This is a genomic window from Enterococcus sp. M-BR2 (assembly GCF_056612775.1).
On the sequence record NZ_CM152743.1, the window covers coordinates 238,187 to 295,857 of the forward strand.

A 57,671-nucleotide genomic window follows, 5' to 3' on the forward strand; every position below is an offset into this window, starting at 1 on the left:
ATTTATTTTGGATGACAGTTTGGTTTTTGAAAAAATGATAGAAGATATTTTGGAAGGATCCAGAAATTTACTGATTCCTTGGAATTTCGAGATAATCAAGGGATTGAACGTCATGCAGTTTGTTGAATTTGTCAAAAACAATGACATTCGTTCATCGGATATTTTTTTTCTTGATATCGATTTGAACGCTTATCACAGCGGGATTGAACTAGGAGAAATGCTTAGAGAAAAGAACGCGAAGTGTAAAATTGTTTATTTGACCTCTCATCCGAATAAAGCAATAGCTGTTATTAACCGAAATATTACGCCTAGCGGGTATTTGATAAAAGAATTCACTTATGAAAAAAATAAAAAAAACATCCAAAGTTACTTATTGAAAGAAAAAGAGAACGAGCCTGTTCAACAAGCGAACAAAAAAAGTGGACGTCTGTTCGTTATGGCAATAGCGATCATTATATCCATTACGATGAGTTTCTTTATCTAATGAGCATGCCAGGCTATAAAAATAAGATAGGCTTGGTATTGAAAGACGAAGAGACACTCATAAACGGCACAATAAAAAAATATAAAAAAACACTGGAATATGAGTATTTATGTAAAGATTTAAAAGCCTACATCATTAATACTGAAAACATTGCATCTATTAGCCGAGTAAATGAAGTAGTAACGTTTACGAATGGAGAACAACTAGAGATGGGTAAGAGAAGTATTGATAAACTAAAGAAATTTATTCAAGAAAAGATAAGGAATGAATCATTTTAAAAAATTAAAAATAAAGGATCATATCTCACTTTTTAGTAAACAGACTTAAGTTAATCATGCAAGTTCCTTCTTCCATTTTGTTTCTCTAATACTCGGACCAAGATACTGATCTCACCCCTTCTACTAAACAGTGTTCCAGAAGTAGTTTCTTCGAAAAATAAGATAGGATTCACAAAAATTTAAGAAACCATTTTCGTGAATCCTGTCTTATTTCGTGAAGCTAATCACTTCTGTCACAACCTTTTCTTTTTTACACTTCGTTTATTTAAAAAGCCGTTTTTTTCGTTTCAACATGATGGCATCACGCTTTACTTTGAAGTTGCGGATGTTATGGTTAAAGACTTCCGATAATACGAGACCTAAAGCAATTGCTCCAGCTATCATGATTGCTTGGACCGCATAGTGAGCTGCTTCTTGATAGGATTCAGTAACGAGATTCCGAACCGCTTGATAAGCCAAACCACCCGGAACTAAAGGAACCATCCCAGGAATATTGAAAATCGTTACAGGCATTCTCAAACGCTTAGAGAAAAGATCACTGATGAATGCAACTCCTAAAGAGCCAAGCAATGAACCGAAAGCAGCAGATCCGCCCATTTGAACACAGATCCAGTAGATCATCCAGCCGAAAGCACCAGAAAGACCACAACAAATCAATGAACGCCTAGGGACATTTGTAACAATGGCAAATGCCGCAGTCGCTAAAAAACTAAAAGAAAATTGAATAAATATCGTGCCCATACTCGTGCTCCTTTCTTAATAAAAAAGCTGGAAAATAAAAGCAATCGCAAAACCAATCATCGTAGCAGTCATCATCGCTTCTGTTCCGCGAGAAACCCCTGACACATAATGACCAGCTAGCAAATCACGGATAGCATTCGTAATTTGAACCCCAGGAACCAAAGGCATCACACATCCGATAATAATTAAATCCTGATTGCTTCCTAAGCCAAAACGAACACTGTAGATAGCAGCTATGCCAATCAATAAAGAAGATAAAAATTCCGATAAAAATTTGATTCTAAAAAATTTCAAACTATACAGATAAACTGCGTATCCCCATCCACCAATAATTAAAGTCACAGGCAAATCGGTCATCTTTCCGCCGAATAACACCATGATCGTTCCACTGATAACTGCCGCACTAACGATCTGCAACCAGACAGGAAAGAACGAACGGTCTCGGTCGATTGCCTGCAATTCACTGTAAAGTTCTTCTAATGTTAGTTCTGAAGCAACATACTTACGTGAAAGATCATTCACTTTTACTACTTTTTCTAAATTGATCGAACGGTTGGTGATTTGTTCCATTCGAATGGTCGAGGTACGATCAAGACCAATAAAGAGACCAGTCTGCGTGACATAGCTGACCAAACGGAAATTTCCAGAAGCTAAAGCAATTCGACTCATCGTATCTTCTACCCGATACATCTCTGCATTGCTTTCCATCATGATTTTCCCAGCGAGTAGACAAGTGTCTAGCAGCAGATCTAATTCTTTTCCCGTCATAGCATCTTCTCCAATAATTGATTGATTAGTTTTATTTTACTACAAAACATATCGGAAGCGTAAAGAATAAAAAAACTTGAGGAAGGAGTGAAAGAGGCGTATACTGTTTTTGTATCGCGGGTGTAGTTTAGTGGTAAAATCCCAGCTTCCCAAGCTGATGTCGCGGGTTCGATTCCCGTCACCCGCTTAAAAGAGGCTGTGAAAAAGCTGCCCTGCATCAAGTAATAAGAATAGTCAAGCAAAAAAGCTTCTTATGTTTTTGACTTGGTTGGACTTATTACCGCAGATGCAAGCTTTTGAACACTGTTTACCAAGAGGTCGTACAGAAGCCGTTTAGTTTTGAGTATTAAGAAAAATTTTTTGAATGATAATAAATACCTTGTAAATAGTGTTTTGTGATTGAGTAGAGACGATGAATCCGTCTCTTTTTTGTATTCTTAAGCCGTCTAAAAACTGGTTTTATTTTTTTACTGTTTCTATTTCTTTCCAGTATTTATTTATAGGGGGAACATATGTTAAGATTTAGGGAGCTGTTAGTAAAGGGGTAAAGAAATGAGCAAAAAAACAACCAAGGCGATCGTGGGGTTCGTCGCTGCTGTGATTGCAGGGGCACTCGGTATTTCCACCACACAAAAAGATTCAGATATCTTCCAACAAATTACAACCATTTTTGATTCCACACCGCAAGCTTCTCAAGTAGCGGATGTGCCAGAATATGATGGAAAACATCAAGAAATAGAAATCAATGGGAATCAGCCGGAGTTTACAAAAGAGGATCTTAGTCTTTCCAAAGGGACATGGGAAAGCTATTCAAATATAGACAAATTGAACAGAGTAGGACAAGCCAATGCGATGTTGGGAAAAGACTTGTTTCCTACTGAAAAGAGAGAAACTTTGTATATTGATCCGACAGGTTGGAAACAAAAGAAATTAAGTGACGGACAATGGTTATACAACCGCAGCCATTTGATTGGTTTCCAGTTGACTGGTCAAAATAATAACATTAAAAACTTAATGACAGGGACACGTTCGTTGAATGCTCCGTACATGCTTGCCCACGAAAATGATATTGCGGCATATATCAAGGAAACAAATCATCATGTACGCTATCGTGTCACTCCTCATTTCGAGGGAAATGAACTGGTAGCAAGAGGTGTGCAGTTGGAAGCAGAAAGCATTGAAGACAAAAAAATTGAATTCAATATCTTTATCTACAATGTCCAAGATGGCTACACCATCAATTATGAGACAGGGCAAGCAACGAAAACGAAAAATTAGTAGCAGCAATTCGAATTTTTTATGAACTTTATGAAAAAATTGTGTAAAAACATACTTTCAAAGAAATATAGCGTATACTTTATGGAAAGAGGGCTTTTGAAAAAGCCACAGAAAAAAGGAAAAATCAGACAAATCGTGTTTCTTAATTTATTCAGAAGTTTGGAATATTTGTTTGTAGTTTTCCCTTTCTTCGAGTAAAATAAGGGTGTAGAAGGTAAGCTGGAATTACCTTGCGGGAAAGAGGTGTAGAATCATGGGTTTTACAGATGAAACCGTACGTTTTGGTTTTGACGATAGTCGCAAAAAAGAAGTGAGCGAAACATTAGCGATTGTTTATCGGGCTTTGGAAGAAAAAGGCTACAATCCAATTAATCAGATTGTCGGCTACTTGCTTTCTGGAGACCCGGCCTACATTCCTCGTTATCGTGATGCACGAAATTTGATTCGCCGTCACGAACGCGATGAAATCATGGAAGTAATTGTCAAAGACTACCTCTCAAATCATGGAGTGAATTTATGAGAGTAATGGGCTTGGATGTCGGTTCTAAGACAGTAGGCGTTGCTGTGAGCGACCCCTTTGGCTGGACAGCTCAAGGAGTAGAAATCATTCGAATCAATGAAGCAGAAGAAGAGTTTGGCTTTGATCGGTTGAAGGAATTAGTGGCGCAGTACGAAGTAGACCGTTTTGTAGTTGGATTACCTAAGAATATGAACAATTCCATCGGACCAAGGGCAGAAGCTTCCATGTTATATGGAGAGAAGATCAAAGAACTATTCTCCTTGCCGGTTGATTATCAAGATGAACGACTAACCACTGTTCAGGCAGAACGTATGCTAGTAGAGCAGGCAAATACTTCAAGAGCGAAACGAAAAAAAGTCATCGATAAATTAGCAGCTGTGATGATTTTACAAAATTATTTAGACGGCTCAGGTAAGCAATTATTTTAATAATAAAAAGAAAAGAGGTAATCTTATGACAGAACATAACCATTCCCACGAACACGAAGGACACGAACACATCACATTGGTGGATGACCAAGGAAATGAAACATTATACGAAATCTTGCTAACAGTTGACGGACAAGAAGAATTTGGACGTAACTATGTTCTTTTATATCCAGCTGGTGTTTCAGAAGATGAAGATGTAGAATTACAAGCTTATGCATACATCGAAAACGAAGATGGAACAGAAGGCGAGTTAGAACAAATCGAAACAGACGCAGAATGGGATATGATCGAAGAAGTATTCAATACATTCATGGCGGAAGAAGAAGAATAGAACAAAAGAATCGATAAGGTGTAAGAAAAGCTGGACTCTCTGAAAAGTAGAGCCCGGTTTTTTCGTTTAGCACTACCTTTCCTTAAAAAGTAGAAAAGCTTTTGAAGCCTCGTTTGTTTCTTTTAGTGTATAATAAAAGAAAAGAGTAAAAATCGCTAAAAGATATAAACAAGAGAAAGGAAATACAAGATGATTGGTCTGATTTATTTTGTGGTGATCTTTCTGGCGAACACAGTTGGCGCTATTTCCGGGATGGGTGGAGGCGTGTTGATCAAACCGATTCTTGATCTTATCGGTGCCCATTCTGTTGCAGGGATTTCTTTTTACTCAACAGTTGCGATATTCACGATGTCCATTGTTTCGACTGTGCGACAAGTATCAAGCGGGAAATCACTGAATTGGCAGATTGTCGGTTGGGTATCTAGTGGAGCTGTTGTTGGAGGAGTAGTCGGCAACATTGTATTCGAAGTTTTTTTACAGTTATTTGAAAACGAGAAGCATGTGCAACTGATCCAAATTTTTTTGACGATATTGACCTTGGTTTTTGCGTTCTTCTACACCAAGCATCATCAGCCAAAATTTCATTTGACGTCATGGACTTGGTACCTTATATGTGGGGTGGTTCTGGGCTTTTTAGCTAGTTTTTTAGGTATTGGTGGTGGACCAGTCAATGTTTCTTTGTTGATGCTGATGTTTGCATTGCCAATAAAAGAAGCAACACTATATTCTCTATCTACGATTTTCTTTTCTCAACTGGCAAAATTGGTAACGATTGCTTTAACAAGTAGCTTTATGCGCTTTGATTTATCTATGTTGTTTTATGTTATCCCCGCTGCTATCATTGGAGGTTTGTGGGGAGCAAGATTTAGCAGGATTTTGTCTCCAAAAAAAGTGACCTTTATTTTTCAAGCGATTGTCATCGTGGTTCTTTTGATCAATCTTTACAATGCTTTCGTCATCTTGCAAACATTAGAAGGATCTGGATTCAAGCAAGTCAAAATCACTGAAAAGTCTTTTTTTAAATGAAAAAAGGAGTATACTATGATAAAAAAATTCATTTAAAAAAATAGAAATTGGCTGGTGATTTGGATGTTGCGGGAAATGCGTTTAGGAGATGCAGAAGCACTACGAGAAATCAATGCGGAACAATTAGGGTATGATGTACCATTAACCGTTACGGTGAGACAAATGAAGAAACTGTTGAAGGAGCCAGAAAAAAATTTTTTCTTGGTTTATGAAGATCCTACTTCTAAAAAAGCAGCTGGCTATGTACAAGCGGAGTCCTATGAATCGATTTTCAGCGATCCGATGTTCAATATTATGGCACTTGCTGTGTCTAAACATGCTGAAAAAAAAGGAATCGGAAAGGCCTTGATGACTGGCGTAGAAGAAGCGAAAAGACGAGGAATATCAGCGATAAGACTTAATTCTGCAGAATACAGAGTAGAAGCACACCGATTTTATGAACGCATCGGTTATCATTCCGATAAAATGCAAAAAAGATTTTTGAAAATCCTGTAAATTTTTATCAAAAAATACCTGGTCATCAAGCCGCTACTTGATGATCAGGTATTTTTTTGACTAAGAAAGTAATTGCATCAAGAAACCTGAGATGATCAAAACGATGGCACCACCAAGCCGATTGCCCATTTGAGCAAAAGCAATAAGTTCCATCCGATTAGCTGCAGATAAGACAGCTACATTTCCTGTACCACCCATCGAGTTGTTGCATAAGCCAGCAGTAATAGTTGATTCGATTGGATATAAACCAAACAAACGACCGACAAATCCTGAAACTACTGAAATCGCGATAACACTTGTCAAACATAAGACAACAAATTGCCATGTCAAAGCAGAAGCCAATACATTCAGATTCAATAACGCAATACCGATACCGGCAAGAACAGCTGCTGTCAAGTTTTTGACAATCAAGTTGTTGAACATGATAGCTGCATCTTCGTAATATTCTGGTAATAGGTTTGCGATTTTACAGATAACAACGATAATGATCATGAATGCGTAAGCATGGACTTTAGGAACAAAATAGTTACCGATTTGTCCTAAGATGAAGAAAGTCAATGATACCATCAAACCGACACCTAATTGTGGAATGGAAGGTTTTACATTTCTAGGTTTTCCATCGCCAAGGTCGCCTTTTTCCATTAATTTACCATTACCGTTGAATTTTGGCATTGATTGTCCCGCACGAGCAACTAACGCTGCACCAATGATAGCTAGGACATTTGTCATTGCTGTCGCAGGAATCAGGCGGGAAATGATAGAAGAAGCGTCCGTACCTAAAACATTTGCATAAATCGTCGATAAAGGTACAGCTCCGGCTCCAACACCACCAGCCATTGCGGGCAATGAGATATATAAAACGGAATTTGCAAAACCATTTCCGATAAGCATACCTACGAGTCCTACGGCAAAAAAGGAGACGACCATTGAAATAAGTGCAACGGGAATAAAACGAACAGAAGCTTTCATCAATAGATTACGGTTCATACCAAGGATGCTACCAGTAATCAAGGCAGCAATATAAAAGTCTAAAAAGCCCATATTTCTGACAAAGTTTTCTGTGGATTTTACTACATACTCAGGTAAGATCCCAAATGTAGCAATCGCGGCAGAGGCAAAGATCGCAAAAACGGAGCCACCACCTAAATAACTTTTGACGATAGGGATTTTTGTTCCGATAAAATGAAATAAATTACCGAAAATGACCAAAACAGCGATTGGGCCAATCATATTCGTCGGTAATTTTCCTAAAGCCATTGCAATGATCAGGACAAGGACCATGATCAAATAAAGGGGCAAACTTACGCCGGTAATTTTTGTTGACCAAAACCCTTCTTTTTTCTTTTCCTCAACTGCAGTTGCAGTTGTTGTTTTTTGTGCCATTTTTACAGATCCTTTCTTATTCTGTATCGTATGAAAAAAACCAAAGAGAAGCGGCAAAAGAGCAGTAGTTGGCTGGCTGCTGTTTTGCCGCAGTCGCTTTTTTCTTTTTAGACGTCATACAAAGTTTCTGTATGTTCTTTTACTATAACAATCTTAATCTTCTAAAGATTTATATTCAGGAACCCACTTAGCAGATTCAACAGCTTCTTTGATATCCGTGATTTCTTCACGATTCAATTTTTGTGCAACAACTGATTTTGCGACAGTTTCAGCAATCGTTTGAGAGAATTCAGTGATTTTTGCTACTGGAGGCAAGATAGCTGCTCCTGGTTTTGTTACATCAACGATTCCGCCTAATGCTCGACTAGCTTGAGAAATGATTTCAGCATTTACTCGTGTAGCTGTTGAAGCAATCAAACCAAGCCCTAAACCTGGGTACATCAACGCATTATTTGCTTGACCGATTTGGTAAGTTACACCGTTATATTCCACATCAGCAGCAGGGATACCTGTTCCAACTAAAGCTTTTCCGTCCGTCCATTCAATCAAATCTTTTGCTTTTGCTTCTGCCAATTTTGTTGGATTAGACAAAGGCATGATGATTGGACGTGGGGTATGAGCCGCCATTTCTTTCACGATTTCTTCAGTGAATGCTCCAGGTTGGGTAGAAGTACCGATCATGATCGTTGGATGGATTGCTTTTACAACTGCTTCTAAGTTTGTCAATTCATCAGCATTAGTGAATTCTGAGCGTTTACGAGCGAATGGGATTTGACCAGGAGTCAACCCTTTTGTATCTTCAAACAATAAACCCTGTTTATCTACTTGATAGAAATGTTGGCGTGCTTCTTCTTCAGGTACACCTTGACGGATCATTTCATCTAAAAGGATGTTTGCGATACCTACACCAGCAGTACCAGCACCAAATGTCAAGATCGTTTGATCTTTCAATTGCTCACCTGATATATTCAATCCACCTAATACACCAGCTAGTACAACGATTCCTGTGCCTTGGATATCATCATTGAAAGTAGTGATTTTATCTTCGTATTTTTCTAAAATCGTTGCAGCATTTCCTCGTCCAAAATCTTCCCAATGTAATAACAATTCTGGGAATAATTCAGTAGCTGATTGAACGAATTGATCAATGAATTCGTAGTAAGTTTCGCCTTCTACACGAGCATGACGATTCCCTAAGTATAATGGATTATTCAATAATTCTTCGTTATTAGTACCAGCGTCAATCGATACAGGCAAGACTTGTGCAGGATTGATACCAGCCGCAGCAGTGTAGACCATCAATTTACCGATAGCGATGTCAACACCGTTCACACCCCAGTCACCCATACCTAAGATTCCTTCTGCATCTGTCACAACGATCAAACGAATGTCGCGTCCATCTGCTGCGTTTTTCAAACTTGCTTTGATATTTTCTGGTTCGTCGATTGAAAGAAATGCAGCATCTTGTGGTTTCAAGAAAATTTCGTTGTATTGTTCGATTGAATCCGCAACGACAGGATCATAAACGACAGGCATGAATTCAACTAAATGTTCGCCCATCAATTTATAAAACAATGTCCGGTTCGTATTGAATAGATTCATTAAGAAGATACGTTTTTCCAAATCGGTCTGTTTGCTTAAGTATTGACCGTAAGCTTGGACAGATTGTTGTTCCAATGTTTGGACAGTACTTGGAAGCATACCAGTGATTCCGTATTTTGCCCGTTCTTCTTTTGTAAAAGCTGTTCCTTTATTTAGAAAAGGATTATTTAATAAGTTTAGCCCTGTAAGCATGAATGATTCCTCCTAAGTTTTAATACAAACGAAGTATAGGAGTCAGATGAGGATATAGTCAAAAAGAGCAGGTATAATAAATTTTATTTATATGAGTAATAGAGTCAAAAGAAATCAAAATAGCGGTATTTGTTCTTTTTATATCAACAATCCTTGCTTGATTACTATGCGTATCTCTTATATGCTAAAGAAAGAAAAGTAGAAGAATAAAAGATATGTTAATAAATAGAATCTCTGAAGAATAAATCACGTGATCGTGACGATAAAGTTCACTTACGTCAGGTGATAAAAAATACATAAGTAGAAAACTAAGAGGAGGATCAGAAAATGAAAGAAGTTCAATTGATCAGAAAAAGCGAACTATCAGAAGGTGGTTGCAATGCATGCGGCGTAGTAGAAGCAACAAGCTATACATTAAAGCTTGGTGCCAACAAAGCGATAATCTCTGAGTTGACAGTAGGCGGTCTTGTGGACAGTCTGGCGCTTGCTGAAGGTTTTATTGGAGAAGATATTTATGAGATGTTTTCAGAAATCCGTCAGTTAAAAAAAGGGGAAAACTGCATAGAGGTTCATCATGAGAGCCCGAATGTGAGATTCAAACGTGGTGATAATGAGATGATCTTCAATAATCATGTGTCCGATCACACCGAGCTATATGGAATCGTGAATCAAATACTAACTGAGCTTTTTGGATTGGGACCTTATGCGTTCAAGGAAGAAAACGGTAATCCAAAATTAAACGAAGAATGGCAAGAAACGATTGAAACACAAAGAAACAACCCGCACTTATTTCAATAGGCATCCACAGTATTTCGTAAAAGGGACTTTGACACGACTTTTGTCAAAGTCCCATCGTTTTTTATCTATTTGTGTTCTAAACATTTCTTTCAGAGTAGTAACAACTGGAATGACTGAAATGTAAACAGATTATTTGCCTGTATCAATACGGAAGAGTAATATAAAATGTGTAAACGCTATCATATTATTCATTCAATTTTTTATAGAGGGAAGGCATTGAAATGGAAAAAACGTATCAAGCAGGTACAAATGAAGGAATAGTGGATTTTATCAATATGGAAGATTTAGAAATAGCCGCTTCACAAGTGATTCCAGCTGGTGGTTATGGTTACATCAGCAGTGGTGCTGGCGACTTATTTACTTATCAAGAAAATGAACGGGCATTCAATCATCAGCTGATTATTCCTCATGTATTAAGAGATGTAGAATTACCCGATACAACTACACATTTTGACGAAGAAACGCTGACTGCACCAATCATCATGGCACCAGTTGCTGCTCATGGCTTAGCTCATGTGAAGGCGGAGAAAGCTTCTGCAAAAGGTGTAGCAGATTTTGGGACGATCTATACAGCAAGTTCTTACGCTTCTTGTACATTAGAAGAGATAAGAGAAGCAGGCGGGGAGAAAGCACCGCAATGGTTTCAATTTTATATGAGCAAAGATGATGGGATCAATTTGGATATTCTTGAAGTGGCCAAGCGTAATGGAGCAAAAGCAATCGTATTGACAGCGGATGCAACAGTTGGCGGAAACCGTGAAACAGACCGCAGAAATGGGTTTACCTTCCCACTGCCAATGCCGATCGTTCAGGCTTATCAATCAGGAGTAGGCCAAACGATGGATGCTGTGTACAAATCTTCCAAACAGAAGCTTAGTCCAAAAGATGTAGAATTTATTGCTGCTCATTCTGATTTGCCAGTCTATGTGAAAGGTGTCCAGTCAGAAGAAGATGTCTATCGTTCATTAGAATCTGGTGCTGGCGGAATCTGGGTATCTAATCATGGCGGCCGTCAACTAGATGGTGGTCCAGCAGCGTTTGATTCGTTGCAATATGTGGCAGAAGCAGTAGATAAACGTGTACCAATCGTGTTTGACAGCGGTGTACGACGCGGACAGCATGTTTTCAAAGCAATCGCATCAGGTGCAGATCTTGTTGCTATTGGCAGACCCGTTATTTATGGATTGTCTTTAGGAGGAAGCACAGGAGTCCGTCAAGTGTTTGATTTCTTTAAAACAGAATTGGAAATGGTCATGCAATTAGCTGGAACACAAACAGTAGAAGATATCAAAAAAATAAAATTGCGTGAGAATCGTTTTATTTAAGATACAAATGACGAAAACAATAGGAGTGCGGCAGTTGATGCCGTACTCCTATTTGTATGGGTCAGAGAAGCATTAATAGAATAAGTTGAAATGAAAAAAAGAAAATTGAAATGTTTTTTCATACTTAATAAAAAAATAAGAATATTCATGTAAACGATTTTATTGCTTTTTTCTCTTTTATACAAAAAGGGTCAGAATTTCAAGTAAGCGGATGAATTCATGAGGATTTTTTGCATGCTGTCTCTACTATACTTAGGTCACTAAGAAAAAGGAGTGATTTATTATGAAAAAGAACATGATTGGGACATTATTACTTTCAACACTTCTTCTAGGCGGCTTGGCAACCCCAGCTTTTGCTGAAGGTCAAGCAACTTCAAAAGGAGATATTACCTTTACTGAGCCAACAAATACTGTCGTACCCATTGATCCTGATGATCCTTCTAAACCAGTAGAGCCGGCAGATCCGGAAAATCCAGGAACTGGCCAGACAGGTCCTTTAACACTGGATGTAGTGCCCGAATTGCCGTTTGGTACACACGAGATTGAAAGCGGAACAAAAACATATCAAATAGACGCTTCAAAAAATGATACACCTTATCTTCAAGTATCAGATCGTCGAGGTGTAGGTGCAGACGGGCAAGCGCAAGGATGGAACGTGACAGTTTCGGTTTCAGATTTTGTAAACGGTTCACAAGTTTTGCAAGGGGCTGAATTGGATTTTGGGACATCCACTGTGAAAAGTACCTCAGATAACGAAGCCACTGCACCAACTAGTCAAGCTGTGACTGGATTGAGTAAAGCAAGTGCAGCGACACCAATATTTACAGCAGCAAAAGACCAAGGTCTAGGAACATGGCTTTCTGTTTATGATCCAGCAAATATCACGCTGAAAGTACCTAAAGCAGCAGCTGGAACATTCACGGCTGATTTGACTTGGAACCTCGTGGCTGGCCCAGTAGCATAGAATATGAAATGAATTCAACAAACTGCGGTGAAAATACTATGGGTGAAGAATCTTTTTACCGCAGTTGTTGTTGAAAGAATGTGGTGGACAATGAATCAAAGTAAACGACTGTTTGTTTCGTTTTTTTCTATTTTAAGTCTATTTTTCATTTTTCCGTCAATCAGTCAAGCAGAGGATTCAGCAGGAGACTTTGGGATCAAACCGGTATTTCCAGAGAATCAAATAGATAAAGCAATCGGTTATTTTGATTTATTAGTGGCACCGGAACAAAATCAGACACTGGAAGTAATTATCAGCAATTCTTTAGATCAAGAACGAACATTTGAGGTCTCTGTTAATCCGGCGGTAACGAGTGATGGTGGAACGATCGATTATAGTCAAAAAAATCCAACGCTAGATGGGACCTTGCCATTTGATGTCCGTGACGTTTTGACCGTTGCCATAAAGGAAGTCAATGTACCAGCGCATGCTGAAACAACTGTACCTGTAGAAGTAAAAATCCCAGCTAAAAGCTTTAAGGGACGTGTATTAGCGGGTATTCATGTTTCACCTAAAGAAGAAGTTGAAACAGAAAATGCTACAGAAGGTGCACAAATAAAAAATCGTATTGCTTATAATCTCGCAGTCGTTTTACAAGAAAGTCAAGAGACGATAGAACCGGATCTGAAACTTTTATCAGGAGATTTGAACGAGGTCAATGCAAAGCCCACTGTCCAGCTTCGTTTCCAAAATCCTCAGCCTACGATTATCAGCAATTTGATATTTACGAGCAAGATCTATTATGAAAATCAGCTTTATATTGAAAATACGTCTAATGCATTTTTAGTTGCACCAAATTCGAATTTTCACTTGAATCTTGATTTAGCTGGTGATAAAGCAAAAGCCGGCGATTACCGCGCAGAAATCATAGCAAAATCAGGTGACAGTAATGAATGGCGATTTACACAAAACTTTACGATCAAAAAAGAAAAAGCACAGAAAGTAAATGAAAATTCCGTTTTTGCAGTACAAGAACAATCTTTCCCATGGCTTTATGCAGGATTGGTTGCTGCAGTTCTTGTATTACTGTTGATTTTGCTGTTTTTGTGGATCCACAAGAAAAAGAAAAAAGGAGAAACAACACGATGAGGTGATTTCGTTGAAAGCATCAATCTTATTAGGAGGGATTATTGCAAGTTTGCTGTTCTTCAGCTGGCAAGAGCCAGTCCAAGCAGATACCAAAAGTTCAGGCACGATTACATTTTATGATCTAAGTCCAGTTCCGCATCCAAGTGGTTCAGTCAATGGCACATCAAAACAGCAGACACAGCCATCGATTTATAAAGAGGCTAATCAACATGGCGTATTTCCGGAGACGAATGAACAAAGGATCCGTTTTCTTTATTTGATCATTGGTATAGAATTATGGCTTCTTGTGTGGTTGTTGTTATGGAGAAGAAAGGAAAAGGAGGATGAACATGTTGCTACAAAATAAATTTACATTTTTTCGCTCCTTCTTTTTTACTTCGCTTTTTGTTTTAAGTATATTTATCTTTTCACCTTCGGCAGAAGCTGTTGGAGCAACGCCTCCTACCATTTCTTATGATCCGTACACATACGAAAATATCGTACCTCCAAATGGTGGACGTAGTGCAGTGAATGGCGGGAAGCTTGTCCAACTAACTGGGGCTAACCAGTTGCCTAAATTGACTGCTACTTATTTAAACGATGGTTCAAATGATCCTTGGAAAGGTGGCACGGTCCGTTTTCATTGGGAAAGTCATGTGAAACTAACAAATGTACTTGATTTGGTGAATATCACTGCACAAGGTTTTGCCTTCGTTGCAATCATTAATTTACCGGAACATGTATCAAGCAGTGATGTATTAAAAGCAATTGACTGGAACAACGCCTACTTGTATATTGCCGGTGCCCCCATCAAGGTTACTAGCGGAAGTTTATTATCAGCAGGAAGCCATACTTTACGTTTTGGGATGGGTTCGTGGGATACAAATACTCTCCTGCCAGATATCATCGCTATTATTACGCGAGGCGAGTTCAATGTTGACGATGTCCCGCTTCAATTTGATATTACAGCTAATGTCGCGAAGATGACAGAAAACGGAGATAAATATGATACGAGTCCAAACAAAATTTTGACCAAAGGTAAATTACAACCTTCTATATCTAAAAAAGCTATTTTTTCTGTTGATTTTTATGACTCGAATAATATTATCCAAGATCGTATGTTCAATTCGATCTTAGCTCCAGCTGCAGGTAGATTTTATCCTAAATTAACTGGTGGAAAATTGAATCCAGGAGCGTATGCATTTTCTGCAAGTGCAGAGATAAATACGTGGAATAGTTACATTTCACCAAGTGATTCAACAGGAAAATATAATACATTTGCTGATACTACAGAATACGTGGATGGGAATAACCAGAACCTTCCAGGCTCAACCAATAATCGAACACTAACGATGGGGTTGACTGAAGGACGTTTTGATCAATTACCGTCTACTCGCTTTGATCGTGTAGTCAATTATTTTACAGGAAAAAACGTCACACAAGGAGCAGCGCTGACTCATACTCCAGCAAGCACAAGTGGATTGAATCAGTCAACCAATATTGTATATAGCGGGAAAGATGCGCAAGGTGGATTGCTTTCTCCCGTTGCTTTAAAGGTATTGGAGCAGTATAAGCTAGACGGTACGGTTTTACCAACAAATTTAACAGCTGATAGTCAGTGGGGAAAGCTCCTTTCTCCTGCGCCGTACCAAGTCATGGCCAATTGGTCAGCAACTGAATTAAAAACGGGGTCGATCCATTACAGGCTTTATTCGAAAGGAACCCAAAAATTAGCGGCAGGATGGACAGATCAACTTTTCCAAACGATCTCATCAAATAATGGCGGCACAACTACAGCTACTTCTACACTACCTGCATTGGCTTCAGGGCAATATTATTTTGATTATCGCTTGGTGGACGATGTACTTACTAACCTGTATCCTTCTTTTGCGTACAAATGGCATTCTGAACAAGCGGGAATCACCACTCTTCCCCAAATAACAGTGGCTAATTTTCCATCAGTGAGTGCAGACAGCCAGCTAAAAAATCTTAGCAGACAACCGGATGAAGGAACCCCATTATCTGCACTATCAGGGGATACGATACAAGAAAATGTGACATTCACGTTGACAAAATCTGGGGATGCGATCACCGACAAAAAAATCACGATCTCACTTCCAGAAAATACTACTTATATCAATGGTATCTTAAAATTAAATGGTACAACTGTCGCAGATACCGGCGTTCAACAAGGAGTATCTGTCCCAGCAGATTTATTGAGCAAAGTCGGCGATACTATTCATCTTACTTACAACTATCAATTAAATACTGTAGATACTTCTGTGCAATCTGTCAGCATACCGACAAAGGCAGCTGTACTTTCTAGCAATATTACATTAGCAGATGGTGTTAAGCTTCCTAATCCAGTTGTCCAAACATCTTCCAAAACAATTCTTATCCCCAAACAAGAATTGACATTAGTTGATGTACCAGATGATTTTACATTTGGCAACGATCTCCCCAAACCGTTGAAGACAAGTTATTATGAAGCAAAAGGCGATTTTTCTTTTGATGTACGGGATACTCGGCTTCCAAGCACGTCTCCTTGGCAACTGACAGGTACATTGACTTCTTCATTTAAGAATGATCAAGGTCAAGAATTAAGCGGAACAAAATTGTACTTTAATCATGCTGGATCAAAGCAATTGATCCAACAAGGACAAAACACGATGATTTATCAAAGTGATGGCACAGCTAAAGGAGAGGTTCTCGTTGACTTTCCCGATACCGATGGTTTACTCTTAGAGGTAAATAGCAGTACGAACGCTCAACCTGGCGTGAGGTATCAAGGCACGATCACATGGGAACTGTCAGCTGGGCCAATCAGCTAAGTGATCAGAATTTGTATGGATCTGTGACAACTGTCGCAGATCCTCTTTTTCAAGGATGAGAAGGAAACTTCTGCTGTTAAAATCAGAAATGCTTGGAGGAGTGGACTTGGAACTTTTCAGTTTGCTTGAAAAAAATGAACAACGGCAAATCAAACTTTTTCAACTTTTATTAGAGGAAAAAGGAGAGATCTCTGTTAATAACGTACTAGCCCGCTTATCAATCGATCGGTCTACCTTGAAAGAAGATTTATTTTATTTACAAGCTAGTTTGGAAAACATCGAACAACTGGAAATCGTTATCCAAGAAGGATACATTTTATTGATCAGACATGGCAATATAGCAGCTATCGATGTTTATTATCATTGCTATTTGCGCTATTCTACAAAATATCAAATCCTTCTTTATCTGTTAGAATATGGCTCATTTGATCGGCAGAAACTTGTTATGGAACTTAATATCAGTTCGGCTACTTTGTCGCGTAGAGTGAAGGAATTAAATGATTCTTTAAAAGAGTTTCATTTGAAAATAAAAAGCGGGCGTTTGACTGGCCCAGAAAATCAAATCCGCTATTTCTATTTTCAATTATTTTGGTTTGGTCGCCCCTACCTTGAAAATAAAAAAGAATACAGCGATTTATCAGGAAACACTTTTTTAGATCTGCTACAAAAAGAGTTCAGTTTTGCCATTACAGAAGAAGGGCGACTGAAATTTGAAATATGGCTTTCCATTATGAAGAAACGGATGCGCTGTACGAAAAAAGCCAAACCAGATTATAGTAATCTTCCTGTTGGATTGTTTCAAACGACACAATTTTTATTGGAGCTTCATACATTTTTGACCCGTTATTTCTTTCAATATGCCTTTCCTTGGGATCAAAACGAAACGTTGGTTTTTTATCTTTTCATGATCAGTAACTTTACATTAGATACACATAATTCACATGTTCAGGAATTTTTGATAAGCGAAAAATACTAAGATGACGTAGTGGCTCAATTGAATCGAACGTTTAAACAATCGATAGAAGAATATTTTTCTTTCTATGCTTTTCCAGAAGAGATTTCGCAAAAGATTGCGTTAACAGTGATGCAAAATCACGCTCATTTTGCCTATTTTAGAGGATGGATGAATATTTTTGGTCAAGAAGGATTGAAACAACGGTTAACTGAAGTAGAAGATAAACAATTCCTTGTTTTATGTGAAAGGCTGGTCAGACAAACATTTGCTATTGTGGATTTTACTGAAGCAGACGAGGAAAATGCCCGTTTTGAATTATTTGCTCGCTATGCATCTATTTTACGAACGCTAATCAAGCAATTGGAATTGCGTTTGCAAATTGCTTATGATCTTCCGTACGAAAGGCTAATGGCGGATATCGTGAAAGAAATCATTCAAGAACAGTTGTTGAATACGATCAAATATGATTTAGTGGAATACGAGAAAGACAAGCAATATGATGTTATTTTGACTAGCCAATTGAAAGAATACCCGTCACAGAAGTCCGCTAAAGTTTTTGTATTTACGAGTAATGAATTTAACTATGATTTTCCCTATTTGAACCAATTTTTAAAAGAATGCTATTTAGAAAAATTGAATTTAAGGATGAATAAAACATGAAAATCGTGATCATTGGTGCTTCCCATGCAGGCATCACCGCTGCCCTAAATCTACGCAAACTTCAACCGGAGGCAGAAGTTCTGTTGATCGATGAAAATCACAAAGATGGATTAGGCTATGTTTCAAATGGGATCAATCTTTATTTAAAAGGAAAGATACATAGTTTAGCTGAAGCTGCAAACAACGAGCGGACTCTTCAAGCAAGTGGTGCAAAACTGATCACCGAATGGAGAGTAACTGAACTTGATCCAGACAAGCATCAGCTCATCCTCACTTCTGAGGAAGGAAAAAAAGAAACCCTAACCTATGATAAACTAATCGTGGCAACAGGTTCATCTCCTGCTACTTTATATAAACAAATTGAAGCTGAAAATGTCTACACCTATAAAAATCTAGTGCAATCTAAACAAGTACTTGCCGCTTTGAAAGAAGCAAAAGAAGTAGTGATTTTTGGTGCTGGTTATATTGGGTTAGAATTAGCAGATGCTTTGAGAAATAAGGGACATATGATTCATTTAGTTGATTACATGCCGAATGTTTTATCAAGATATTTCGATAAAGATATGATTGGCAGTTTTCAAAATCAGCTGAAAAACAAGCAAATCAACTTTCATCCAAATGAATTTTTGATTGATTGGAAAAAATCAGGAGAAGAAGTAGTATCCGTACAACTTTTGTCTCAAACACTGAAGGCAGATATCGTCATTTTTTCTGCTCAAACTTGTCCAAATACGTCATTGTTAAAAGACAAAGTGGCATTGTATGAGGACGACACTGTGATGGTCAATGAATACCTGCAGACAAGTGATTCGGATATCTATGCGATTGGCGATATCGTTCCAGTCAGTTTTGACAAAAAAGAACGGCATCTCTTTTTGCCCTTAGTTACTCGAGCTGTACATATGGCGAGAGCGGTAGCGTTGACTTTGTGCGAGCAGCCGACTGCTTATGATCTCAAACAAAAGATAACAGCAACGGTCATTACCGACCACTTTTTAGGAACTGTTGGGTTGACAGAAGACGAAGCACCATTTTTGGAACAAAGTGCCTGTTCTTGTTCAGGAGAGTTTGACCTATTTCCACAATACTATGAAGAAAATAAAACAGTAAATGCAAAGCTGATCTATCATCCAGATACATTAGAAATCATTGGCGGACAGCTGATAAGCCAAGAATTTTTATTATCAGATTTGAACTTGCTTGCTGATATCGTGAAACAAAAAACCACGATTCCACAGTTAGCAGTTGAAAACTTTGGATTTTTGGCTGAATATACCCCACGTTTTCACTATCTCAATGAGTTAGCTTTTAAAGTACTAGCTAAGAGAGCAAATCGCAATAGAGTAGAAAAAAGACCGTGAGAAACATCACGGTCTTTTATTATGTGAAATGCTATTTTTATAATAAAAAAACTGAAAACTACTAACTAAAAAGCGTTTAGACATCATAAGAAGAGATAATAAAAAAGCGAAAATGTATTTTGAGCATAATATTCGCCAAAAATTTATCAAGTGATAAAATTATTGTATAAAATAATTATTTCAAGAGGAGGAATTAAATGTTTTTAGCATTAAATGAAATTATGCATTCAAAGTTACGTTACGCATTAGTTGCAGGGGTGATGTTTTTAATCGCCTACTTGGTATTTTTTTTGACCGGGTTAGCTTATGGCTTAGCTCAAGACAATCGAACGGCGGTTGACAAGTGGGAGGCAGATTCGATCGTTCTTTCGAAAGATGCAAATTCAAATCTAGGGATGTCCATGATTACTAAGAAGACCGCAGAAGAAGTCGAAGGTGGAAAAGTGGCCTATCTTGCCCAAACTCCAGGAGTCGTGACTAGTAAAGACAGTACAGATGAAGGAAAAATCAATGTTAGCTTCTTTGGTATCGATAAAGATCAGTTCATCATGCCGAATCTTGTTGAAGGAAAAGCTTTTAATAACGATGATGAGGCAATAGGCGATAGTAGCCTGAAGGAAGAATATGGTCTAACCGTAGGAGATACGGTCAAGTTATCTGGTAGTGATAAGACGTTTAAACTAACTGGTTTTACGGATCATGCCAAGTTTAATGTTTCACCGGTTCTTTATACGACCATCAATGCTTACCAACAAATCCGTTTCGAAAAAGAAGACACAAGTGAGAATGCACGGATCAATGCAATAGTTGTCAGAGGAAAAATCAACGATTTACCTGAAGACTTGGAACAGATCAAAATTTCTAAATTCATCAATGAATTACCTGGATACAATGCACAAGTATTGACTTTTGGGTTTATGATTGGCTTTTTGATTGTTATTGCGGCTATCGTGATCGGGATTTTTATTTATGTACTGACGATGCAAAAAATTAATATCTTTGGTGTAATGAAAGCCCAAGGAATCACGGGAGGATTTATTGCACGCTCTGTAGTGGCACAAACATTCATTTTATCCTTTGTTGGTATTCTTCTTGGTCTAGTGGGAACAGTGGGAACATCTCTTGTTCTACCTGATGCGGTTCCATTCCAAAGCAATTGGCTATTTTTTGGCGTCATTAGCTTGTTGATGTTGGTAGTGGCTGTGTTAGGCGCACTATTTTCTGTTCGGACGATCGTGAAAATCGATCCGCTGAAGGCCATTGGATAAGAAGGAGGAAGAACATGAAAGCAATAGAATTTAAAGAAGTAGAAAAAAGTTTCCAAGATGGCGACCAAGTAGTAAAAGCATTGAAAGAAACAACAATGAGTATCGATAAAGGGGAATTTGTTGCGATCATCGGTCCTTCGGGATCAGGAAAAAGTACCTTTTTGACTTTAGCAGGCGGATTGCAGACACCTAGCAGCGGCTCTGTATTTATCAATGATCAGGAATTCAGTAATCAAAAAGAAAGCGAACGCGTTAAACTCCGTTTCAAGGAAATTGGTTTTATTTTGCAAGCATCAAATCTGGTTCCTTTTCTGACAGTAAAAAAGCAGTTGTTATTAGTAGATAAAATCAAACATGAACATCGGCAAAAAGAAGCAAAAGAATTATTTGAGCAGCTTGGCGTGGATAAGCTGATCAACAAGTATCCAGAAGAACTATCTGGTGGTGAAAGACAAAGGGTGGCAATTGCTCGTGCATTGTACAATGATCCGTCTATTATTCTAGCAGATGAACCAACTGCCAGTTTGGATTCAGAAAAGGCAAGAGAAGTAGTCGATATTTTGGCAAAAGAATCAAAAGAAAAAAATAAAGCAACGATCATGGTGACGCACGACACACGGTTGATTGACAAATGCGATAGAATATTTATGATGGAAGATGGTGTATTGAAAGAAAAAGAATAACCAAAAAGTAGGTGGAAAAATGGTCCATCGATACAATAAAGACACGCAACAAAAAATTTTAAAAGAAGCGGCTGACTTGTTCATGTCCAAGGGCTATCTTGGTACTTCAACAAGAGAGATCGCACAAAAAGTTGGGATCACCCAGCCCAATCTTTATCACTATTTTAGTGATAAAGAAAAGTTATATACAGCAGTATTAGAAAAGCACTTAGAAGATGTTGGGAAAGCGTTGAGAGAAATCGTCCAAACAAGCGAAACGAGATTTCAAGTGACGTTGACAAAAATGGCTCAATTTTTGATTGAGACGCATCTTGTTGATTTATTTCTGATGCTTCACGACCTTGAAAGCAATCTTTCCAATGAAACGAGAGATCATCTTTTCTTTCTATGGAAGAAAAATTATCGTGAACCATTTGAAGAAATTTTTTCAACAAACCAATCCGTGTTAAGAAACGGGATTACCAAAGAAATCGCAGCAAGGCATTTTTTCTTAGTGTTGGCACCGTACATCACTCGATCAAAAAGACCTGTAGAAGAACCGCTAAATGTGGCACAATTGATCGATTTATATTTGAATGGTGTATTAGGACAAACGTAAAGCTGTTATATGTGGAGAAAAACAGTTAGGTAAAGAAACAAGATATGACGAAAATCGTTGTATCTTGTTTCTTTTTTATACGGCTAGTTTTTCATGCATAAAATTTTGTTATTCTCTCATAATTATCATGGGATATTTTATTTATTATTTCATTCTAATTGAATCGTTATCAAAAGGGATTTAACCAAAAAGTAGTTTTTGTTTACTTATAAATAACGTAAACAATATAAAAGGAAACGTTTGCAAACAGAATTACAGAATGTTGCTATTTAGTTGTAATTATAAAGTCAATGTTTCTGGTGCGTTTGTTCTGTCGGTGATCTAGGAGGTGTTTTTATTTAATAACACAAATAATTAATTATTTGTAGAATGAAAGAAACTATTTATTTGGTGGATGAATCATAACGAATAGACAAAAGGAGGTTTCAAAATATGTCAAAAATGAAAAAAATCAGTTTAGCCGTAATGTTATTTTCTTCGGTGATGTCTGTCACATCTCCGTTATTAGGACAAAAAGACTCTGTCTATGCCGAAGAAACAGCTCAAGTTGTTCCAGCAAAAGAATACCGGAATGTCATGTATTATGGAGATTGGTCCATCTGGGATGGTGAAGGGAAATTTCTTCCTCAAGATATTCCAGCGGATCAGCTAACACATTTGAACTTTGCCTTTTTAGATTTTGATAGCGAGGGGAATCTGACATTTACAGATGCAGATGCTGCTGTAGGTGCATCTTTAGAACAACCTGGCGTAGGATGGAACACACCAAGTTCTGGGATTTTGAATGCAATCCAAGATTTACGCGGCAAAAATAAAAATCTAAAAATAGGCGTATCTTTAGGCGGATGGTCAAAATCAGGAGACTTTTCAGAAGTGGCAGCTGATCCAGTAAAACGTAAAAATCTAGTAGAAAATATCACGAAATTTATTAAGTATACCAATATGGATTTTGTCGATGTCGATTGGGAATATCCAGCTGATGTCCGTCAGCCAGATCTAGTAGATAATGTAAACGATGAAGGAACACCACATGCCAAACCGGAAGACAAAGAGAATTACATCACGCTTTTAAAAGAGATTCGCGAGTCAATTGATCAACAAGGAGAAAAGTTAGGGAAAACATATGAATTATCTGTAGCGCTTCCTTCTTCCAGAGAAAAATTAAATGATGGGGTTGACATTCCTAAATTATTCTCTGTGGTCGATTTTGCCAATATCATGACCTATGATTTGAATGGGGGCATGGAGTCCCAACAGTGCTCACCATACGGCACTATATGGCAATCCAGCTGATCCTAATTATGAAGAAGGTCTTTCTGTCGATCAGACAGTCAAATTTTTACAAAAAGAAGGAGCTCCTTCCGACAAAATCGTGATTGGTGCAGCTTTTTATACACGCGGCTGGCATGAGGTAGAAAGCGGGGATAACAAAGAGCTACCTGGTTTGTTCCAATCAGCAAAAGCAAGCAACCAAGATGCCGATCAAACACCTTCTTACGGTGCCAAAAACAAAAACGATCTCGTTTCAGGAAATGGTGGTAGAGCTGGCGGCGTCTGGCCTTATCGGAATATCGCTGATTTGATTGATCAAACAGCAGACTTAAAAGAATATTGGGATGATGTAGCGAAAGCACCTTATATGTACAGTAAAACAACAGGAGAATTCTTTACTTATGACAATGTCAAATCTGTCAGCTACAAAGCAGAATATGTAAAAGAAAATGAATTAGGTGGAGTAATCTCCTGGATGCAATCACAAGATAAGGAAACCAACAGTAGTAAGAGAGACGAGCTGACTAATGCAATCAAACAAGGATTATTCGGTGACGAAAAACTGTCAGAACAAGAAATAGTTTCCTCCCCGTTAGCGATTGATGTGGATATTTCTACTTATAGTGAATATGGTGCGAATGGTTATAACATCACTATCAAGAACAACGAGCAGCTTAACGAAACTTCTAGTGTATTGAGTGCAGTGGAATTAGCCCAAGAAACAATCAAATTCCCTAAACTATATATTCCAATCCATTCAGCTGAAAGTCTAAGTGCGGGAGATTACAAAGCTGGAACAGTAACGATAGAAAATGGATATGTCGTGATTGATTTAGCTTCTGTATATGACTGTAAGCATATCGAGCCAGATGCTTCTTATGAATTTAGATTAAGATCAAGTGATGAGAATCCAACAGTCGATCGAATTGGCCATATTGCGTTAGTCCAAAGAATCGGAGATGAAGGAGCGGAAATCAATCGGCAAGTCATCTATGGAAAAGAACTGATACCGGATCCATCCGATACGCAACCCCCATCTGTACCCGAAAATCTAGCTGTTTCAGATATTCAAGGAACACGAGTTACTTTTAGTTGGGAAGAATCAACAGACAATAATCAGGTGGCAGGTTATTACATCTATCGTGATGGTCAGCGTGTAGCACAAACAGCTCATACTCGATATACAGATACAGGTTTGGAGACAAATACACCGTACACTTATACAGTCAGTGCATTTGACGCTTCTGGAAATGTATCTGAGAAAAGCTTGCCGATAACGATCACAACGAAAAGCGAAGACCCTGCTCCAGGATACGAAGAATGGAACCCAGAAAAAGCTTATGTCAAGGGAGACATCGTCACTTATAAAGGGAAAGTTTATCAGGCAAAGTGGTGGAATCAAGGGGAAGAACCAGGTTCTAATGAGTGGGGCGCATGGGAACTGATTGGTTAAATTTGCTGTTTATTTGAAAACACGGGGCTGTGACAAAACGTTTGTCGCAGCTCCTTTTTTGCGTACTTAAGCTGATTTTAAGTTTTGACCCTTAGTCTGGATCTACGAGGTGAGAGTCAAGCATGAAAAAAATAATTGGAGCTTTTGTATGTGCAATCATTATCATTATTATCTGTTTTCAAATAGATGTTTTTGGTCAAAAAAAGATAGTTGGGCAAACAGTCAGCAGTACGAACAGTACGGTTACAAAGACAAAGGAATCATCTGATGACACAAAACAAGAGACATTAGTCAAAATTGGAAAAAATGACCGTACACTATATACAGATGACTCGCTAACGACCCCATTAGCAACTATAAACGGCGGAGAACTGACGGAGTTTCTTTCCGAAACAAAAAATGCTTATCAGATCAAGACAAATGATGGCTATACTGGATATTTAGCCCTCGAAGATGGGACCAAAGTCACAAAGAATATACAAACAAAACCGAAAGAGTTATCTGATGCAGTGATTGTATTAGATCCTGGGCATGGCGGAAATGATACTGGGGCATTAAGCAATGATGAACAAACAGAAGAAAAGGATATAACATTAAGTACAGCCATAAAAGTAAAAAAGGCGCTAGAGGATGCTGGAGCAACGGTTTATTTGACCCACACTACAGATGAATTAGTACAGCTTGGAGATATATGCGACTACAGTGAAGAAAAAAAGGCAGATGTCTTTATCAGCTTACATGCAGACTCTACGGAATATGCGAATGAAGCAACTGGGATCACGACATATTATTACTATGGACAAGAGGAAACATTAGCTCAAACAATCGCTGATTCCTTCACTGATCTGCCTCTGGATTCAAGAGGAATCTCCACTGGGAACTATCAAGTTCTTCGAGAAAATCTTCAACCTTCTATTTTAATCGAGATGGGTTACATGAATAATGATGGTGATTTAGAGGAATTAGTAACAGACAGTTATCAGCAGCAAATCGCTGCAAGTTTGACACAAGCATTGACCACCTATTTTCAGCAATAAATAAGGAAAGAGGTTGTGACAGAAGTGGTCAGCTTCAAGAAATAAGAAGGAATTTACGAAAATTGCTTCTCAAATTTTTGTGAAATTTCGGCTTATTTTTCGAAGAAGCTACTTCTGGAACACCGTTTAAGGAAGAGGTTGTGAAATCAGCGTTCTGATCTGAGTATTAGCTCAACAAACGGAAAAATAGCTCCTCATATTTTGCCGTTTGTTGAGCTAATATCGAGGGTCAGCTAATTGAACACCGTTTATTCGGAATAAGGGACTGTGACACGATTTATGTCACAGTTTTTTTTATTTTTTTAGTAGCTTCAACGCTTTTTCTGTATTGGCAAAGTGAAGTTTGGCATATTTTTCAAGCATAGGCATGCCGCCTTTTTCCAATAGTTTTGCCGCTACTTGATCAGATTTCGTTCCAGCTCCTGGGGGAAGGGTGATTCCAGCTTCAGCTGATGCTTTGTCTAACTCTTCTAAAAAGCTGGCACGACTGATGATAGAAGCAGCAGCAACAGCTAAATGATATTGTTCTCCTTTAGTAACGAAGTACAGTTTTTCTTGCAAGTGATTTTTTTCTAAACGCGCATATTTTTTAAAATTTGCTTCTGGCGTAAACTGATCGATCAAAATCGCTTCTGGTTTTTCTGGTGCGATTTTTTTTAGCAGCAAATGGATTGATTGATTATGCAAAGCGACTTTCATCCGAACAGCATTGTATTTTGGCTGGATCTCATTGTATTTTTCTGGGGGCAAGACAAGTAGTTTGTAAGGGATAGTTTCTTTTAAGATATCAGCAAGTTGGATGATTTGGCTATCTTTTAACTCTTTTGAATCTCGAACACCAAGTTTACGTAATTCTGCAAGCTGATCACGTTTCACATAAGCAGCACATACTGTTAGTGGGCCGAAATAGCTGCCATTTCCGACTTCATCGCTACCTAAAACGGATAATTGACTGATATTTTTTGGCAAAGAAGAGACCGTTCTTGCTGGTTTGGCCTGTTTATCCTGTGCCTGTCCCCAGCGCTGAGCTTCCGTTTCTGCGTTTGCCCCTTGGAACATCACTTTTCCTGATGTGTAAGCAGTGATGGTCGTCCCGTCTTTTTTTGCAGCAAAGATAGTATAAGGAATCTGTTTATTTAACAAATAAGAGCGATAGTATGCTTTCATTTGACTAAGTTGGTCGTTCGTTGCTTTGATAATGACGTTGCTCATAAAATTCTCCTCGTTTTTATACATAAATCTATACCGCAACTCCTGACTTTTCGTTTTCTAAGAGGTTGCGAGACATAGCATTTTTTTAAAGTTTATCATATAATAGTTAAGTATGTGAAAAATATTTGTGGAGAACGGTGAAAGAACCAACTTCATGGTACACTAAATAAAACTTTCATCAAATAGGAGGAAATGATTCGTATGGCGCACGAAAAAACACGCTACAAAGCAGTGATTGCCAACCAAACATATACTATTATCGGACGGGAAACCAAGCATCATATGGATATCGTAACGAAGCTGATCAATGAGCAGTTAGCAGAATTGAAACAATTATCACCACAAATGGATAATGAACAAGCAGCGATCTTGATGGCTGTCAATGCGCTTTCGGATCAATTGAAGAAACAAGAAAGAATCTTGGAGCTAGAAGAAGAAACAGCAGAATTAAAGAAAAAAATGATCAAATTTACAGAGCTTGAAAATCGCGTAAAACGCATGGAAGCAATCGAGAATGAAGCTCGAGAAGTACTGAAAGAAAATGGTCAAGCAGATTATACTATTAAAAATCATGTGGAAGCACAACAGATTTTAAATGAAAAACGAAAAGGACAAATCAAACAAAAATCTTCTAATTAAGATCCTTTTATCAAAATAAGAAAAATTTAAAAAAGTTAGAAGAGAAAGGAACGTAGCATGCTGAGTTTGCTGATTTTATTTTTATTGCTAATTGCGTTTTTTTCTGGAGCACGTCGCGGGTTTGCTTTACAAGTCATATTCGCAATCGGATATGTGTTGTCATTTATTGCTGCCCAGCATTTTTACAAACCATTAGCAAGTCATTTGGAATTATACATTCCATACCCAGCTGTCACCCCGACATCAAAGTTAGCATTTTTTGATCAAGTATTTGCCTTTCACCTAGATGAAGCTTTTTATGCAGGAACGGCTTTTCTGATCATTTTGCTGATTGGCTGGCTGATCACCCGATTTGTGGGGGTCTTTGTCCATGGATTGACATATGTGCCGATCTTGAGACAGGTAGACTGGATTGCAGGAGGTATCCTGTCACTAATCATGGCTTACGTTACTATATTTTTGATTTTGCAGTTACTTGCCTTTGTTCCATTAGATGTGGTCCAAAATCAATTCGGCGAGCATAGTTTCGCTCGTTTTATCGTTGAGAGAACGCCCTTTCTTACCAACAAGATGTATGAGCTTTGGGTAACGAATATTTTGAATTAAGGAAAATAGGGCTAGAAAATATTTTTTTAGAAAAACTTTTACAAGAATGTTTTGTTTTTTGTACACAGTAGTTTATTTAAGAAGGCTGCGCAACGTATGTCCGGCACAGCCCTTTTTTCATAGTGAAAGATAAGGTGATAAAATGAATAACCGAATCCTTGAAACATTGGAATTTGAAAAAGTCAAACAGATGGTCAAACAATTTGTAGTGACTGCACAAGGAAAAGAAGAACTGGCAGAATTGGTACCAGTGAGCGAGAAACAAACGATCACAGAATGGCTTCAAGAAACTGAGGATGGGTTGAAAGTACAACGTCTGCGAGGCGGGATTCCTATACCAAAACTTGAAAATATCCGCCCTCATATGAAACGGATCGAAATCGGGGCAGATTTGAATGGAGTGGAGCTTGCACAAGTTTCCAGAGTGTTATCTACGACAAGTGAATTGCATCGGTTCATTGATGATCTTTCTGACAGTGAAATTGAATTTGCGCGTTTGTATATGTGGGCAGATCAGCTAGTCACGATTCCTGTTTTAAGTCGCCGTTTAAAGGAAGCAATCGATGAAGACGGACGCGTGACCGACGATGCTTCTCCTGAGCTAAAAATCATAAGACAGAACATTCGTCGCAGTGAACAAGCTGTTCGTGAACAGTTAGACGGAATCGTCCGCGGGAAGAACGCAAAATATTTGAGCGATGCAATCATCACCATGCGAAATGACCGCTACGTTATCCCAGTCAAACAAGAATACCGCGGTGTATTTGGCGGTGTAGTCCACGATCAAAGTGCTTCAGGACAGACTTTATTTATTGAACCAAAACAAGTGGTGGATTTGAATAATCGTTTGCGTCAATATCAAATCGCTGAACGAAATGAGATTCAACGTATTTTAAGTGAACTTTCTGCAGAACTTGTTCCACATCGTCAAGAAATCATCCACAATGCTTATGTGATTGGTAAAATGGATCTGATGAATGCAAAAGCACGATTTGGTAAAGAACTAAAAGCCATCGTGCCGGGAATCAGTGAAGACAATCATGTCGTCTTGAAACAAGCAAGACATCCGCTGATCGATCAGGAAAAAGTAGTTCCTAATGACATCGCAATTGGAAAAGACTATCAAGCCATCGTCATTACAGGACCTAATACAGGTGGGAAAACGATCACGTTGAAGACTTTAGGTCTGTTACAGCTGATGGGGCAAGCAGGGTTGCCGATTCCTGCAGGAGAAGAAAGCCAAATCGGTATTTTTGAAGAAGTATTTGCGGATATAGGAGACGAACAGTCGATTGAGCAAAGTCTATCGACCTTTTCTTCTCATATGACGAACACTGTAGATATTTTATCAAAAGTCAATGAAAAAAGTCTGGTACTATTTGACGAGCTTGGTGCAGGAACAGATCCGCAAGAAGGTGCTGCTCTAGCCATCGCGATCTTAGATGATCTTGGTAAAAAGTCTGCTTATGTGATGGCAACAACACACTATCCTGAATTGAAAGTTTATGGATACAATCGGGCAAATACGATTAATGCTAGTATGGAGTTCGATGTGGATACACTAAGTCCAACGTATCGTTTACTGATCGGTGTGCCTGGTCGGAGCAATGCGTTTGAAATCTCCAGCCGATTAGGTCTTGATACAGATGTTATTAATGAAGCAAAGCAGTTGATGAATGATGAGAGCCAAGATTTAAATGAAATGATCACAGATTTAGAGAATCGCCGGAAAATGGCAGAGACCGAATATCTGGAAATGCGTCATTTTGTTTCTGAGGCACAAGAACTTCATCATGATTTGAAAGAAGCTTACAGCTATTTCTTTGAAGAACGTGAAAAAGAAATAGAGAAAGCAAAGAAAAAAGCAAATGAAGTCGTGTCAGAGGCGGAAGAAAAAGCAGAAAAAATCATTGCTGATATTCGTAAAATGCAACAGCAGATCGGGCAAGGAAATGTGAAAGAGCATCAGTTGATCGATGCAAAGACCCAATTAGCAAATCTACATCAAGAAGAAACATTGAAGAAAAATAAAGTATTGAAGAAGGCGAAAGAACAAAAAACATTAAAACCGGGAGACGAAGTGTTGGTTACGACTTACGGCCAAAGAGGGACGCTTTTACGTAAAAACGGGAATCAGTGGCAAGTAGAAATCGGTATACTAAAAATGAATGTGTCCGAAGACGAACTGACGCCTGTTGCTCCTCAAAAAGAGCCGACACAACGAGTTGTCCATGCTGTACGCTCTGAATCTAGCAGTCATGTGCCGAATCAATTGGACCTTCGAGGAAAACGATATGAGGAAGCGCTAAGTGAAGTAGATCAGTATTTGGATTCTGCCATCCTAGCAGGTTATCCTCAAGTGACTATTGTCCACGGAAAGGGGACAGGCGCACTTCGCAAGGGAATTACTGATTATCTTAAAAAACATCGGAGCGTCAAAAGCTTTGAGTTTGCACCGGCAAATCAAGGCGGAAATGGTGCAACAATTGTTAAATTTAAGTAAAACTTACTAAAGGTAAGCAGATGGTTCGCTATCCAAGGATAGAAATGCTATACTGATCATAGATTTTAAAAATGGAGGTCTTTGATATGTCACAAGTAATTACAGATAAGACATTTAACGAAGAAACAGACAAAGGACTTGTATTAATTGATTTTTGGGCAACTTGGTGTGGTCCATGTCGTATGCAAGCACCGATTTTGGATCAATTGGAACAAGAATATGATGAAGAAGAATTCAGAATTGCTAAAATGGATGTGGATGAAAATCCAGAAACTCCTCAACAATTCGGAATCATGAGTATTCCAACATTAATGTTGAAAAAAGATGGTCAAGTAGTAGAAAAAGCTGTTGGTGTTCATTCAAAAGAACAACTACGTCAAATGATCGATCAATATTTATAAAAGCTTAAAGCAAAAATAAGCTGAGGATGGGACTGAATTCAGTTCCGTCCTCGGTTTTTTTGCGGTTGAGTTAAGGTTATTCAAATTAACCTTTTTTGAGTATAATTACGTTGTCAGGCTGGATTGTTTTTTTGACAGTCATGCTATAATAACTTTAATTGAATATGAAGGGGAGTACCAGATGAACGAACGAATCAAAAACAAACTAGCTTTACTTCCTGATCAGCCCGGCTGTTACTTGATGAAAGATAAAAATGGAACGATCATTTATGTCGGAAAAGCCAAAATATTGAAAAATCGCGTCCGCTCATATTTTACTGGCAGCCATAATACGAAAACGGAACGGCTTGTTAGTGAAATTGAAGACTTTGAATACATCGTTACAGAATCGAATATAGAAGCCTTGCTCTTAGAAATCAATCTGATAAAGAAAAATGATCCTAAATACAATATTATGTTAAAGGATGATAAAACCTATCCTTTCCTTAAGATAACGAATGAAAAATATCCCCGTTTGGTGATTACTCGCAAAGTACTAAAAGACAAAGCACTGTATTTTGGACCATATCCAGATGTCGGTGCGGCGAATGAGACAAAGAAGATCCTCGACCGATTATTTCCTCTGAGAAAATGCAAACCTAGTCAGACGAAGGAGCCTTGTCTTTACTATCATTTGGGGCAATGTCTGTGTCCTTATTATTTCGACGTAGATCCGAAAGTCTATACGAAAATCGTTGATGAAGTGAAAAACTTTTTAAACGGAGGACACGAAAAAATCGAGTCAGAGATCCATCAGAAAATGGAAAAAGCTGCTGAAAACATGGAATTTGAAAAAGCTGCAGAATACCGAGACCAGATCCGTGCTATCGAAACAATCATGACTCGCCAAAAAATGACAAATACTGATTTACTGGATCGAGATGTATTTGGTTATGCGATTGATAAAGGCTGGATGTGTGTCCAAGTGTTTTTTGTAAGACAAGGAAAGTTAATTGAACGAGATGTTTCAATGTTTCCTTTCTATAACGAAGCAGAAGAAGATTTTTTGACTTATATTGGCCAGTTTTATCAGGAAAATGAACATTTCATTCCTAAAGAAGTCTTGATTCCTGATACGATCGACAAGCCAAGTGTAGAAGCTTTGTTAGATACGAAAGTTCTACAACCGAAACGAGGCGAAAAGAAAAAATTAGTGGAATTGGCGAATAAGAATGCCTCAGTTGCTTTGAATGAACGATTTGATCTGATTGCTAGAAAGCAGGAACGGACAATCGGAGCAGTAGAACGTTTAGGAAACGCAATGAATATCCCGACCCCAATACGCATCGAATCTTTTGATAACTCCAATATCATGGGGACGAATCCTGTGGCTGCGATGGTCGTATTCATTGATGGAAAACCAGCAAGAAAAGAATATCGGAAATATAAAATAAAAACAGTCAACGGACCGGATGATTATGCATCGATGAGAGAAGTCATCTATCGCAGATATTCACGAGTAATTCGTGAAGGGTTGCCTTTACCTGATTTAATCTTGATCGATGGAGGAAAAGGACAAGTCGATGTAGCAAAAGATGTCTTAGAAAATCAATTAGGAATCGATATTCCTATTGCTGGTATGGCAAAAAACGATAAACATAAAACAAATGAGTTGCTATTCGGTACAGATTTGGCTGTAGTACCACTTGAGCGAAATTCACCTGAGTTTTTCTTGCTCCAGCGGGTCCAAGATGAAGTCCATCGATTCGCGATCACTTTCCATCGGCAGCTGCGTAGTAAAAACAGTTTTGCTTCCCGATTAGACGAAATCGAAGGGCTAGGACCGAAACGAAAAAAAATGTTGCTTAAAGAGTTCAAATCATTGAAAAATATCACAGCAGCTACGATAGAAGAATTACAAGAAATCGGACTACCGAAAAATGTCGCACAAAACGTATTCGATAAATTACATCAAGAATGAGAAAAGGGCACTTTACAAAGAAAGTAAAGTGTCCTATCATTTTATTTACAACAACAAGAGAGTATACGTTTTGTTGGTAAATAATAAATCGCTTACATCTGGTGCCTTAGGATATATGGATTTATGGAAGAAGGAGTGAAGAAATGTTAGAAGTCAAGGATCTTGTTAAAACTTTTGGGAACTACACAGCTGTCGATCATGTCTCTTTCCAAATCCCAGACGGAAAAATCATGGGGCTGATTGGTCAAAACGGTGCTGGTAAGACAACGACTTTTCGTTTGATCTTGGATTTTTTGACACAAGACCAGGGAGAAGTGTTATGGAATGGTCATCATCTTGGGGAGAAAGATTATGATATCATCGGCTATCTTCCAGAAGAACGAGGACTTTATCCAAAAGTAACGATTCAAGACCAACTGCTTTATTTTGCAGAACTTAGAGGGAAATCAAGAAAAGAAATTGAACCAAAAATCGATTTTTGGATGGAAAAATTTCAGGTAAAAGGGAAAAAGACGGATAAAGTAAAATCTTTGTCTAAAGGGAATCAGCAAAAAGTCCAGCTCATCGCCACATTGATCCATGAACCTAAATTGATCATTTTGGATGAACCATTTAGCGGGTTAGATCCGGTAAACGCGGAATTACTGAAAGATGGAATATTGGAATTGAAAAAACACGGTTCGTGTGTCATTTTTTCTAGCCATAATATGGATAATGTAGAAAAAATCTGCGATCATTTGATCATGCTGCGAAACGGAAAAATGGTTTTGAATGGAAAAGTCCATGAGATCCGTGAATCATTTGGCCGTACGAAGTTATTCTTGGAATCTGGGTTAAGCCAACAGGAAGTAGAAGAAATCGAAGGCGTGAAAAAAGTGATCCTTCGTGAGGATAATACGTTAGAGATCACATTAGAAGATCCTGAAGCAGGGAAAGAAATCTTTACTCGTGCGACTCAATTCGGCTATATCCCTATGTTCAACCAGCAGCCGCCAACTTTGGAAGAGATTTTCAAATTGAAAGCAGGTGAAATCGATGCGTAAGTTTTGGATTATTACCAAAGATGTCTATTTAAAAAATGTCAAGTCGATTTCTTTCTTGATTATGATATTAGTTCCTTTCATCATGCTAGGTATTATTTATGTAGCAGGAAACTTTGCCCAGCAAAATAGTGATGTCAATAAAATCGGCGTATTGGCTGATAATGAGCAAATCAGTCAGCAAATGAGCCAAGTCAAAACAGATGATTTTGAGTTCAAAGCAGTGGATTCTGAAGAAAACGCACAAAAAGACCTTTCGGAAGAAAAAATTGATGCTTATTTAGTAGTCTCAACTGATAAAGATAAAGTAAATGGGACGCTTTATAGCGAAAATTCATTGGGACAAAGTACACAACTGCTGATACAACAACAATTGACAGGCTTGCAATCGATGCTTCGAGCAAGCGAATTAGGTATTTCTCCAGAAGAAGTAGCAAGTTTGAGCCAACAGGCAAGTTTGACTCGACAAAAAGTCAACTTTGATTCAAAAGGAAAAATGTCGGTAGGAGAAGATAATTCGACAGTCCAATATGTTGTCAGCTATGTGGCGACGATTGTCTTGTTCATTATCATTCTGACTTATGCACAAATCATTGCACAAGAGATTGCTTCTGAAAAAGGCACGCGGATCATGGAAGTGATCCTGTCCAGTACAACTGCACAAAAGCATTTTTACGGGAAACTAACTGGTGTTTTGCTTGTTGCATTAACGCAAATGGCATTATACGGCATTATTTTTGGGGTAGGATACAATCAATTCAAAGATATGGAAATGGTCAAGAATATATTGGATGGTATCTCATTAGATAATTTGATTGGACCATTCTTGTGGTATTCTCTTCTATTTATGATCTTTGGCATTTTGATTTTTTCTGTTTTGGCAGCTTTATGTGGCTCTTTGGTCAACAAAGCAGAAGATACAGCAAAAGCAATCTTGCCAGTGACTTATTTATCTTTAGGCGGATACATGCTTGGGTTGATATTAGGTGCGTCAGATCCAAATAATATCGTTATTCGAATCACTTCGTATATTCCATTTTTATCTTCCTATATTATGCCGGTTCGCTTGGCAAATGAGACAGTCGGTATGGGTGGAGCATTGATTTCCTTGTTGGTACTTGTAGCCGTGACATTCTTATTGATGATTTTGTCTGCAAACATGTACAAATCGAATGTACTCGTGTATAGCGAAGGCGGATTATGGAGTTCATTGAAACAATCGATTTCAATTATGAGAAATGAACGAAAAAAAGCATAAAATATAAAAAAATATAGAAGGAAGCTGGACATTTATTGTTCTCAGCTCCTTTTTTGTATAGACCTATTTCTATTTTTTTATTATATTTGATATATATCCATTGAAAATAGTGTATAACAACTTTATAATATTGAGTATACCAATTTTTGGAGGCGTTTTAATGGACCGCTATTTAGATTTACTTTCAGAGAAATTCCCCACAACGGAAGATGTCATCACGGAAATCATCAATCTCGAAGCAATTTTACAGCTTCCAAAAGGAACAGAGTTATTTTTGAGCGATATACATGGCGAATTTCCTGCTTTTGATCATATTCTGCGTATCGGTTCAGGAAATCTTAAAGAAAAGATCAAAGACCTTTTCTCTGAACAAATGACGGAAACAGAGATTAGCCAATTCACTATTTTTACGGCTTATCCAGAATATGCATTGACGACTGAGTGGTACAAAAAACAAGATAAATCCCAGCTGATCCATCGTTTGATCGATCTTTTACGGTTTACGACAGTCAAATACACTCGATCAAAAGTTCGAAAAGGATTGCCGAAAGAATATAGCTATATCATTGAGGAACTCTTGTATATCGATGATCGTATCAACGGGAAAAAAGACTATGTAAAAAAAATCATTGAACAGCTTGTCTTGATGAAGGAAGAAGAAAAATTTTTAACAAAACTTGCACAGACGATCCAAAAATCTGTCATCGATCATTTGCATATCGTGGGTGATATTTTTGATCGGGGAACTCAAGCAGCCAAAGTGATGGATCGAATCATGGATTTTTCCTCTGTAGATATCCAGTGGGGGAATCATGATATTTTGTGGATTGGTGCGTATTGCGGCTCTGAGGCATGTTTATTGACGCTTTTACGGATTGCCGCACGCTACAACTATTTATTTGAATTAGAGAAAGAATATGGATTAAATTTACGTCCATTATTTTCTTTTGCCCATCAAACTTACCAGAAGAATCCTGTATTTACACCTAAAAACGGGAAAGATCTATCTGAAAGAGAACAAGAAGAATTAGAAAAGATCCATCAAGCACTTTCTATCCTCCAATTCAAATCAGAACATCAGTTGTTGGATCGACGACCTGAATTTAAAATGGACGATCGTAAATTGTTGGAAAAAATCAACTACGAGGAATCAACAATCGATTTAGAAGGTCAGCTCTATGAGTTGAAAGGGACTTGTTTTCAAACGATCCAGCCAGATGATCCTAAAAAGTTCTTGGAAGAGGAACAAAAAGTGATCGATAGTTTGATGTATTCATTCCAGCACTCGTTAAGAATGCAAAAACACATGACGTTTTTGATCGAAAAAGGGGGAATGTATCTCACGAATAATCAGCATGTACTGTTTCATGGCTGTATACCTGTAGATGAAAAGGGGCAGCTCTTAGCATTTGAATTAGACCAATCTTATCGCGGAAAAGAATTACTGGGATTTTTTGAAAAACAGATAACTGAAAGCGCAAAAGATTTGACTGCAAAAGAAGACTTGGCGACCGATTTGATTTGGTATGCGTGGAGCGGGCCATTTTCGCCTTTATTCGGCAAGAGTAAAATGGCAACTTTTGAGCGTTATTTTCTCACAGAGCCTCATACGCACGTCGAAAAAAGCAATCCCTATTATCACTTGCGAGATGAAGAGTGGTTCAGTGAAAAAATTTTGGCAGAATTCGATGCAAAAGAAGAAGGTTCAGCAATCATCAATGGACACACACCAGTAAAAGTAAAAAAAGGGGAGTCACCGATCAAAGCAAACGGAAAAGCATTTGTTATTGACGGAGGTCTATCCAAAGCTTATCAAAAAACAACCGGGATTGCTGGCTACTCACTACTATGCAATTCTTACGGTTTCCAAATCGTGACACATTATCCGTTCTTGCCTATTGAACAACAATTTGCAAAAAAATCTGATCAAACGAATGTAAAAAAAGTGATCGAGCAGCAGCTCCCACGCAAACTTAATCGAGATACGACAAAAGGAATGGAATTACAGCAACAGATTACTCAGCTCCAAAGGCTGTTGGACTATCGAAAGGACGATTGAGAAAAATGCTAGCCAACATTGCTCAATAGACTAAAAAGCGACTGCAACAAAAGGCGTGCCACTGTCTCCTTCGGTATTAGCTCAAAAAACGGTAAAATATGAGAAGCGATTTTTCCGTTTTATTTCTCTAATACTCAGGTCAGGGCGCTGATTTCACGACCTCTGATTCACGGTGTTCAAAAGCTTGCATCTGCGGTAATAAGCCCAGCCAAACGAAAAATATGAGAAGCTATTTTTGTTTGACTGTTCTTATTACTTGATGCAGGACAGCTTTTTCACAACTTCCTCAGAAAAACGGTTAAAATTCATTCACAAAGAAATCGAATAAACGCTGTTCAGATGAATCTACACGATGAGAAAGTTCCGGATGCCATTGGACACCAACGTTGGAAAAGGCGATGGCTTTTAACAAAGGAGAAAGATCTTTGACTGCCTGATGATGATAGGAATTCACAAAGTATGAATCAGGGAGAAGGTCACTTAATAAACTGTCCGAAACGATTTTGACTTCGTGAGTCGCAAACTGCGGGGCAGTGGGCTGTTGTTCGTGTTTTACGGACCATTTTGGATATAATGAAAGATCTTGATAAAGTGTTCCTTCCAACACGACATTCAATAGTTGAAGTCCTCGGCAGACTGCAAAAATCGGTTTTCTTTGTTTCAATGCTTCCAAAATCAATGCCTGTTCGAATTGGTCTCGTTGAATATTTGTTTCCGTCAGTTTTGGATGAGGATCTTCCATGTAAAGTTGCGGACTAACATCCTGACCGCCTGCAAGAATAAGTTTGTCGATTTTCTCAATTAGTTGAGGCGCTGAATCTGGAGACATGACTGGCAGAATAAGAGGCAATCCTTGAGCATCTAAAACTGCATCCACAAATCCCTGCGGTGTGTAGCTTACTTGATTTCCTTGGAAAATATCTGTTGCTCGAATCAGTTGATTCCCGGCAATGCCGATGATTGGTTTCATTTTTTATTCCCCCTAAAGTAGACTAATTGTAACAAGGATTTAAAAAAATTTAAACTATGTAAGACTTGCCCCTATACTTATCTGTTCTTGCTGTGTTACTATCTGTAAAGAGAATTTTCGTGTGAAATTCATGACGATAGTTGAAAATATTGCTTAATTTGTTATAATAAAAAGTAAGCAGAAATAAAAAGGTTGGGCGTAAGCTTCAAGGATCTAGTTCTTCAAGGGGTGAGAAGGACATTTTATTGAAGGGGCCTGCCTATACTAAGTTATCTTTAGAGGTACATACTTTCAATGAAAAAAGAAAGCATGTACCTCTTTTTTAAATCGAAAGGAAGTGAAGCAAGTGTTAGAAGCATTGGAACAAATCCGAAAAGCAGAAGAAGAAAATGAGAAGCGTGCCCGAACCCTGCGGCAGCAGTTGAAGACCTATGCAGAAGAAAAAGAGCAAGAATTGGAGATAATCCAAATAAACAATCGGCAACAGCTGAAACAGTTGGTAGAAGAAAAAGAACAATTCGAAAAGCAAGAATTAGAAAAAGAAAAAATGAAATTGAAAGCAGAAGCAGACAAGGTGCAAGCTACTTTGAAAGACCAATATCAAAAGCATCAGAGTCAAGCAATCGGTGCAATCATTGAAAGGGTGAAAGAAACTTATGGCCGTCACTAAGATGGAAAAAGTGACCCTCATTTCAGATAAAAGAAATCAGGAGAGGATTTTACAAGCAGTACAAGGAATCCAAAATGTTGAAATCCGGGATCTGTATCAAAATAGAACAAATAACCAGTGGGTAGAAAAATATTTTCCAGATACCACGATTATTGATAAAGAAGCAAAATTAAGCGCTTTAGGCAATCGACTGAAAGACATCCAAGAAGCTATCCAATTCATACAACACCACGGCGATAGCCGTCAAAAGAAACTCCATTTGAAACGTCAAGAACTTTCCTTACAAGACTTGGAAGCAAATTATTCCGAAGAAAATTTCATGAATAAATTAGAAGAAGTCCTTGATTTAAAAGAAAAGTGGGAACAGCTAACTGAAAAACGCGATCGTTTAGAAGAAGAGGAAGAATGGCTTCTTCATTGGCAACAGCTGGATATTGCTCCAAGTATGTATGCAAGTAAGACGACCCTTTTTGAGATGGGGACTGTGAGTGCAGCAAATTTTGAAAGTTTCAAGGAAGAACTGAGTAAACTTGATGACGTTTATATGGAAGAAATAGATTATACGCCAAAACAAGTTTATCTTTCGTATGTTGCTTTAAACAAATCAGCTGCTGCTATAGAAGAAATTGCTGGGAAATACGGGTTCAATAAAGAAACGTATCCTTATGAACAAAATCCTAAAGAAAAACTGCAAGAAACCAAACAGCAATTATCCATTGTTCACGAGCACCAAAAGAAGATAACAACAGCGTTAGGTCAGTGCAGCGGCTATATCCAAGAATTTGAATGGGTAGAAGAAGTCACACTTGCCGTTGCAGAACGGGAAAAAGTAAAAGAACGGTTTATCCATGCCACTTATCTGATCGTTTTGCAAGGTTGGGTAGATGCAGAAGAAAAACAGAATTTGATGCATCTGTTAAACGAAACTGTATCAGAAGAAGATATATATGTTAGTTTCGAAACACCAAACTCAGAAGAGATTCAGCAGGAAGTCCCTACTAAATTGAAAAATCATCCGCTTATCGAACCTTTTGAATTGCTGACTGAAATGTACAGTCTGCCAAAATATGAAGAAGTAGATCCAACACCTTGGATGACACCATTTTATCTTGTCTTCTTCGGGATGATGGTCGCAGATGTTGGTTACGGATTGCTGATGCTCATTGGGACAATACTAGCTCAAAAACTACTTGTTTTACCACGTGGGATGAAACGTTTCGTAAAATTCTTTGAGATTCTCTCGGTACCATCGATCATCTGGGGATTGATCTACAGTTCATTTTTCGGACAGGCATTACCAAAAGAACTGTTTGGCATTCGCTTGCCTTTCCCAATCCTATCTACGACGGATGACGTCAATACGATTTTGATTTTATCCGTGATTTTCGGTCTAATACAGATCTTGGTTGGATTATTTGTGGCAGCAAAGGAAAATATCAGGAGAAAAGATTACTTGAGTGCTGTCAGTGATGGATTTGCCTGGCAAGGAATCCTAATTGGAATCGTTATTGCATTGATTGGTGCCATGTTGATAAAAAATACAGCATTTGTTTATCTTGGCGCGGGGCTATCAATCATTGCTGCTTTATGTATCTTAATCGTGCCGATTATCCAATCGCCGTCTAAAGTCAAGGGTGCTGCTAAAGGAGCGTATAATCTTTACGGATTGACTGGTTATATCGGTGATTTAGTCAGTTATACACGTTTGATGGCACTAGGTATTTCAGGCGGAAGTATTGGCGCGGCATTCAATATGCTAGTTGCTTTCATGCCGCCAGCCGCTCGATTCAGTATAGGGATCCTTTTGATCATCGCTTTACACGCACTGAATATGTTTTTGACACTGTTGAGTGCCTATGTCCATGGCGCACGATTGCAGTATGTCGAATTTTTTGGAAAATTTTATACAGGAGGCGGACGTGCCTTTGACCCGCTGAAAACGGCGGAAAAATACGTCAACATCAATCATAAGAAAAAAAACAATAAATAATTGGAGGATTTTTATACAATGATGGATTACTTAATTAGTCAAAATGGTGGAATGGTATTTGCAGTATTAGCGATGGCAACAGCGACGATTTTTTCAGGGATCGGTTCAGCTAAAGGTGTTGGAATGACAGGTGAGGCAGCAGCAGCGTTAACAACAAGTCAACCCGAAAAATTCGGACAGGCTCTGATTCTGCAATTGCTTCCGGGTACGCAAGGGTTGTATGGATTCGTTATCGCCTTTTTGATTTTTATCAACTTAGGAAATGATATGTCAGTTGTACAAGGTTTGAACTTTTTAGGCGCTTCTCTGCCGATTGCTTTTACAGGCTTGTTTTCAGGTATCGCCCAAGGGAAAGTTGCAGCAGCAGGTATCCAAATTTTAGCGAAAAAACCTGAACATGCTACAAAAGGAATCATTTTTGCTGCGATGGTTGAAACATATGCGATTTTAGGTTTCGTTATTTCCTTCCTATTAGTATTGAATGCCTAAGCATAAAGGAGGAAAACCAGATGAACGCCATTGAAAAAATCATCTCTCAGATGAATGAAGCAGCAGAGCAAGAAAGAGCGGCGTTAGAGCAAGAAGAGCGAATGAAGATCGATCAAAACTTTGAACAAAAACGTACGCAAATCGAAACAGAACATCAAAAACAAAAAGAAAAACAAATCGAATTACTTGAAAAAAAATACCGTCAGCTTAGGAATCGCCAACAAGTAGAAGTGCGACAAGAAAATTTGAACGCGAAGCAGGAATTTTTACGTCGATTGTTTGCAGATGCAATAGCTGAAATGGAGAATTGGGATGAATCTGAACAAATCCAGTTTATCAAAAATTCATTGTATTCATTACCTTTGACAGGCAAAGTAACATTCATTGCTGGAGAAAAAACAGCAGCTTATCTTTCTCAGACATTGTTGGATGAATGGAACAATGAACTTCCATTTACGATGGTTTTAAGCGATGAATCTGTTGCTGGTCAAGCTGGGTTTCTGATAAACGATCAAGGAGTTCAGTATAATTTTCTTTTCAGCAGCCTTGTACAAGATATCCAAGGAACGATGAGTTTTGAGATTGCCAATCAATTATTCGAATAAGGAGGGATCAGTGTATGGAATACCACGAACTAAATCCCTTGATTCGCGGAAGAGAGCTTGAACTTTTGTCCAATGAGACATTTGAACGGATGATTCAAACCAATTCTGTCGAAGCACTTGGTGAGATATTGAAATCCACGATTTACAGTCCATATATCTATGACGGATATGAATATGACTTTGAACAGAATCTTTTAAAGGAGCAGAGCCGTCTATTTCGCTGGTTAAAGGAATCAGCACCGGAGCCTGAAATCGTTTGGATCTATACGATGCGTTATACTTTCCATAATCTGAAAGCTTTAACAAAGGCTGAGATGACAAATCAAAATCTGGACCATTTGTATATCGACGATGGGTTTTATTCATTAGAAACCTTGAAGGATGCCATTCATACGCAAGTTTCAAATGAACTCCCTGAAAGTATTATGGATAGTATACGAGAAGTCCGCGATTATTTTGAAGAGTCTACCATTCTTCAGGGAATCGATGTGATCTATGATCGGCAGTTTATGACTGAACAGCGACGGCTTGCCGATAAGCTAGGATATCAAGAATTACTGACAGAAGTCATTACTTTTATTGACTTGACCAATATCACAACGATGGCTCGAGGAATATTGCAGAAAAGAACATATGGGTTCATGACGACGGTGCTTTCCAGTTCGGGAAGTATCGAAAAAGAAGTATTTTTGAACTTTGTAGATAAAGACATGGAAGCTTACACGAACTTTCTATTAGAGACAGATTATGCTGAGTTTCTGCGTCCTGTCATCCGTGAGGGAAATCTTGATCTCGTAAAGCTTGAACAGTTGAAAGATGATTATCTAAGTTCATTGTATCAAGAAGCACAAACCCAGGCTTTCGGACCACTGCCACTACTAGCCTTTTTGAACGCAAAAGAGGTAGAAAGCAAAAACCTTCGTTTACTGGTTATCGGCAAAAGAAGCCATTTCGAACCAGAAACAATCAGAAAGCGGGTGAGACAAGTCTATGACGCATAAGATCGGTGTAGTTGGCGACAAAGATTCTGTTTTGCCATTCAAATTGTTTGGCTTCGATGTTCGTTACGGTACAACCAAGCAGACCGTTCGCCAGGCAATTGAAGAAATGGCAAAGAATGAATATGGCGTGATTTATGTCACAGAGCAATGTGCAGCATTGAGCCCAGAAACGATCGAACGTTACAAGGAACAAATGATACCTGCTATCGTATTGATTCCCAACCATCAAGGATCATTAGGGATTGGGCTGGAAGAAATTCAAAAGAACGTAGAAAAAGCAGTAGGTCAAAATATCTTATAGTATGAAAAGGAGATAGAAATTTTGCAAATTGGAAAAATCATAAAAGTCTCCGGACCTCTTGTAATGGCTGAAAACATGTCTGATGCCAGTATCCAGGACATGTGTTTAGTGGGAGATCTAGGAGTTATCGGAGAAATTATCGAGATGCGTGGCGATGTGGCGTCTATTCAAGTATATGAAGAGACTTCTGGAATTGGTCCAGGCGAACCGGTTCGCTCTACTGGTGAAGCTTTATCTGTTGAATTAGGACCAGGGATCATTTCACAAATGTTTGACGGAATCCAACGGCCATTAGATACCTTTATGGAAATCACACAAAGTAATTTCTTAGGACGGGGAGTCCAATTGCCTGCATTGGATCATGAGAAAAAATGGTGGTTCGAACCCACATTAGAAGCCGGAGAAACGGTTAGTGCTGGCGATGTGATTGGAATCGTAGAAGAAACAAAAGTTATCAAACACAAAATCATGGTGCCAAATGGGATAAAAGGTACGATCAAAACAATCGAAAAAGGATCGTTCACTATTGATGAAACCGTATGTGTCGTTGAAACTGAAAATGGTGACAAAAACTTGACGATGCTCCAAAAATGGCCAGTCAGACGTAGTCGGCCAATCAAAGAAAAATTAAACCCTGATGCACCGATGATCACCGGACAGCGAGTGATCGATACGTTCTTCCCAGTGACAAAGGGGGGAGCAGCAGCTGTTCCTGGTCCATTTGGCGCAGGAAAAACAGTCGTTCAGCATCAAATCGCAAAATGGGCCGATGTGGACCTGGTCGTTTATGTGGGATGCGGTGAACGCGGAAATGAGATGACGGATGTTTTAAATGAATTCCCTGAATTGATTGACCCTAATACAGGAGAATCGTTGATGGAACGTACGGTATTGATTGCCAATACATCTAACATGCCAGTAGCGGCTCGAGAAGCTTCTATCTATACGGGAATCACGATTGCGGAATATTTCCGTGACATGGGTTATGACGTTGCTATCATGGCTGACTCCACTTCACGATGGGCAGAAGCACTTCGTGAGATGAGCGGACGTTTGGAAGAAATGCCTGGTGATGAAGGTTATCCAGCTTATCTTGGTTCCCGTCTTGCGGAATACTATGAACGATCTGGAAGAGTCATTGCTTTAGGATCAGAAGGTCGCGAAGGAAGTATAACCGCAATCAGTGCTGTATCGCCTTCTGGAGGGGATATTTCGGAACCAGTCACACAAAATACATTGCGGGTCGTAAAAGTATTCTGGGGACTTGATTCGACTTTAGCCCAAAAAAGACATTTTCCTTCAATCGATTGGATCCAAAGTTATTCTCTTTATTCAACAGAAGTAGGGAAGTACATGGATCATATCCTTCAAGCTGACTGGGCATCCATGGTCACTGAGGGCATGCGTATTTTGCAGGAAGAACAGCAGCTGAATGAAATCGTGCGTTTGGTAGGGATTGATTCCCTTTCAGATAATGACCGTCTGACATTAGAAGTGGCAAAATCCATTCGTGAAGATTATTTGCAGCAAAATGCTTTTGATGATGTCGATACATTCACTTCAAGAGAGAAACAATTCAAAATGTTGAAGATGATCTTGACCTTTGGTGAAGAAGGACGCCGTGCGTTGTCGTTAGGTGCTTATTTAAGTGAGATCATGGACGGTACCGTGTCGATTCGTGAAAGGATCGGACGAAGCAAATATATCCCGGAAACAGAATTAGAAAAATTAGATCAAATTATCGGTGAAATCAAACAAACGATGCAAACAATCGTTTCAGAAGGAGGCATGAGCAATGATTAAAGAATATCGTACGATCGGTGAAGTCGTCGGTCCATTGATGGCGGTTGAAAAAGTTGCTGGTGTCAAATATGAAGAATTAATCGAAGTCCGTATGCAAAATGGCGAGATTCGTCGTGGACAAGTATTGGAAGTCCAAGAAGATAAAGCAATGGTCCAAATATTTGAAGGAACAAGTGGTATCAATTTACGTGACTCTTCTGTACGATTTTTAGGACATCCTTTAGAACTAGGTGTATCGGAAGACATGATCGGTCGAGTATTCGATGGCTTGGGACGTCCAAAAGATAATGGACCAGAAATCCTGCCCGAAAAGTATTTGGATATTAACGGAGAAGTAATCAATCCAGTAGCTCGGGATTACCCAGATGAGTTTATCCAAACAGGGATTTCTGCAATCGATCATTTGAACACATTAGTTCGTGGACAAAAATTACCAGTATTTTCTGGTTCTGGTCTTCCTCACAAAGAATTAGCTGCTCAGATTGCGCGACAAGCAACGGTACTTGATTCATCAGATGATTTCGCCGTAGTCTTTGCTGCTATTGGAATCACTTTTGAAGAAGCAGAATTTTTCATGGAAGATTTTCGACAAACTGGTGCAATCGACCGTTCTGTCATGTTCATGAATTTAGCAAACGACCCTGCAATCGAACGTATTGCTACTCCTCGTATGGCTTTGACTGCTGCAGAATATCTTGCTTATGAAAAAGGAATGCATGTATTGGTTATCATGACAGACATGACCAACTATGCAGAGGCATTGCGAGAGATTTCTGCAGCACGGCGAGAAGTTCCAGGAAGAAGAGGCTATCCTGGGTATCTTTACACGAACTTAGCTACTTTGTTCGAACGAGCAGGAAGGATCCGCGGACTAAAAGGATCAGTTACTCAAATTCCGATTTTAACAATGCCAGAAGACGATAAGACCCATCCGATCCCTGACTTGACCGGTTATATTACAGAAGGTCAGATCATCTTGACTAGAGAGCTTTACAAGAGTGGGATTCAACCACCAATTGATGTACTTCCGTCTCTTTCGCGGTTAAAAGATAAAGGAACTGGACCCGGAAAGACAAGAGAAGACCATGCGGCTACGATGAATCAGCTTTTTGCAGCCTATGCACAAGGAAAACAGGCAAAAGAATTAGCCGTAGTTTTAGGAGAATCTGCTTTATCTGATGTAGATAAGATCTATGCGAAGTTTGCTGAGCGGTTTGAAAAAGAATATGTCAATCAAGGATTCCACACGAACCGTTCGATTACTGAAACACTTGATCTAGGGTGGGAACTGCTATCGATGTTGCCAAGAACCGAATTAAAACGAATCAAAGACGACATGCTGGACAAATATCTGCCAGAAGGGAAGTGAGTTCTGATGGCACGATTGAATGTGAATCCGACTCGCATGGAATTGACCCGATTGAAAAAACAGTTGACAACTGCCACAAGAGGGCATAAATTATTAAAAGATAAGCAAGATGAACTGATGCGTCAATTCATCCTGTTGATTCGAAAGAACAACCAACTGCGTCAAGAAATGGAAGAGTCTATGACAGAAGCAATGTCTGATTTTGTATTGGCAAATGCTTCGATCACGGAACCTTTCATCGAAGAATTGTTTGCTTTGCCGGCGGAAAACGTTGATTTATCTATTGTAGACAAAAATATCATGAGTGTAAAAGTACCTGTGATGAATTTTGAATATGATGAACAGCTGACAGACTCCCCTTTGGAATACGGGTATTTGAATTCCAGTGCCGAACTGGATCGGTCAATCGATCGCTTTACTACCTTGCTTCCAAAACTTTTGGAACTGACAGAAATCGAAAAAACTTGTCAGCTGATGGCGAGTGAAATCGAAAAGACACGTCGACGAGTCAATGCATTAGAATATATGACGATTCCTCAATTAGAAGAAACGATCTATTATATTCGTATGAAGCTAGAAGAAAACGAGCGCGCAGAAGTAACAAGGTTGATCAAAGTAAAAAATATGGGTACCACTGACTAAGTGGTATCCTTTTTTAAAAGAGGAAAACGATGATTAAACAAAACAAACAATTAAAGAAACGCTTGCCGGCCGTTCAGCTTCTCGCATTAGGATTTTTTCTCCTGATTTTAGTTGGCGGCGGCCTACTTACCCTGCCATTTTTTAGTAATAGTGGGCATGGGACAAATTTTATCGATGCGCTTTTCACTGCAACTTCTGCCGTCTGCGTGACGGGATTGACGACATTGAATACAGCAGAACATTGGAACAGTGCTGGTCAGTTTTTGATCATGCTTTTGATTGAGATCGGCGGTCTTGGTTTTATGATGGTTCCGATTCTATGCTTTGCATTGATAAAGAAAAAAGTCAGTCTCAGCACACGTATTATATTAAAAGAAGCGCTAAATCTAGAAGAAGTATCAGGTGTGATGAAGCTCATGCTTTACATCCTGAAATTGGCCTTTGTGATTCAATTGATTGGTACGGTTGCTTTATCTTTTGTATTTGTGCCTGAATTTGGCTGGCTGAAAGGGATCTGGTACAGTTTGTTTCACGCAATCTCTAGTTTTTGTAATGCAGGGTTTGATTTGTTAGGAGACAGTTTAGCCAATCACCAGCAAAATGTTTATTTGATCATGGTGGTATCTGCTTTGATTATTTCTGGCGGATTAGGCTTTATCGTTTGGCGTGACTTATTGGAATATCATCAGAAAAAGAAGATGACGATTCATTCAAAAATCGCATTAACCGTTACAGGTACCCTTTTATTAGGCGGTTTCGTTGTGTTCTTTTTCACAGAACACAATGGGGCAACGTTAGTGGAAGGGAATATGTTTCAACGATTGGCAAATACTTTTTTTATGAGTGTAACACCTAGAACGGCTGGATATTATTCAGTTGATTACCTCCATATGAGTCATGCCGGTCTGATCTTAACGATGTTTTTGATGTACATTGGCGGAACATCTGGGTCGACTGCCGGCGGATTGAAAACAACTACGTTAGGTGTGTTGCTGATCCAGATGCGTTCGATGCTTAAAGGACGTACGAGAGCGGAAGCATTTGGCCGTACAATCCGTCAAGGCACAGTGTTGCGAGCACTCACGTTGTTTTTTATCACGTTGACACTGTGTGTAGTCGCCATCATGATTTTATCAGTGACTGAAACGATACCTAAAACTTCTGGCATCGAATATATTGCTTTTGAGGTCTTTTCTGCATTTGGAACAGTAGGACTTACGATGGGATTGACGCCAGACTTGACTGCAATAGGGAAATTGATCATTATAGCGCTTATGTACATTGGACGAGTTGGGGTATTGACTGTGGTCTTCTCTCTGATGACAAAAGCACAAAGAACTCAATCAAAATACAAATATCCAGAAGAAAGTGTCATGATTGGATAAAGTATGCGGATAACATAAATAGAGGTTGTGACAGAAGGAGGCAGCTTCAAGAAATAAGAAGGAATTTACGGAAATTACTTCTCAAATTTTTGTGAAATTTCGGCTTATTTCCGAAGAAGCTACTTCTGGAACATCGTTTATTCGAAAAAAAGAAACTGTGACAAGATTTTTGTCACAGTTTCTTTTTATTAGCCTCGGATGACTTCGATTTTATAACCATCAGGGTCAATGACAAAGTAGTAAGAAGGCGCAGTGCCAGGTAATCCTTTTAAGTCAGTAATTTCAAGACCTGCAGCTTTATGCTGTTCATGTAATTTTTCTAAATCATCAGCTGCAATAGCTATATGACCATAACCATTTCCTAAATCATAGGCACCATGATTGTAGTTATAAGTCAACTCTAATTCATAGTCATCCCCAGGAAGTGTCAAATAAACAAGTGTAAATTTGTTTTCTGGAAAATCACGGCGGCGGCTTTCTTCAAAACCAAATGCCTTTTGATAAAATTCGATTGATGCTTCAAGATCTTTCACTCGAACACATGTGTGAGCCATTTTCATAGATTCATCTCTCCCTTTCCTTTTATTTAATCATAACAAAAAGAAGTAAGGAAATAGTTGATTTATGCTTGTTCATGAGAAATTTCTCATGTAAAATGGATAGAAAATAAAACTGTTAAGGTGGAAACTATTCATGGATAAACCAATTTTTGGTGAAAAAAAGCAATTTGCTGATTATCAAACCCGTTATGCAGCATATATCGTCATAGAAAAAGATCAGCAGATTGCAGTAATCGAGGCTCCAAATGGTGCTTTTTTTCTTCCTGGCGGGGAAATTGAAGGAGATGAGACGAAAGAAGAAGCAATCGTTCGTGAGCTAATAGAAGAAATGGGGATTGCGGCAGAAATTGCTTTCTATCTGGGAGAAGCAGATGAGTACTTTTACTCGAATTATCGTGCAACTTATTACTATAATCCAGGATATTTCTTTGCTGCTGATTCTTGGAAGCGTATAGGAGAACCCACAGAAAAGACCAATAAAATCTGGTGGGTCAGTCCTCGAGAAGCACTTGATAAATTGAAACGTGGCAGCCATCGATGGGCAGTCGAGAGATGGATCGAAAAAAATAATAAATAAAAACTGAAAGAAAGCGAGTAGACCAGCTTTCTCTCAGTTTTTTATTTATTACAGAACGTATTTTTTGATTGCTTCAGCTACACCGTGTTCGTCGTTCGATGAAGTGATGACATTTGCTGCTTCTTTGACAAGAGAAACGGCATTTCCCATAGCTACTCCTAGACCAGCATATTCAATCATGGATAAGTCGTTCTCGTTATCCCCTATAGCCATGATTTCATCTTGGTCAATACCAAGATGTTGTCCAAGATTCGCAACTGCCGCACCTTTACTTGCTTCTTTATTTAGTACTTCGAAGTAATAGGGTGCACTTTTGACCGTTGTGTATTTATCACGGAAAGTTTGCGGTAAACGTGCAATTGCTGCGTCTAAAATTTCTGGTTCGTCGATCATCATCATTTTGACGATATTCATGTCTGGTGTCATTTCTTCAGGTGTTCGATATTTTAGCGGCATCTTGACTAAGCTTGCTTCGTGTATCGTATAAGCGCTGATATCTCGATTAGGTGTGTAGATTGCTTTGTCATCAATCGAATGGAGATGACTGCCAACACGGCGTGCCATCACTTCGATTTCTAGAAAATCTTCATGAGTCAGACCGTGACGGGCGATGATTTTACCTGATTTTGTTTGTTGTACGAGTGCCCCATTATAAGTAATAACGTAATCATTATCTTGAAAAAGGTCCAGCTCGTTTAACTGTTCTTGGACACCTGGTAAGGGGCGACCAGTACATAAAACGATTGAGACCCCTTTTGCAACAGCAGCGGCAATCGCTTCTTTTACTTCTTTTGTTACTTCTCTTTTCTCATTTAATAAAGTACCATCGATGTCGATAGCGACTAGTTTGATAGCCATAATTTCCTCCAATATATTTTAGTTTATTTCAATCAATGCGCCATTACGGATATGGCTGGCAAATTCTTGATAAGTTTCATCAAATAAATCATAATGATCACGCAAGGATGGGTCAACCATTTCTTTTGGAAAGAAAAATCGCTCATCTCCTTGTTCTTGTCCCGCTAAAGCGGCAACAAGCTGACTAACCTGTGATAATTCTATCAAAGTTCCGTCATTTCGCAAAATCTCGATTTGCGTACGATGTCTGCCTTGTTCTGGGCGATAAAAATCATAAGGCAGATCGTAGCTAGAGTTGACAGCAGTGTAATAAACAGGGTTATAGCCGACCTTTTCTACTAACAATGTGAGTTTTTGAATCAAATTTGAATCTCGGTTGCCAGAAAAAGTGGCGGATTTCAGTGGTTTACGATTCAAAAAACGTTTAGCTAAATCATTTAAAATAGGATCAGCAGATTCAGACCATTGAGTAAAGTAAGTACCCAAGACCCCATCATCAAGTTTGAGGTATTCTTCTAAAGTAAAGCTTCCGTCAAGAAATGGCAAGAGTAGTTGAGAGTGTAGTTCAAAACTGCTGGCATCTTCTTGATACAACTCGTGCGCGCGATGAAGCAGATGCTCCAAGATCACTTCCATACCACGGGAAACAGGATGGAAGTACACTTGCACATACATTTGATATCGGCTAACGATATAATCTTCCACTGCATGCATGCCGCTCATGGAAAAGGCGATCCCGCCTTCATATGGACGAATCACACGTAATATTCGGGTAAGGTCAAATGTTCCATACTCCGTTCCGGTGAAATAAGCATCCCGAAGCAAATAGTCCATTCGATCTGCATCGATCTGGCTGGAAATCATTTGGACAACTTGCGGATTAGAGTAGGTTTTTTGGATCACGCTCGCTACTTTTTCAGGAAAACCTTCTTCTACTCGGTTAAGGATCTGATACACCTCTGTTTCTGGAGAAGTGATGATCTCTACAGTGATAGCCTCGTGATTCGTATGGAAGATGTGCTCGAATGTATGAGAGTAAGGACCGTGACCGACATCATGCAATAGTGCCGCACATAAAGTTACTAGCCGTTCCTGATCATCCCAGCCTCCGTTGCCTATCTTTTCTTTTGGAAAATTTCGAGAAAAGATATCGCAAATTCGTCTTGAAATCTCATAAACACCTAATGAATGGGTAAAACGGCTATGTTCTGCTCCGTGAAAAGTGAAAGAAGCAGTGCCTAATTGTTTGATTCGTCGCAGACGTTGGACTTCTTTCGAGTTGATCAAATCTAAGATTACTTGATGCTGGACATGGATATAGTTATGGACTGGGTCACGAAAAACTTTCTCCATAGGCAGCATTTGATATTTATAAGGGGTTGTCATATTGTAGCTCCTTTATGTTATTGCGTTGTTCCATTCTCTGGATTTGGTTGTTCCATTGCTCCAGCTGGATTTCTTTTTTTAGCCAGTCGGTAGAATCCAGTAAATCACTTGCAGAATACAGCTTTTCAAAAGCTTTTGCAAATGCTTCTTTGACTTCTTCTACGAGAAGGGGATAGTCAAGCAGTTCTTCAAGTGTTGCCATTGTGGCAGGATCGACTGCAGGATAGCCATTTGTACCAAAGCTTTCTTTTAAAGCAGATTGATAAAATCGTTTCATGACTTGCCCACGCTTTTCCTGATTACCGTTGACACTTAAGTACATCATAACAGAAATCCCATTTTTGATGCGACGCTGAGCGATGCCGGCAAATTTTTTGCCATGGATGCTTAAATCATAAGTTCCAGGACAATAAGAATGGGTGATTTCGAATGCTTGAATCGGTGCCTTCGGAAAGGCGTATTTAGTCAATCGGAGCATTTGCTCGTAAGCTCCATCGATGGTTATTTTTTTTTGGTCATTCTGGGGGAAAATCAAAGAAATATTCAAAATCCCTTCGTCTGATACGATTCCTAATCCACCTGAGTTTCTGATTACCGGAGCATAACCTGTATCTTTCAGTGTTTGGATCCCGTCTCTAAGAAAAGGTGTCCGAACATCTTTCATACCTAAGATGACGGTGCAGTCATATTGCCAGAAATGCAAAAAGATCTGCTGGTGTTCTTTGGAATATTCCGTTAATATATCTGTTAATGCGAAAGGGGAAAAGTCGTTTTTTTGATAAATGTGCTGATCTAGTCGAATCGCAGGGTTCATTCAACCGGCTCCTTTTTATAAATTCATATTTTCTACAATATTATACTCTAAATTCAAGGAGTTGTTTTGGAAAAAAGGTTTTCTGTAAAAATGGACAAGTTGGTTGACAAAACAAAAGAAACTAGGAACAATGTAGCTATGAGAAGTAAAGGAGAATGAAGAATGGAATTATCACAAGGAACACCGATTTCGATCAAATTGCGTACAAAAGTGAAACAACAAGGGGAAGTGCAAGATTTTTATTTTGATTTGAAAGGGCAAATGGTGACGATTGGCGATACGCTGTACATACGGTATAAAGAGATGCAGGAGGAAACAGGCGATGAAATCCCTGTAACGATCAAATTAGTTCCAGATGGTCATGTACAGCTGATCCGTGCAGGAGAAATGCGAATGCGTTTGAAATTTGGTTACAAAGAACGATTAGAAACAGCCTATCGAACACCATACGGTATGATCCAGATTGCTACCTTTACGAAAGAACTGCATGTAAGTTTGAAAGACCGTCCCACAGCAGGAAAGGTTCGGATCGATTATGATTTGTTCATGGGACTAGAAAAAATCGGCGAATATTATTTGACATTGGATTTTACAGCGTAAATATAAAAGAAAAGTTTGATTTTTTGTGTCTGATTTTGTATGATAAGGAGTAGACTGTGAAAGGACGTGTCCTGATTGGAAATTAGTGTATTTGAAGGTGCAAACAAAAGCGAATTATCAATGATCGAAGTAGCACACGCGATCTTAGAACAACGTGGCGATGTCATGGATTTTTCTGATTTAGCCAACCAAATCCAAAACTATCTTGGCAAATCAGATAGTGAAATTCGTGATTCACTCGCACAATTTTATACTGACTTGAATATTGACGGCAGCTTTATCTCATTAGGGGATAATCGTTGGGGTTTGCGTTCATGGTATGCTATCGATTCGATCGATGAAGAAGTAAACCATGGAATGGACGAAGAGGATGAAGATACTCCGCGTCGCCGTAAACGCAAGAAAGTCAACGCCTTTATCAATGATGATGAAGACGCGATCGATTACAATGACGATGACCCAGAAGATACAGATCTGACAGAAGAAGACGACGATGATCTGTTTGATGACGATGATGATGAAGATGAAGAAATCGCTGCTTATAATTCTGACTTGCAAGAAATTGGAGCAGATGACCCAACAGATGATGAAGAAGACTTGCCTGGGAATATCGAAGAAGATTTAAGTATCATAGACGAAGACGATGATGATGAAGACTATGAAGAGGAAGAATTTTCTGACTCTGAAAAAGAATAAACATCATTTACTGTAGAGGCTGTGACGGAAGTGGTCAACTTCAAGAAATTTCCACTTATTTCCGAAGAAGCTACTTCTAGAACACCGTGTATCAGAGGTTACAACAGAGACGTTGAAGCTATCAGAATAAGAAGGTGTGACATGATTTTTGTCACACCTTCTTTTTTGTATATAAAAATTCAAAGTAAATACATAAAAAATAAAATAATTGAAACTTTTAGCGTACCTTGTACGTCATATTAAGTGAGGCGGAAAGGAGTGGAGAATGATTTTTACTGGATATAAGAAAAAACGGCAGATTGAAAAATACTGTCACCTGCTGAATGGACTCATCGAAACTGATTATCAAAAAATGTTCCGTATCACGATGAATTACGTACATGATAAAGAAGAGGCCTTAGATGTGATGCAAGATAGTTTCCATAAAGCACTGAAGTATTTTGAAAAAGAAAAAGAAATCGAGCATTTTAGTGCATGGTTTTACCGGATATTGATCCGCACGGCATTAGATAGTTGGCGCAGACAAAAAAGGACACCTGTTGACTTATTTGAAATTCAAGATATCCCGCAGCAATTACCTTTAGAAACTTCCGTTGCAGAACTCCATATGATTTTAGATAAAATAGACAGTCCGGAAAAAGAGATTCTGATCCTTTACTTTTTTGAAGGATTTCGTTTGAAAGAAATTGCGACTATCTTAGATATCAACGAAAACACAGTTAAAACAAAAATGTATCGTTCACTGAATGTTTTACGTCAAATCCTAGAATGAAGGAGAGAAGACCGCTATGTATTCCCAAAAAGAAAAGTTAAAAAAACTAAAGAAAACTTATAAAGAACAAGAAATTCCAAAAGGGCTTCAAGAGGAGATCCGTCAGCGTTTTCTTATCGAAGAGCAATCATTCATAAAAGCAAGACGGAGAAAGAGACGCCTCCAAGGGTTTGGAGTATCTTTGGCTATCGTGATGATTACAACAAGTAGTCTCCTTTTTAATAGTCAAGTTCGAAGCTTTGCAGAAGACTTGCCCATTTTAGGATCAGTCATTGAATTGATCTTAGGCGAACGTTTTACTAATCAATCTGAAAAAATCGATATTCAAGTACCGAAGATCCATACTCAAAATGAGAAAGAAAACAAAACGATTCATGGATTAAACCAAAAATACTTTCACGAAGGACAAGCAGATTTCAAAAAAGCTGAAAAAGAATATGGAAATCTTGAAACGGATCATTACCAAGTTCTGGGTGATTATCAGAAAATCGTAGACGATGACCGGTTTCTTGTGATCGAAAGACAGATTACCCAAACAGCAGCGGATAGCCACGTTGAAAAAAGATACGACACGATCGACAAGAAAAACAGTGTCCAGCTCTCACTTCCGCTGTTATTCAAAGATGACACCTATCTATCTGTTTTGACAAAAGAAGTCAAGCGGCAAATGGCCGAACAAGTCAAGGAAGATCCGTCTAAGTACTATTGGACTGAACAAGATATTCAAGAAGGAACGATAGAAAAACCAACACTTGTTACACCAACACGAAGTTTTTATTTGAATAAAGAGCATCAATTAGTTCTGACTTTTTCTCAATATGAAATTGCTCCTGGTTACATGGGAACACCAGAATTTGTCATTCCCAAGTCCGTGACAAAAACGATTTTGGCATCGGAAGATTATTTGGATCATTAGGCGAGAAGTAGTTGCAACTAGCAGTTTCAATTTTTTACAGTTATTTTCAAGTAAGTAATTAAGAAGAGAAAAAGAGAAAGAAGAGATATAGTGAAAAGAAATTACTTAGTTATCAGCATCATTGCTTTATCCGTGCTTTTATTTTTCGAAGTCACTTCGGTCGCATCCTTGATCAGCGAAGAGAAAGGACAAGTAACTTCATCGGAGCGTTCGTCACAATCTTTCAATCAATCAGAACAATCAACGAATAAAAACAAGTCGACTGAAACAGCTAGAGTTAACGCATCCACTCAAGAATCAGTGGAACCGGCACAAGGTCAATCAACTGAACCAGAACCAACACAAGAAAGTACAGAAGCTGTCCAAGATCCAACTGTCAAAAGTATTGCCATCAGTTTTGATGATGGACCAGGAGCGACCACGACACCACAGCTGTTGCAAATACTTAAAGAAAAAAACGTGCATGCTACTTTTTTTGTTTTAGGAGAAAATACGGCGCAACATCCTGAAATTGTGAAGCAGACAGCTGAAGCAGGACACGAGATTGGCAATCACACGTATGATCATCAGGATCTGGCGACGCTTTCTGCCCAGTCGATTACGGAGGAAGTGACAAAAACAGACACTGAGATAAAAAAAGTCACTGGTAAAACCCCCACTTTCGTTCGTCCGCCCTATGGTTCGATCACAAGTGTAGGAGCAAGTGTTATCCAGCGGCCAATCATCGAATGGTCGGTCGATTCAGAAGATTGGAAGACAAGAAATCCTGATTTGATTTTGCAGAAGATCCAAGCAACAGTATACGATGGTGCAATTATTTTATTCCATGATATTTATCCTGAAACGATTCGTGCCGTTCCTCAAGTGATCGATTATCTGCAAGAGCAAGGGTATCGCAACACGACAGTGGGCGATTTATTAGGGCATCCAACGACTGTCGAGAACTATTATGGCAGAAACGATCATCGGCCAGTCCAGTAAGTGAGACAAGTATCTTTAATAAATAACACATTTGAATAAGTAGTTGAACACATAACTACCTTACTTGCAAAGGCTTAACAATATTTATACAGATACAACAAAAAACTGTCCACCAATTTTCTTTGGCGGACAGTTTTCACTTAAAAATAAAGAAGCAACTATTCGTAAAGTATGTTAAAATAGCAGTAGAACGCGTCCTGAGGGAATCGAACCCCCGTCTCAAGAACCGGAATCTTACGTGATATCCACTACACTAAGGACGCAAGCACTGGGATAATTGTAACTAAACAGATAAAAAATTACAAGGGGATTGGACAAAAAAATGAAATTTGAGCAAAATTTTTCACAAAAACAGCAGCAGACACAGAAACTAGCCATGACGCAACAGTTGCAGCAGTCCATCCAAGTTTTACAATATAACAGTGAAGAGCTGTTGGCATTCGTTGAGAACCAAGCAATGGAAAACCCATTGGTGGAAGTTGTTGAGCCGGAATGGCAGCCAGATTACATAAAAGCTTCTTCATCTTCTTATGAAGGAGAAGAGACAAATTACCTAAATCAGATTCCTGATACAAAAGGGTCTTTATTTGATTCATTGATCGAACAAGTCCACTTGAATTACCGAGATACTTTTTTAAGGAAAATCGTTCTTTATCTTGTAGAATACATCGATTTGAACGGATTTTTGACGATTAGTTTAGAGGAAGCTGGAAAAGAGATCGGAGCGACGCCTATCCAAATGCTCGATGCGTTGACACTGATCCAGCAAT

The 57,671-nt window shown here is 38.7% G+C and carries 52 protein-coding genes, 2 tRNA genes, 3 pseudogenes and 1 other annotated feature (2 of these 58 running past the window's edge); of the genes and pseudogenes, 46 read left to right on the forward strand and 11 right to left on the reverse strand.

Features of this window, described 5'->3' with window-relative positions:
• Positions 1–762 (forward strand): annotated as a pseudogene (locus AC1F25_RS01110) (LytR/AlgR family response regulator transcription factor); it begins 14 nt to the left of the window's first position.
• Between the two features lie 261 nt (positions 763–1,023).
• Here the strand turns inward: AC1F25_RS01110 and AC1F25_RS01115 are convergent.
• Both AC1F25_RS01115 and AC1F25_RS01120 read right to left on the reverse strand, forming a co-directional pair.
• A complete protein-coding gene (locus AC1F25_RS01115) occupies positions 1,024–1,503 on the reverse strand; it encodes a threonine/serine exporter family protein (RefSeq protein WP_002290881.1) in 480 nt (159 codons plus the stop codon).
• 15 nt (positions 1,504–1,518) lie between these two features.
• Positions 1,519–2,271 carry a threonine/serine exporter family protein gene (locus tag AC1F25_RS01120; RefSeq protein WP_002290882.1) on the reverse strand — a complete coding sequence of 251 codons (753 nt, stop codon included), beginning with the start codon at positions 2,269–2,271 and terminating at the stop codon, positions 1,519–1,521.
• Positions 2,272–2,387: 116 nt separating this feature from the next.
• Between AC1F25_RS01120 and AC1F25_RS01125 the strand changes: the two genes are divergently transcribed.
• From AC1F25_RS01125 to AC1F25_RS01155, 7 genes are all read left to right on the forward strand, one after another.
• Positions 2,388–2,458 (forward strand) — tRNA-Gly (locus AC1F25_RS01125).
• 365 nt (positions 2,459–2,823) lie between these two features.
• The gene (locus tag AC1F25_RS01130) at positions 2,824–3,549 is read left to right on the forward strand and encodes a DNA/RNA non-specific endonuclease (protein WP_479994178.1); all 726 of its coding nucleotides are present in this window, start codon (positions 2,824–2,826) and stop codon (positions 3,547–3,549) included.
• 253 nt (positions 3,550–3,802) lie between these two features.
• Positions 3,803–4,069, forward strand: coding sequence for an IreB family regulatory phosphoprotein (locus tag AC1F25_RS01135; protein WP_002290885.1), 267 nt, complete (start codon positions 3,803–3,805; stop codon positions 4,067–4,069).
• Positions 4,066–4,497 carry a Holliday junction resolvase RuvX gene (gene ruvX, locus AC1F25_RS01140; protein ID WP_002320247.1) on the forward strand — a complete coding sequence of 144 codons (432 nt, stop codon included), beginning with the start codon at positions 4,066–4,068 and terminating at the stop codon, positions 4,495–4,497. The genes AC1F25_RS01135 and ruvX overlap by 4 nt, the downstream gene beginning before the upstream one ends.
• 25 nt (positions 4,498–4,522) lie before the next feature.
• Entirely contained in the window at positions 4,523–4,828 is a 306-nt protein-coding gene (locus tag AC1F25_RS01145; protein ID WP_002308458.1) for a DUF1292 domain-containing protein, read from the forward strand.
• 189 nt (positions 4,829–5,017) lie between these two features.
• Positions 5,018–5,854: a sulfite exporter TauE/SafE family protein gene (locus AC1F25_RS01150; RefSeq protein WP_225479216.1), complete on the forward strand. Its 837-nt coding sequence runs from the start codon at positions 5,018–5,020 to the stop codon at positions 5,852–5,854.
• Positions 5,855–5,917: 63 nt separating this feature from the next.
• On the forward strand, positions 5,918–6,349 hold the full coding sequence (locus AC1F25_RS01155) for a GNAT family N-acetyltransferase (RefSeq protein WP_123830507.1): 432 nt from the start codon (positions 5,918–5,920) through the stop codon (positions 6,347–6,349).
• A gap of 60 nt (positions 6,350–6,409) precedes the next feature.
• On the opposite strand, the gene AC1F25_RS01160 is transcribed toward AC1F25_RS01155, so the two are convergent.
• On the reverse strand, positions 6,410–7,732 hold the full coding sequence (locus tag AC1F25_RS01160; protein ID WP_479994179.1) for a 2-hydroxycarboxylate transporter family protein: 1,323 nt from the start codon (positions 7,730–7,732) through the stop codon (positions 6,410–6,412).
• Positions 7,733–7,885: 153 nt separating this feature from the next.
• Positions 7,886–9,526 carry a malolactic enzyme gene (locus AC1F25_RS01165; RefSeq protein ID WP_002295057.1) on the reverse strand — a complete coding sequence of 547 codons (1,641 nt, stop codon included), beginning with the start codon at positions 9,524–9,526 and terminating at the stop codon, positions 7,886–7,888.
• A gap of 327 nt (positions 9,527–9,853) precedes the next feature.
• Here AC1F25_RS01165 and AC1F25_RS01170 point away from each other — a divergent pair, with 327 nt between their 5' ends.
• The 13 genes and pseudogenes from AC1F25_RS01170 (at position 9,854) to AC1F25_RS01230 (ending at position 25,838) form a co-directional block, all read left to right on the forward strand.
• Positions 9,854–10,324 (forward strand): DUF4809 family protein, encoded by a 471-nt coding sequence (locus tag AC1F25_RS01170; protein WP_002290894.1) that lies wholly within the window; start codon positions 9,854–9,856, stop codon positions 10,322–10,324.
• 221 nt (positions 10,325–10,545) lie between these two features.
• On the forward strand, positions 10,546–11,649 hold the full coding sequence (locus AC1F25_RS01175) for an alpha-hydroxy-acid oxidizing protein (protein WP_002314634.1): 1,104 nt from the start codon (positions 10,546–10,548) through the stop codon (positions 11,647–11,649).
• Positions 11,650–11,932: 283 nt separating this feature from the next.
• Positions 11,933–12,613: a WxL domain-containing protein gene (locus AC1F25_RS01180; RefSeq protein ID WP_479994180.1), complete on the forward strand. Its 681-nt coding sequence runs from the start codon at positions 11,933–11,935 to the stop codon at positions 12,611–12,613.
• Positions 12,614–12,703: 90 nt separating this feature from the next.
• Positions 12,704–13,741 (forward strand): WxLIP family cell surface protein, encoded by a 1,038-nt coding sequence (locus AC1F25_RS01185; RefSeq protein ID WP_123830503.1) that lies wholly within the window; start codon positions 12,704–12,706, stop codon positions 13,739–13,741.
• Between the two features lie 10 nt (positions 13,742–13,751).
• Positions 13,752–14,087: a hypothetical protein gene (locus AC1F25_RS01190; protein ID WP_002290899.1), complete on the forward strand. Its 336-nt coding sequence runs from the start codon at positions 13,752–13,754 to the stop codon at positions 14,085–14,087.
• Positions 14,071–16,551 (forward strand): WxL domain-containing protein, encoded by a 2,481-nt coding sequence (locus AC1F25_RS01195; RefSeq protein WP_479994181.1) that lies wholly within the window; start codon positions 14,071–14,073, stop codon positions 16,549–16,551. The genes AC1F25_RS01190 and AC1F25_RS01195 overlap by 17 nt, the downstream gene beginning before the upstream one ends.
• A 55-nt stretch (positions 16,552–16,606) precedes the next feature.
• Positions 16,607–18,166 (forward strand): annotated as a pseudogene (locus AC1F25_RS01200) (helix-turn-helix domain-containing protein).
• Entirely contained in the window at positions 18,163–19,527 is a 1,365-nt protein-coding gene (locus tag AC1F25_RS01205; protein ID WP_002290904.1) for an NAD(P)/FAD-dependent oxidoreductase, read from the forward strand. Before AC1F25_RS01200 ends, AC1F25_RS01205 begins: the two are co-directional and overlap by 4 nt.
• 197 nt (positions 19,528–19,724) lie before the next feature.
• Positions 19,725–20,795 (forward strand): ABC transporter permease, encoded by a 1,071-nt coding sequence (locus tag AC1F25_RS01210; RefSeq protein WP_123830501.1) that lies wholly within the window; start codon positions 19,725–19,727, stop codon positions 20,793–20,795.
• A 14-nt stretch (positions 20,796–20,809) separates the two neighbouring features.
• Positions 20,810–21,478, forward strand: coding sequence for an ABC transporter ATP-binding protein (locus AC1F25_RS01215; protein WP_002290906.1), 669 nt, complete (start codon positions 20,810–20,812; stop codon positions 21,476–21,478).
• 19 nt (positions 21,479–21,497) lie between these two features.
• Positions 21,498–22,076: a TetR/AcrR family transcriptional regulator gene (locus tag AC1F25_RS01220; protein WP_002290909.1), complete on the forward strand. Its 579-nt coding sequence runs from the start codon at positions 21,498–21,500 to the stop codon at positions 22,074–22,076.
• 432 nt (positions 22,077–22,508) lie between these two features.
• Positions 22,509–24,801 (forward strand): annotated as a pseudogene (locus AC1F25_RS01225) (glycosyl hydrolase family 18 protein).
• Positions 24,802–24,923: 122 nt separating this feature from the next.
• The gene (locus AC1F25_RS01230) at positions 24,924–25,838 is read left to right on the forward strand and encodes an N-acetylmuramoyl-L-alanine amidase family protein (RefSeq protein WP_002290913.1); all 915 of its coding nucleotides are present in this window, start codon (positions 24,924–24,926) and stop codon (positions 25,836–25,838) included.
• A 294-nt stretch (positions 25,839–26,132) separates the two neighbouring features.
• On the opposite strand, the gene rnhC is transcribed toward AC1F25_RS01230, so the two are convergent.
• Positions 26,133–27,050, reverse strand: coding sequence for a ribonuclease HIII (gene rnhC, locus AC1F25_RS01235; protein WP_087064027.1), 918 nt, complete (start codon positions 27,048–27,050; stop codon positions 26,133–26,135).
• Positions 27,051–27,251: 201 nt separating this feature from the next.
• On the opposite strand from rnhC, the gene zapA reads away from it, so the two are divergent.
• The 8 genes from zapA to AC1F25_RS01275 all read left to right on the forward strand — a co-directional run bounded on the left by zapA (position 27,252) and on the right by AC1F25_RS01275 (position 37,516).
• Complete coding sequence (gene zapA, locus AC1F25_RS01240; RefSeq protein WP_002290800.1) at positions 27,252–27,689, forward strand: cell division protein ZapA; 438 nt, start codon at positions 27,252–27,254, stop codon at positions 27,687–27,689.
• Positions 27,690–27,746: 57 nt separating this feature from the next.
• On the forward strand, positions 27,747–28,295 hold the full coding sequence (locus AC1F25_RS01245) for a CvpA family protein (RefSeq protein WP_002333754.1): 549 nt from the start codon (positions 27,747–27,749) through the stop codon (positions 28,293–28,295).
• A 142-nt stretch (positions 28,296–28,437) separates the two neighbouring features.
• Positions 28,438–30,798 (forward strand): endonuclease MutS2, encoded by a 2,361-nt coding sequence (locus tag AC1F25_RS01250; RefSeq protein ID WP_086307036.1) that lies wholly within the window; start codon positions 28,438–28,440, stop codon positions 30,796–30,798.
• Positions 30,799–30,884: 86 nt separating this feature from the next.
• Entirely contained in the window at positions 30,885–31,199 is a 315-nt protein-coding gene (gene trxA, locus AC1F25_RS01255; RefSeq protein ID WP_002290803.1) for a thioredoxin, read from the forward strand.
• Positions 31,200–31,380: 181 nt separating this feature from the next.
• Positions 31,381–33,159: an excinuclease ABC subunit UvrC gene (uvrC, locus tag AC1F25_RS01260; protein ID WP_010732103.1), complete on the forward strand. Its 1,779-nt coding sequence runs from the start codon at positions 31,381–31,383 to the stop codon at positions 33,157–33,159.
• A 143-nt stretch (positions 33,160–33,302) separates the two neighbouring features.
• A complete protein-coding gene (locus AC1F25_RS01265) occupies positions 33,303–34,202 on the forward strand; it encodes an ABC transporter ATP-binding protein (RefSeq protein ID WP_002314648.1) in 900 nt (299 codons plus the stop codon).
• Positions 34,195–35,457 (forward strand): ABC transporter permease, encoded by a 1,263-nt coding sequence (locus AC1F25_RS01270; protein ID WP_002308517.1) that lies wholly within the window; start codon positions 34,195–34,197, stop codon positions 35,455–35,457. Before AC1F25_RS01265 ends, AC1F25_RS01270 begins: the two co-directional genes overlap by 8 nt.
• A 160-nt stretch (positions 35,458–35,617) precedes the next feature.
• Complete coding sequence (locus tag AC1F25_RS01275; RefSeq protein WP_002316434.1) at positions 35,618–37,516, forward strand: fructose-bisphosphatase class III; 1,899 nt, start codon at positions 35,618–35,620, stop codon at positions 37,514–37,516.
• Between the two features lie 298 nt (positions 37,517–37,814).
• Here AC1F25_RS01275 and AC1F25_RS01280 read toward each other — a convergent pair whose 3' ends face one another.
• On the reverse strand, positions 37,815–38,486 hold the full coding sequence (locus AC1F25_RS01280) for a gamma-glutamyl-gamma-aminobutyrate hydrolase family protein (protein ID WP_479994182.1): 672 nt from the start codon (positions 38,484–38,486) through the stop codon (positions 37,815–37,817).
• Between the two features lie 190 nt (positions 38,487–38,676).
• Positions 38,677–38,724, forward strand: a sequence feature (sodium ion sensor (DUF1646 type); this cis-regulatory element may regulate processes involved in with the transportation of sodium ions).
• 99 nt (positions 38,725–38,823) lie between these two features.
• On the opposite strand from AC1F25_RS01280, the gene AC1F25_RS01285 reads away from it, so the two are divergent.
• From AC1F25_RS01285 to AC1F25_RS01330, 10 genes are read left to right on the forward strand one after another with little or no spacing between them, the layout of a single operon-like run.
• Positions 38,824–39,156 carry a hypothetical protein gene (locus AC1F25_RS01285; protein ID WP_002312205.1) on the forward strand — a complete coding sequence of 111 codons (333 nt, stop codon included), beginning with the start codon at positions 38,824–38,826 and terminating at the stop codon, positions 39,154–39,156.
• On the forward strand, positions 39,143–41,146 hold the full coding sequence (locus tag AC1F25_RS01290; protein ID WP_081185571.1) for a V-type ATP synthase subunit I: 2,004 nt from the start codon (positions 39,143–39,145) through the stop codon (positions 41,144–41,146). Before AC1F25_RS01285 ends, AC1F25_RS01290 begins: the two co-directional genes overlap by 14 nt.
• A gap of 18 nt (positions 41,147–41,164) precedes the next feature.
• On the forward strand, positions 41,165–41,635 hold the full coding sequence (locus AC1F25_RS01295; RefSeq protein WP_002292848.1) for a V-type ATP synthase subunit K: 471 nt from the start codon (positions 41,165–41,167) through the stop codon (positions 41,633–41,635).
• A gap of 20 nt (positions 41,636–41,655) precedes the next feature.
• On the forward strand, positions 41,656–42,240 hold the full coding sequence (locus tag AC1F25_RS01300; RefSeq protein WP_065763682.1) for a V-type ATP synthase subunit E: 585 nt from the start codon (positions 41,656–41,658) through the stop codon (positions 42,238–42,240).
• A gap of 14 nt (positions 42,241–42,254) precedes the next feature.
• A complete protein-coding gene (locus AC1F25_RS01305) occupies positions 42,255–43,241 on the forward strand; it encodes a V-type ATPase subunit (protein WP_002308529.1) in 987 nt (328 codons plus the stop codon).
• Positions 43,231–43,542, forward strand: coding sequence for a V-type ATP synthase subunit F (locus tag AC1F25_RS01310; protein ID WP_002292844.1), 312 nt, complete (start codon positions 43,231–43,233; stop codon positions 43,540–43,542). The genes AC1F25_RS01305 and AC1F25_RS01310 overlap by 11 nt, the downstream gene beginning before the upstream one ends.
• Before the next feature lie 21 nt (positions 43,543–43,563).
• Entirely contained in the window at positions 43,564–45,345 is a 1,782-nt protein-coding gene (locus AC1F25_RS01315; RefSeq protein WP_002313472.1) for a V-type ATP synthase subunit A, read from the forward strand.
• Complete coding sequence (locus AC1F25_RS01320; protein ID WP_002308533.1) at positions 45,338–46,714, forward strand: V-type ATP synthase subunit B; 1,377 nt, start codon at positions 45,338–45,340, stop codon at positions 46,712–46,714. Before AC1F25_RS01315 ends, AC1F25_RS01320 begins: the two co-directional genes overlap by 8 nt.
• Before the next feature lie 6 nt (positions 46,715–46,720).
• Positions 46,721–47,356: a V-type ATP synthase subunit D gene (locus AC1F25_RS01325; protein WP_073357420.1), complete on the forward strand. Its 636-nt coding sequence runs from the start codon at positions 46,721–46,723 to the stop codon at positions 47,354–47,356.
• A gap of 29 nt (positions 47,357–47,385) precedes the next feature.
• Positions 47,386–48,741: a TrkH family potassium uptake protein gene (locus AC1F25_RS01330; protein ID WP_479994183.1), complete on the forward strand. Its 1,356-nt coding sequence runs from the start codon at positions 47,386–47,388 to the stop codon at positions 48,739–48,741.
• A gap of 188 nt (positions 48,742–48,929) precedes the next feature.
• Here AC1F25_RS01330 and gloA read toward each other — a convergent pair whose 3' ends face one another.
• Positions 48,930–49,301, reverse strand: coding sequence for a lactoylglutathione lyase (gene gloA, locus AC1F25_RS01335; RefSeq protein ID WP_047927411.1), 372 nt, complete (start codon positions 49,299–49,301; stop codon positions 48,930–48,932).
• 133 nt (positions 49,302–49,434) lie between these two features.
• On the opposite strand from gloA, the gene AC1F25_RS01340 reads away from it, so the two are divergent.
• The gene (locus tag AC1F25_RS01340) at positions 49,435–49,878 is read left to right on the forward strand and encodes an NUDIX hydrolase (RefSeq protein ID WP_002308540.1); all 444 of its coding nucleotides are present in this window, start codon (positions 49,435–49,437) and stop codon (positions 49,876–49,878) included.
• Positions 49,879–49,926: 48 nt separating this feature from the next.
• On the opposite strand, the gene yidA is transcribed toward AC1F25_RS01340, so the two are convergent.
• From yidA to AC1F25_RS01355, 3 genes are read right to left on the reverse strand one after another with little or no spacing between them, the layout of a single operon-like run.
• The gene (gene yidA / locus AC1F25_RS01345) at positions 49,927–50,736 is read right to left on the reverse strand and encodes a sugar-phosphatase (RefSeq protein WP_002292832.1); all 810 of its coding nucleotides are present in this window, start codon (positions 50,734–50,736) and stop codon (positions 49,927–49,929) included.
• Positions 50,737–50,754: 18 nt separating this feature from the next.
• Complete coding sequence (locus AC1F25_RS01350) at positions 50,755–52,122, reverse strand: HD domain-containing protein (RefSeq protein WP_002308544.1); 1,368 nt, start codon at positions 52,120–52,122, stop codon at positions 50,755–50,757.
• Positions 52,106–52,936, reverse strand: coding sequence for a lipoate--protein ligase family protein (locus tag AC1F25_RS01355; protein ID WP_081185565.1), 831 nt, complete (start codon positions 52,934–52,936; stop codon positions 52,106–52,108). Before AC1F25_RS01355 ends, AC1F25_RS01350 begins: the two co-directional genes overlap by 17 nt.
• Before the next feature lie 162 nt (positions 52,937–53,098).
• Between AC1F25_RS01355 and AC1F25_RS01360 the strand changes: the two genes are divergently transcribed.
• From AC1F25_RS01360 to AC1F25_RS01380, 5 genes are all read left to right on the forward strand, one after another.
• Entirely contained in the window at positions 53,099–53,536 is a 438-nt protein-coding gene (locus tag AC1F25_RS01360) for a YwiB family protein (protein ID WP_002292826.1), read from the forward strand.
• A 75-nt stretch (positions 53,537–53,611) separates the two neighbouring features.
• Positions 53,612–54,232, forward strand: a complete 621-nt coding sequence (rpoE, locus tag AC1F25_RS01365; RefSeq protein WP_002292825.1) for a DNA-directed RNA polymerase subunit delta — start codon at positions 53,612–53,614, stop codon at positions 54,230–54,232.
• A 265-nt stretch (positions 54,233–54,497) separates the two neighbouring features.
• Positions 54,498–55,004 carry an RNA polymerase sigma factor gene (locus tag AC1F25_RS01370; RefSeq protein ID WP_479994184.1) on the forward strand — a complete coding sequence of 169 codons (507 nt, stop codon included), beginning with the start codon at positions 54,498–54,500 and terminating at the stop codon, positions 55,002–55,004.
• Between the two features lie 16 nt (positions 55,005–55,020).
• Positions 55,021–55,920, forward strand: a complete 900-nt coding sequence (locus AC1F25_RS01375) for an RsiV family protein (RefSeq protein ID WP_479994185.1) — start codon at positions 55,021–55,023, stop codon at positions 55,918–55,920.
• Between the two features lie 90 nt (positions 55,921–56,010).
• Positions 56,011–56,901 carry a polysaccharide deacetylase family protein gene (locus tag AC1F25_RS01380; RefSeq protein WP_049142024.1) on the forward strand — a complete coding sequence of 297 codons (891 nt, stop codon included), beginning with the start codon at positions 56,011–56,013 and terminating at the stop codon, positions 56,899–56,901.
• A gap of 191 nt (positions 56,902–57,092) precedes the next feature.
• On the opposite strand, the gene AC1F25_RS01385 is transcribed toward AC1F25_RS01380, so the two are convergent.
• Positions 57,093–57,164 (reverse strand) — tRNA-Arg (locus tag AC1F25_RS01385).
• A gap of 59 nt (positions 57,165–57,223) precedes the next feature.
• On the opposite strand from AC1F25_RS01385, the gene rpoN reads away from it, so the two are divergent.
• On the forward strand, positions 57,224–57,671 hold the 5' portion of the coding sequence (gene rpoN, locus AC1F25_RS01390) for an RNA polymerase factor sigma-54 (protein WP_081185560.1). 884 nt of this gene lie beyond the right edge of the window; the window shows 448 of its 1,332 coding nt (coding positions 1–448); it begins with the start codon at positions 57,224–57,226; the stop codon falls past the right edge of the window.

Excerpts from the sequence above, each read along its gene's own strand:
- AC1F25_RS01290 (WP_081185571.1), top strand. The coding sequence starts at position 39,143 with ATGGCCGTCACTAAGATGGAAAAAGTGACCCTCATTTCAGATAAAAGA.
- AC1F25_RS01265 (WP_002314648.1), top strand. The coding sequence starts at position 33,303 with ATGTTAGAAGTCAAGGATCTTGTTAAAACTTTTGGGAACTACACAGCT.
- AC1F25_RS01360 (WP_002292826.1), top strand. The coding sequence starts at position 53,099 with ATGGAATTATCACAAGGAACACCGATTTCGATCAAATTGCGTACAAAA.
- AC1F25_RS01330 (WP_479994183.1), top strand. The coding sequence starts at position 47,386 with ATGATTAAACAAAACAAACAATTAAAGAAACGCTTGCCGGCCGTTCAG.
- AC1F25_RS01300 (WP_065763682.1), top strand. The coding sequence starts at position 41,656 with ATGAACGCCATTGAAAAAATCATCTCTCAGATGAATGAAGCAGCAGAG.
- AC1F25_RS01350 (WP_002308544.1), bottom strand. The coding sequence starts at position 52,122 with ATGACAACCCCTTATAAATATCAAATGCTGCCTATGGAGAAAGTTTTT.
- AC1F25_RS01120 (WP_002290882.1), bottom strand. The coding sequence starts at position 2,271 with ATGACGGGAAAAGAATTAGATCTGCTGCTAGACACTTGTCTACTCGCT.
- AC1F25_RS01210 (WP_123830501.1), top strand. The coding sequence starts at position 19,725 with ATGTTTTTAGCATTAAATGAAATTATGCATTCAAAGTTACGTTACGCA.
- AC1F25_RS01325 (WP_073357420.1), top strand. The coding sequence starts at position 46,721 with ATGGCACGATTGAATGTGAATCCGACTCGCATGGAATTGACCCGATTG.
- AC1F25_RS01275 (WP_002316434.1), top strand. The coding sequence starts at position 35,618 with ATGGACCGCTATTTAGATTTACTTTCAGAGAAATTCCCCACAACGGAA.
- AC1F25_RS01115 (WP_002290881.1), bottom strand. The coding sequence starts at position 1,503 with ATGGGCACGATATTTATTCAATTTTCTTTTAGTTTTTTAGCGACTGCG.
- yidA (WP_002292832.1), bottom strand. The coding sequence starts at position 50,736 with ATGGCTATCAAACTAGTCGCTATCGACATCGATGGTACTTTATTAAAT.
- rnhC (WP_087064027.1), bottom strand. The coding sequence starts at position 27,050 with ATGAGCAACGTCATTATCAAAGCAACGAACGACCAACTTAGTCAAATG.
- uvrC (WP_010732103.1), top strand. The coding sequence starts at position 31,381 with ATGAACGAACGAATCAAAAACAAACTAGCTTTACTTCCTGATCAGCCC.
- AC1F25_RS01310 (WP_002292844.1), top strand. The coding sequence starts at position 43,231 with ATGACGCATAAGATCGGTGTAGTTGGCGACAAAGATTCTGTTTTGCCA.
- AC1F25_RS01320 (WP_002308533.1), top strand. The coding sequence starts at position 45,338 with ATGATTAAAGAATATCGTACGATCGGTGAAGTCGTCGGTCCATTGATG.
- AC1F25_RS01180 (WP_479994180.1), top strand. The coding sequence starts at position 11,933 with ATGAAAAAGAACATGATTGGGACATTATTACTTTCAACACTTCTTCTA.
- AC1F25_RS01130 (WP_479994178.1), top strand. The coding sequence starts at position 2,824 with ATGAGCAAAAAAACAACCAAGGCGATCGTGGGGTTCGTCGCTGCTGTG.
- AC1F25_RS01375 (WP_479994185.1), top strand. The coding sequence starts at position 55,021 with ATGTATTCCCAAAAAGAAAAGTTAAAAAAACTAAAGAAAACTTATAAA.
- AC1F25_RS01245 (WP_002333754.1), top strand. The coding sequence starts at position 27,747 with ATGCTGAGTTTGCTGATTTTATTTTTATTGCTAATTGCGTTTTTTTCT.
- AC1F25_RS01305 (WP_002308529.1), top strand. The coding sequence starts at position 42,255 with ATGGAATACCACGAACTAAATCCCTTGATTCGCGGAAGAGAGCTTGAA.
- AC1F25_RS01250 (WP_086307036.1), top strand. The coding sequence starts at position 28,438 with ATGAATAACCGAATCCTTGAAACATTGGAATTTGAAAAAGTCAAACAG.
- AC1F25_RS01370 (WP_479994184.1), top strand. The coding sequence starts at position 54,498 with ATGATTTTTACTGGATATAAGAAAAAACGGCAGATTGAAAAATACTGT.
- AC1F25_RS01355 (WP_081185565.1), bottom strand. The coding sequence starts at position 52,936 with ATGAACCCTGCGATTCGACTAGATCAGCACATTTATCAAAAAAACGAC.
- AC1F25_RS01150 (WP_225479216.1), top strand. The coding sequence starts at position 5,018 with ATGATTGGTCTGATTTATTTTGTGGTGATCTTTCTGGCGAACACAGTT.
- AC1F25_RS01175 (WP_002314634.1), top strand. The coding sequence starts at position 10,546 with ATGGAAAAAACGTATCAAGCAGGTACAAATGAAGGAATAGTGGATTTT.
- AC1F25_RS01205 (WP_002290904.1), top strand. The coding sequence starts at position 18,163 with ATGAAAATCGTGATCATTGGTGCTTCCCATGCAGGCATCACCGCTGCC.
- AC1F25_RS01170 (WP_002290894.1), top strand. The coding sequence starts at position 9,854 with ATGAAAGAAGTTCAATTGATCAGAAAAAGCGAACTATCAGAAGGTGGT.
- ruvX (WP_002320247.1), top strand. The coding sequence starts at position 4,066 with ATGAGAGTAATGGGCTTGGATGTCGGTTCTAAGACAGTAGGCGTTGCT.
- AC1F25_RS01160 (WP_479994179.1), bottom strand. The coding sequence starts at position 7,732 with ATGGCACAAAAAACAACAACTGCAACTGCAGTTGAGGAAAAGAAAAAA.
- AC1F25_RS01220 (WP_002290909.1), top strand. The coding sequence starts at position 21,498 with ATGGTCCATCGATACAATAAAGACACGCAACAAAAAATTTTAAAAGAA.
- AC1F25_RS01195 (WP_479994181.1), top strand. The coding sequence starts at position 14,071 with ATGTTGCTACAAAATAAATTTACATTTTTTCGCTCCTTCTTTTTTACT.
- trxA (WP_002290803.1), top strand. The coding sequence starts at position 30,885 with ATGTCACAAGTAATTACAGATAAGACATTTAACGAAGAAACAGACAAA.
- AC1F25_RS01280 (WP_479994182.1), bottom strand. The coding sequence starts at position 38,486 with ATGAAACCAATCATCGGCATTGCCGGGAATCAACTGATTCGAGCAACA.
- AC1F25_RS01185 (WP_123830503.1), top strand. The coding sequence starts at position 12,704 with ATGAATCAAAGTAAACGACTGTTTGTTTCGTTTTTTTCTATTTTAAGT.
- AC1F25_RS01165 (WP_002295057.1), bottom strand. The coding sequence starts at position 9,526 with ATGCTTACAGGGCTAAACTTATTAAATAATCCTTTTCTAAATAAAGGA.
- AC1F25_RS01230 (WP_002290913.1), top strand. The coding sequence starts at position 24,924 with ATGAAAAAAATAATTGGAGCTTTTGTATGTGCAATCATTATCATTATT.
- AC1F25_RS01340 (WP_002308540.1), top strand. The coding sequence starts at position 49,435 with ATGGATAAACCAATTTTTGGTGAAAAAAAGCAATTTGCTGATTATCAA.
- gloA (WP_047927411.1), bottom strand. The coding sequence starts at position 49,301 with ATGAAAATGGCTCACACATGTGTTCGAGTGAAAGATCTTGAAGCATCA.
- AC1F25_RS01135 (WP_002290885.1), top strand. The coding sequence starts at position 3,803 with ATGGGTTTTACAGATGAAACCGTACGTTTTGGTTTTGACGATAGTCGC.
- AC1F25_RS01270 (WP_002308517.1), top strand. The coding sequence starts at position 34,195 with ATGCGTAAGTTTTGGATTATTACCAAAGATGTCTATTTAAAAAATGTC.
- AC1F25_RS01215 (WP_002290906.1), top strand. The coding sequence starts at position 20,810 with ATGAAAGCAATAGAATTTAAAGAAGTAGAAAAAAGTTTCCAAGATGGC.
- AC1F25_RS01145 (WP_002308458.1), top strand. The coding sequence starts at position 4,523 with ATGACAGAACATAACCATTCCCACGAACACGAAGGACACGAACACATC.
- AC1F25_RS01155 (WP_123830507.1), top strand. The coding sequence starts at position 5,918 with ATGTTGCGGGAAATGCGTTTAGGAGATGCAGAAGCACTACGAGAAATC.
- AC1F25_RS01295 (WP_002292848.1), top strand. The coding sequence starts at position 41,165 with ATGATGGATTACTTAATTAGTCAAAATGGTGGAATGGTATTTGCAGTA.
- zapA (WP_002290800.1), top strand. The coding sequence starts at position 27,252 with ATGGCGCACGAAAAAACACGCTACAAAGCAGTGATTGCCAACCAAACA.